Here is a 57671-nt window from a genome sequence, read left to right as displayed (position 1 = left end):
GTCGTTCCGCCTGTAACAGATAACGTTTTCGTCGTCGGTCCCATCGAACCAGCAACAAAGCGTGGCCAATCGCTCGTTGAATATTGCTCCGCGATTCGCTTAGCGAGCTTTGCCGCTTCGATATTTAACTCAAGGGCGATATGTCCGAGATTGTATTCATCTAATACGATGTTCGTTGCGCCAAACGTATTCGTTTCGACGATGTCCGCGCCCGCTTCAAAATAAGCTTCATGAATGTGGGCAATGACTTCTGGGGCGGTGATCGTCAAATATTCATTGCATCCCTCGTACGCTTCACCGCCAAAGTCATCCGCTGTTAAGTTGGCGGCTTGAATCATCGTTCCCATTGCCCCGTCAATAATTAAAATTTTCTTTTCAAGCTGTTCGAGTAAACTAGCCATGGTAAACCGTCCTTTCTTTTTTGAGCCGCTCTTTTTCGTGCGTGTAGCGAACGAGTTCGACTGTCATATCGTAACGTAAAAACGGTGTAATTAAATAAATACCTTGGAATAAATCGAATGCTGCGTCGATAAGCGATTTGGCGATTGCCAATCCTTCTTTTGTTGCTTGAATCGGGTCATTGGCGCAAGCGGCCATGCGAGCGCGAATGTCATCAGACAATGTAATGCCCGGTACTTCATGGTGTAAAAAGTCGGCGTTTCTAGCGCTTGTAAGCGGCATAATGCCGATGTAAATTGGCGTCGCCAAATGTTTTGTCGCCTCGTATACGTCTTCGATTTGTTTTTCACTATATAGCGGCTGCGTTAAAAAATATTGCGCTCCGCATTCAATTTTTTTCTCTAGTCGTTTCACCGCTTTATCTAAATGGCGTACGTTCGGATTAAAGGCCGCAGCGATGGAAAAGTTCGTTTTTTGTCCGAGCGGTTTTCCAGAATACGAAAGCCCTTCGTTAAATTGACGAATTAACGAAATGAGGTCAAATGACGATAAATCGTAGACGGATGTCGCCCCTGGAAAGTCGCCGACTTTTGATGGATCGCCGGTTAAAGCGAGCACATCGGTCATGCCGAGCGTATGAAGCCCCATTAAGTGCGACTGTAAGCCGATTAAATTGCGGTCGCGGCATGTAATGTGAATAAGCGGGCGCATGTTCAGTTGTTGTTTGACGATCGTTCCGACAGCGACGTTGCTAATGCGTGGTGTTGCTAGCGAATTGTCAGCAAGCGTTAGCGCATCAATATGTGCTTCTTTCAACGCTTTGGCGCCTTCTAAAAATGTTGTTAAGCCGAGCTTTTTTGGTGGATCGAGCTCGACGATGATCGAACGGCGCGTGCGTGCGATGTCAGCTAGGGAAGGTGCAGATGTTTGTTCCGCTTCTTGCACGACGATTGTATGCCGTTGTTTCACTTTTTTTTCATATACAGGTGTGCGGTCGGACAGGGCGCGAGCGATAGCGGAAATATGTTTCGGCGTCGTTCCACAACATCCGCCGATGAGTCGAACTCCTTGATCGCGAAAGGCGCGCGCTGTTTCTTCAAAATATTGTTCGCTCGTTTCATAAACGAACCGTCCGTCGCGATATTGCGGCAAGCTTGCGTTTGGGTACACCGATAAAAAGGCGCGCGTCGGAATCGGCACTTCTTCAAGCGAGCGCAACATATGATACGGACCGAGATGGCAGTTTAAGCCAACGACATCGGCGCCAAGCTGTTCGAGTTGACACAGCGCATCTGCAAGCGGCATGCCATGTTGTAAGACGCCAATGTCGTGCAAGGTGACGTGGGCGATGATCGGCAACGTCGTTTCTTGGCGAGCGATGGAAAGAACGGTTTGCAGTTCTTCAAAATCGTAATACGTCTCAAGCAGCAGGCCATCGACGCCTTCGTTTAACAAGACGTACAGTTGCTCGCGAAACGTTCGTTTCACTTCTTCGAGCGAAATGGTGCTTTTATTTGTGCTGCGGAGTCCCCCAATTGTGCCGAGCACATAGGCGCGTCCTTTTGCGGCTTGCTTGGCGAGCCGAACGGCTGCTTCGTTTATTTGTTTGACATCATCTTGCAATCCGTAGCGGGCGAGCTTTACATAGTTCGCTCCGTACGTATTCGTCTGGATGACTTCAGCTCCTGCATCGATATACGCTTCGTGAATATGAACGATTTCTTCAGGCTTTGTCACATTTAATTCTTCAAAACAGCGATCGATGCCGTGCGCATATAATAACGTCCCCATCGCTCCATCGGCGATGACGATGCGTTCTTTTAAATCATCTAGCAATCCCACGTCCATTCCTCCGTTTCTTTTTCAAATAAAAAAGTCTCCTCCATAAGAAGAAGACGTTGCACGCTCCTTCTTATCTTCCAAGCGAATCGCTTGTCTGGACTTAGCACCTTGACGATCGTCAGGTTGCTGAAGGTTCATCGGGCCAGTCCCTCCCCTTCTCTCGATAAGATGATGTGTATGAAGTTACTCATAAATGTAACTGATTTTTTAGAAATATTCAACTATTTTATTTGAGAAAAGAAAAAAGAAGGCGCATAGCCTTCTTAACGGTAGTTGACGAATTGGACGTCGATCGGTAAATCTGCTTCGCGAATCGCGGCGATGACTTTTTGCAAATCGTCTTTACTTTTGCCGCTGACGCGAATTTGGTCTTCTTGAATTTGACTTTTCACTTTTAAACCTGTATTTTTAATGATTGTGTTAATTTTTTTCGCGTTGTCTTTGTCGATGCCTTGAACGAGTTTCGCACGCTGGCGCACCGTTCCGCCAGACGCAGCTTCCACTTTTCCGTATTGAATGTTTTTTGTAGGGACGCCACGTTTAATAAGTTTGCCGATGAGCACATCTTTCAGTTGTTCTAGTTTGAACTCGTCGTCGGAAATAAGAATAAGCTCGTCTTTTTCAAGCGAAATGTCGCTTTTGCTCCCTTTAAAGTCATAGCGATTTTGAATTTCTTTTAACGCGATGTTGACGGCGTTTGTGACTTCCGACAAATCGACTTTTGACACGATATCAAATGAACTTTCTTTTGACATATGGATCACCTCAAACAAATATTGTGCTTCCATTATAGTCGGTTGTTGACATATGAACAACTTTACAAAATCTTTATTATGCTTTCTATTCAAACGAAGTAAAAAAGATGCTCCGCGCGAGCATCTTTTTTGTTTACAAATGGTTCGTTTCTTTTGAGTAGGCGCGCTTGCCAGCTTGGCGATTTTTTTCGCGCTCCATATTTTTTTCGTGTCGTTTCGCGTTATTGTCTTTTGCTTTTTTGTCGTTGTCGCTTGTCATCGCTTCGTCACCCCTTTAAAGGGTAGTGTAATCAATGCCCAAGCTGTTTATTCAAGAAAAAGAGGGCGATCGTTCCCGGTCCGGCATGTGCTCCGATGACGCCGCCGACTTCAGAAATGAAAAATTGTTTGCAGCCGAACGTTTCTTCAATCATCGCTTTTAGTTCGAGCGCCGTTTGTTCGTCATCGCCATGGCTAATGCCGATGAGCTGGTTTTGCACGTCTGCTCCGCGCTCTCGCATGATCTCGACCATTCGTTTCAACACTTTTTTCCGTCCACGCACTTTTTCAATCGGGATTAATTTCCCGTCCTCGACGTGAAGAAGTGGTTTAATGTTTAATACCCCGCCGACAAATGCTGCTGTTTTGCTGACGCGACCGCCGCGCGCTAAATATTGTAGGTCATCAACGGTAAAAATATGTTCCATATGGCGACAATACGTTTCAATGGTCGTCACGACATCTTCATATGCGATACCGCTTTCTGCAAGCTCAACGGCTTTTTTTACGACAAGCCCAAGACCGAGCGATGCGCATTTCGAGTCGATAACCGTTAGCTTTGCATCAGGGTATCGTTCAAGCACATCGTTTTTTATCATGACCGCTGTTTGATATGTACCGGATAAAGCAGAGGAAAAGGCGATATAAATGGCAGGAATGTTTTCTTTGGCGAGCGTCGTAAATAGCTCTTCCATTTGCGCTGGTTTTGCTTGCGATGTTTTCGGTACGTCGCCTGCGCGCATGGCATCGTATACTTGCTTTGGCTGGATCGTCAGTTGATCATCGTAGTCTTTGTCGTTTATATGAACAGCTAACGGTAAAAAAGCAATTTGTTTTTCTTGTATAAAAGAAAGTGGCAAATCGCACCCGCTATCCGCTATAATTTTAATATTCATTTCAATCACCCCTATGTATGTACTTATTTTAAGTGTAGCGATTATTATGAAAAAAAACAATTTTTATCGCTTTGTAGGAGGATGTTCTGTGGACGTAAAAAAACTGTTTGTCGTCGTCATTGGCGGATTATTAAACGCCATCGGCATGAATTTATTTTTAATTCCAGCGAACGTATATACGAGTGGGTTTGCTGGAGCGGCGCAGCTCATTTCCAAAGTCGTAGGCGACTATACGCCTTATGCTATTTCGACAGGTTTATTGCTTTTTTTATTTAACATTCCTGTGGCCATTTTAGGATGGAAAAAAGTAGGAAAATCGTTTACGTTTTATAGCTTTTTAAGCGTTGTGTTTATGTCGCTATTTCTTGAAATCATTCCTGTTCGTCCGCTTTCTGAAGACATTTTATTGAACGCCGTTTTCGGCGGAGTGATTGCAGCAGTCGGAACGGGCTGGACGTTAAAATGGGGGGCGTCAACAGGCGGATTAGATATTATTGCGCTCGTATTGTCTCGCGTCAATGATCGTTCGGTCGGCACGTACATTTTTGCGTTAAACTCGATTATTATTTTAACCGCTGGATATGTGTACGGATGGGAAAAAGCGTTATATACGCTCGTGACGTTATATGTGACGACGCGCGTCATCGATGCGATTCATACGCGCCATCAAAAATTAACTGCGCTCATTATTACGACAAAAGGGGAAGAGATGAAGCAAGCGATCAAGTCGCGAATGATTCGTGGCATTACCGTCATTCCGGCGAAAGGAGCATTTTTAAACGAAGATAAAGATATGCTTATGATCGTTATTACACGTTATGAGTTGTTTGATTTAAAACGAATTATTAAAGAAGTCGATCCAAAGGCGTTTACAAATATTATGCAAACGACAGAAGTCGTCGGGTTTTTCCGAAAAGATTAAAGCTGCGCGTGACGCGCAGCTTTTTACAATGTATCGAGCTCATCTTGCAAATCGTGCAACTGTCTTCGTTCCGCATCGTTCGCATTCGCAAAAGCGGATGAGAGCGCATTTTTCGCTACAGCGATGGCGCGTTCTGTTTTTTCCTCTTTTGCTTTAGCGACCGCTTCTTTTGCTTGTTGAAATAACGGATTACCCATATTAAAATCCCCCGAGATTCGTATGATCCGCTTTTTCTGCTTTGCGTTGTTCCGCTTCTTCATACGTCATATGATACGGAATGCGCTCATCATGTTTATAAACCGCATCAGCACCTTGTTGAACGAAACGTTTTGATTTATTTCGTTTGCCCACACGATACGCCCCCTTGTTTGCCGCTTGTGACGCATATGGCGTCGATGATAGTTTGTTCATGTTTACGTCACAATACGTAAGGGAATTTTTTATAACTTTAATAATGATTGCAAATAAACAGCGATCCCGTCTTCTTCGTTCGTTTTTGTCACATCGTCTGCGACCGCTTTTAGCGGTTCAATCGCATTGCCCATCGCGACACCTAATCCAGCCCATTTTAACATCTCGATATCGTTATCTTCATCGCCAAAAGCGATGACGCGCTCGCGTGGAATACCGTAATAGGAAGCAATTTTTTCAAGACCGACTGCTTTATGAATGCCGCTTCGGACGATTTCGATGACGTGCCACGGGGCTGTCCAACTGCGGTGGTCGATGACGTTGGCATGCACTTCAGATAAATATGTGCGAATGCGCCCGACGTTTTGTTCGTCAGATAAAATTAAAATGCTCGTTGGATCTTTTCGTAAAATGTCACGTAAGTTTCCGATATACACATTTGGATTTCCTAAATTAAACAAATCAAGCAACTGCTCGTCATGTTCGTGAAAATAAACATCGTCCATCACTTCGGCTAAAATGTTGCGTACGTTATATTTTCGGCTTACTTCAACAATTTCTTTTACTGTTTCTAACTGAAGTGGCGTATGGTACATTCCCCAGCTGTCATCTTTCGGATGATGGACGAATGCACCGTTGAAATTGACGATCGGCGTCGTTAAGTCGAGTTGTTCATAATACATTTTACTTGCGCGATACGGGCGACCTGTTGCGATGACGACGACATGTCCCGCCGCTTTTGCTTTTTGAATAACATCATAAGAACGTGAAGAAATCGTTTTATCATCTTTTAACAACGTCCCATCTAAATCAATTGCAATTAAATGTTGTTCCATAACCGTTCCCCTTTTCGTCAAAATTATTCCTCATTCAGTGTATCGTTTTTCCAAAATATTTGTCTATATGGTAATATAATGTTAAAACATCATATGGGAGATGAGAACATGGTATCCATTATTCGCGAGTCGATCGCAAACATTCCTTGCTTACATGTCGTAAAAGAAGATGGTATCCATCATATGCGTCCACTTGTCATTTTTATTCATGGTTTTACGAGCGCGAAGGAACATAATCTTCATTTTGGCTATTGGCTTGCAGAAGCAGGATATCGCGTCATTTTGCCGGATGCGCTGTATCATGGGGAACGTCCAAATCCGCTTTCTGACGATGAACTTCATTTGTCGTTTTGGGATATTGTATTAACGACCATTCGCGAGCTAGATGATATAAAAAATGAGCTCGTCGAACGAAACGTTGTTGATCCGAATCGCATCGGCGTCGTTGGGACATCGATGGGGGGAATTGTGACGTTCGGTGCGTTGACGCAATATGAATGGATTCGCGTCGCCGGCTCATTGATGGGAAGTCCGTGCTATAAAACGTTTTTTGATTTACAATTGCAATTTGCAGAAAGAAAAGGGATGACGTTGCCGCTCTCTAGGCAGCAACTTGAATCGTTGCGCAACACGTTAATGACATACGATTTATCATTGCAACCTGAAAAATTAAATGGCCGTCCGCTTTTTATTTGGCACGGAAAACAAGATGATGTCGTTCCGTTTGATTATACATACGCCTTTTATAAACAAATTGAGCCGTTTCATCAGCCGCTTACGATGCTAATTGATGAACATGCGGGACATAAAGTGACGCGCGAAGCATGGTTACAAACGGTTCAATGGTTTGTCACACATTTATAAAAACATGTGACATCGATCACAAAAAAGAGAAAGGGGGGATGGTACAATGAGACGTGAGGAGGGATAGTATGGTTATTCCGAAACAACATGGCGCATGGGCGATGTTAATCATTCCATTTTTATTCGGTATCGACATCGGTCAAGCGACGTGGCTTCATTTTCCGTTATTTGTCGCATGGTTTTTCCTATATTTAGCCACATATGTATGGACGTTAATGATAAAAAAACAAGCAACTGTTCGTCATCAAAAATGGTTTGCAACATATATGTTGATCGCGCTTATTTTTGTCGCGTTTCCACTTGCTTACAAACCGTCGCTCATTTATTTCGGTTTAGCGATGATTCCGTTCTTTATTGTAAATATGTATTTTGCGAAAAAGAAAAAAGAGCGTGCGTTTGTAAACGATGTCGCTGCCATTATCAACTTTTCCATTGGTGGACTTGGGAGTTACTACATCGGTACGGGACATATAGATGAAAAAGCGTTGTTTTTATTTATTGCTTCTGTTTTGTTTTTCATCGGAAGTACATTTTACGTGAAAACGATGATTCGCGAAAAAAACAATCCACGCTATAAGTGGGCGTCATGGTTGTTTCATCTATTTGTCGTTGTCGCATGTGTTGCAACAGGAAACGGTTGGCTTGCCTTCGCGTATGTGCCAAGCGCCGTACGGGCGATTTATTTTTATGGAAAAGCGTTGTCGATTAAAAAAGTAGGGATTTATGAAATTGTCAATGCTGTTTATTTTGCGCTTGTTGTGATGATCGTTTATTAATATGATGCAAAACGGGTGTCTTCATTTTTCGGACACCCGTTTATTTCATGTTGCATATGTCGATTGGACAACCTTCGCAACGAATATCATCTTTTAAAAATTGTATATCGTAAATCGTCATTTTCCCTTTCTCGAAAGAAATGACGCCACGCTCTTTTAATTCTTTCAACAGGCGGCTGACGACTTCGCGTGCACTGCCACAAAAATTGGCGAGTTCTTGCGTCGTCATCGGAAGATCGATAAAAATACCGTCTTCTGTTTCAACGCCGTAGCTATTCGCTAAACGAATGAGTGTGGAATAAAGCGCACCTTTTTTTCCGTGCAAAATTAAATCGCGCACTTTTGCTTGCATCCGTTGTAATTGTAAATGAATCCATTGCATAAACTGCAACGCAAACGCATGGTCTGTCGTCAATTTTTCTTCGAGTTGTTGCTTGTTGATGACAGCTAACGTCCCCGCCTCCATCATTTTTGCGCTAACGGTACAAACGCACATCGATTGAAACGGAACGATCTCCCCAAACGCGTCCCCTTGCTCACAAATGCGAAGCAACAGTTCGCGCCCTTCCTCAGTCGTTTTACTCAATTGTACTTTTCCTGTACATACAACATACAGCTCACTTGCCGCTTCCCCTTCTTGAAAAATATATTCTCCTTTTTGAATGTCGATCGTATGGTGAGGGAGGGAAAGAAGCTCGGATAAGGAGATCGGTTGAATTGTCATATGCTAACCACCTTTTGTTGTTATCTAATTCCATTAAAAAGAAAAACAGATGCGGCGTCAATAAATGAATGGGAAAAACGAAAAATATTTAAATATACATTTGATTTTATTTTTATGCAGTATTATAATGATAACTAAATTTATAAAATATACAGAAAGTGGGGAACAGGTTGATGAAAGTCTCCGTTATTGGAGCGACAGGATACGGGGGAATTGAACTCATTCGCTTATTGCAACATCATCCGCATATGCATGTCGCTTCTGTTCATTCATCTTCACAAGCAGGTGTTTCGCTACATGACGTGTATCCGCATATCGAGGAGCGTTTCGTCTTGCGTGATATTCGAAGCGATGATATCGAAGGCGAGCTTGTGTTTTTAGCGACACCGCCTGGCGTATCGAGCGAATGGACGCCGAAATTGCTGGCAGCAGGGCATAAAGTCATCGATTTATCCGGAGACTTTCGTTTGCGTGATGGGAACGTATATGCGAAATGGTATAAAAAAACGCCACCGAGTGAAGAAATGCTTAAGCAGGCTGTATACGGTTTAACGGAATGGAATCGTGAGCATATTGCGAAGGCGAATGTCGTTGCCAATCCCGGTTGTTACCCGACAGCGACGTTGCTCGGATTAGCGCCACTTGTCATTCAAAAATGGGTTGTTTCTGATTCGATTATTGTCGATGCGAAATCAGGTGTGTCTGGTGCAGGGCGCGGGGTGTCGCTTGGCGTTCATTTTGCAGAAACGAATGAAAACGTAAAAATATACAAAGTGAATACGCATCAACACATTCCTGAAATTGAACAAATGTTAGGCGATTGGAATGACCAAATTGGGCCGATTACGTTCAGCACGCATTTAATTCCGATGACGCGCGGCATTATGGCGACGATATATGCGGAAGCGGCATGTATCGTATCGGTTGATAGAATAATAGAGTTATATGAAGAAACGTACAAACATTGCCCGTTCGTGCGCGTGCGGGAAGCTGGATCGTTCCCATGTACGAAAGACGTATATGGCTCAAATTATTGTGATATTGGGATTGCTTATGATGAGCGCACGAATCGCATTACTGTTGTGAGCGTGATCGATAATTTAATGAAAGGGGCGGCAGGGCAAGCCGTTCAAAATGCAAATGTGATGTTTGGATTCGACGAACAAACGGGACTGACGGCGATGCCGATGTATCCGTAGATGGGGGGAGAAAAGTGAAAGTGAAAGAAAAAAAAGTAAAATATATAGCCGATGGAACGATTGTTACACCGAAAGGATTTCAAGCTGCTGGTGTGCATGCGGGACTGCGTTATACGAAAAAAGATTTAGGGGTGATTGTTTGCGACGTGCCGGCAACATGTGCGGCAGTGTATACGCAAAATGTGTTTCAAGCAGCCCCTTTGCAAGTGACGAAACAAAGCATTGCGGTAGAACAAAAACTTCAAGCAGTCATTGTCAATAGCGCGTATGCGAATGCATGTACAGGAGAACAAGGATTACAAGATGCGTACGAAATGCGGAAGTTGTGTGCGGAAACATTTGGACTTCATGAGCATCTCGTAGCGGTCGCATCGACAGGAGTCATTGGTGAGTATTTGCCGATGGAAAAAATTCGTGCGAGCATTCCAAAATTGAAACCGAAGGCGGAATGGGATAGTGCAGTTGATTTTCAAACGGCCATTTTAACGACTGACCTTGTTATGAAAAAAACGTGTTACGAAACGGTTGTAGACGGTCAAGTCGTGACTATTGCAGGGGCGGCAAAAGGTTCGGGGATGATTCATCCAAATATGGCAACGATGCTTGCTTTTATTACGACGGATGCGAACATCCCATCAGACGTATTACAAGATGCGCTGCGCTCCATTACAAATGTGTCGTTTAATCAAATTACGGTCGACGGAGAAACGTCAACAAACGATATGGTCATCGTCATGGCAAGCGGATTGGCAGGCAATGAGACGCTTTCCCCGCAACATCCGGATTGGGAAAACTTTTATGAAGCGCTTCGCCAAACGTGTGAACATTTAGCGAAGCAAATTGCGCGCGACGGTGAAGGGGCAACGAAATTGATTGAAGCGCGTGTCAAGGGAGCGCGAACAGACGAAGAAGCGAAATGGGCGGCGAAACATATCGTCGGATCGAATTTGGTGAAAACAGCAGTATATGGGGCAGATGCAAATTGGGGGCGTATTATCGGTGCGATTGGACATAGCGGAGCATACATCAAACCAGATTGTGTTGACGTATGGATTGGCTTCATTCAAATGTTAAAGCAAAGCCAACCGGTGCCGTTTTCAGAGGAAGAAGCGAAAGCCGCTCTAATGGAAGATGTTGTCGTCATTACAGTCGATTTACATCTCGGCGAAGGAGAAGGGATCGCATGGGGATGCGATTTAACGTACGACTACATTAAAATTAATGCGAGCTATCGCACATAAGGTGGGATCGTTGTGATTGTCATTAAATGCGGCGGCAGTGTGCTTCATGAGTTATCTCCATCGTTTTTTACGAGCGTTAAACAACTAAGAGAAAGTGGACTTGATGTTGTCATCGTTCATGGTGGTGGACCAGACATTGGGCATTTGTTACAGGCGCTCAACATACCGTCCGAATTTGTCAACGGCTTGCGAAAAACGACAAAAGACGTGCTAGACGTTGTTGAAATGGTGTTAAACGGAAAAGTGAACAAGACGCTCGTTTCACTTTTGCAAACAAACGGCATTCGTGCGGTTGGTTTGTCCGGTGTCGACGATCGCTTGTTACAAGCGAAACCGCTCGACGTACAAACGCTCGGCTATGTAGGAGAAGTCGTACACGTTCATACGAAAATGTTGCATATGTTGTTGCGTCACGGATACGTCCCTGTCATTGCGCCAATCGGTGTGGATGAACGTGGACAAACGTACAACATTAACGCCGATACAGCCGCCTCTGCCATTGCGCAGGCGCTTTCGGCTGACAAACTCGTTTTTGTCACAGACGTCGCTGGTATTTTAAAAAATGGAGAAGTTGTTAAAGAAGCAACTGCTCAAACGGTTGATGCAATGATGGCTGATGGAACAATTTCAGGTGGAATGATTCCGAAAGTAAAAGCTGCTCTTCACGCGCTCCATTCGGTTGAAGAAGTGGCGATTGTGAGCGGAAAGGCTTCATTTTATAAAGAAGGAACGTGGCATGGAACGATGATGAAGAAAGAGGTGTACGTATGATTTTTCCAACGTATCAACGATTCCCGATTACGGTGGCAAAAGCTGAGGGGACGAAACTTATCGCAACAGACGGAACATCATATCTCGATTTTGTTGCAGGCATTGCGGTATGCAATCTCGGTCATCGCCATCCTGCAGTGCAACAAGCCCTCGAGGCGCAACTAAATGAAGTATGGCACGTGTCCAATTTATTTCATCTCCCGATTCAAGAAGAAGTCGCTTCTCTTCTCGTTCAACATTCTGTTGGCGATGCGGTGTTTTTTTGCAATAGCGGAGCGGAAGCAAACGAAGCGGCGATCAAGCTTGCACGCAAACATACGGGACGTTCGAAAATCATTACGTGTGAACAATCGTTTCACGGGCGTACATTTGCGACGATGTCAGCAACAGGGCAAGCGAAAATTCATGACGGCTTTGGCCCGTTGTTGCCGACGTTTGTGTATGTACCGTTTAACGATATCGATGCCCTTCAGAGAGAAATGGACGAAACGGTAGCGGCTGTCATGGTGGAAGTCGTGCAAGGTGAAGGCGGTGTTGTCGTCGGAGAAAAATCATTTTTACAGGCAGCACAACAGCTTTGTCAAACGTATGGAGCATTGTTGATTGTCGATGAAGTGCAAACAGGGATCGGGCGAACAGGAACGTTATTCGCTTACGAACAGTTTGACATTTCACCTGATGTTATTACGATTGCGAAAGGGTTAGGAAGCGGATTTCCTGTTGGGGCGATGCTCGGAAAAAAACATGTCGTCGCAACGTTTAGCGCAGGTGTGCACGGCTCCACGTTTGGCGGAAATGCTTTGGCGATGGCAGCAGCGAAAGCAACGCTTGAAATCGTCACTCAGCCTTCGTTTTTACAAGAAGTACAGGAAAAAGGAATATATTTCAAGGAAAAATTAGCCGAGCAATTAAAAGACGTTCATATCGTTCAAGAAGTACGCGGTTTAGGGTTAATGATTGGCATCGTATGTCGCGAACCAGTCGCAAACATCTTACCACATATTCACGATAAAGGATTGCTTGTTTTAGCCGCAGGGCCGAACGTGATTCGTCTGTTACCACCGCTCATTGTCACGAAAGAAGAGCTTGATGAAGCGGTAAATATATTACAAGATGCGTTAACGTTATATGAACGCAATTTTTTATACGCATAAATGAATAAAAATTCTTTTTGTTTAATAAACATTCGGTTGGGGTGTTGAAATGGAAGCGTATTTACATTTACAAAACGGCAAAACGTTTGTCGGCAATTTAGAAACGGCGTGGACGGGAGATATTGCAGGAGAAGTTGTCTTTTTTACAGGAATGACAGGATATCAAGAAGTGTTAACAGACCCGTCGTATAAAAATCAAATGATTGTTTTTACGTATCCGCTCATTGGAAATTACGGGATTAATGAAGTCGATTTTGAAAGCAAACAGCCGCATGTAAAAGCTGTCATCGTTTATGAAGCAGAAGAGACGGGACATCATTACGAAGCGGCCTATAGCCTCAAGCAATATTTGCAAAAATGGAACGTCCCCCTTCTTACGCATGTGGATACGCGAGCGGTTGTGAAACAAATTCGTGAACATGGGGCGATGCCTGCCGTCATTTCAACAAGTCGTCAAGCGGTCGTGCAAATGGAGGAACGAGCGCCTGTTCCACTCGTTAGTACATCGGATGTACAAACGTACGGAGACGGTCATATGCATGTTGTTTTATTTGATTTTGGCTACAAAAAATCAATTGTTCAGTCGTTAATTGAACATGGTTGTCGTGTCACCGTCGTTCCGTACAATACGCCGTTACAAACGGTTGAGCAACTCGATGCTGACGGGGTGTTGTTATCGAACGGACCGGGGGATCCGAAACAGTTGACGCGCGAGCTGCCCAATATTTTAGCTGTCATTGAACGGTATCCGACGCTTGCGATTTGTTTAGGACATCAGCTCGTGTCGCTCGCTTACGGGGGGGATACGGAAAAATTGCCGTTTGGGCATCGTGGGGCGAATCAGCCGGTATATGATGTGAAAACGAAAAGAGTATGGATGACATCGCAAAATCACGGCTATGTTGTCAAGGCAGAAAGTTTAGCTCATACGCCGCTCTCTGTTCGGTTTATTAACGTGAACGACGGTTCGGTCGAAGGCGTTGTCCATGAAACGAAGCCGATTTTATGCGTGCAATATCATCCTGAAGCGCACCCTGGACCAAACGATACGCAATTTATTTTTGCAGAATTTGTCGACATGATGAAAGCAGCAAGAAAGGAGAAAGTGTATGCCTAAAGATACAACGCTTCGCTTGATTCTTGTCATCGGTTCAGGGCCGATCGTCATCGGGCAGGCAGCGGAGTTTGACTATTCAGGAACGCAAGGTTGTTTAGCATTGAAAGAAGAAGGGTATCGCGTCATTTTAGCTAACAACAATCCTGCGACGATCATGACGGATGAAGTGCATGCCGATGCTGTATATTTTGAGCCGCTGACCGTTGAAAGCATGGAAAAAATTATCGCAAAAGAGCGACCCGATGGGTTGCTAGCTACGCTTGGCGGCCAGACGGGGCTCAATTTAGCTTTTGCGCTGCATGAACGCGGCATTTTGCAAAAATATAACGTTCGCTTGCTCGGTACACCGATTGAATCAATTAAGCGTGGGGAAGATCGTGAAGCGTTCCGTGCGTTAATGTACGAATTAAATGAACCCGTGCCAGAAAGCGAAATTGTAACGACAGTTGAAGAAGCGGTGCAATTCGCAAAACAAATCGGGTTTCCGATCATCGTCCGTCCGGCATATACGCTCGGTGGAACAGGCGGTGGCATTGCCGAAACGATGGATGAGCTTGTTGACATTGTCACAAAAGGATTGCAGGAAAGCCCGATTACGCAATGTTTAGTGGAACGAAGCGTCGCGGGTTTTAAAGAAATTGAATATGAAGTGATGCGAGACCATACGAATACGTGCATTACGATTTGTAATATGGAAAATATTGATCCTGTCGGTATTCATACGGGCGATTCGATCGTTGTTGCCCCGTCGCAAACGTTGACGGATGTCGAATATCATATGTTGCGTTCCGCTGCCATTAAAATTATTTCGGCGCTTGGCGTTGTCGGTGGATGCAACATTCAATTTGCGCTCGATCCGAAAAGTAAAAAGTATTATTTAATTGAAGTCAATCCGCGTGTGAGTCGATCGTCTGCACTCGCATCGAAAGCGACCGGTTATCCGATCGCTAGAATGGCGGCGAAATTGGCGGTCGGCTATACGCTAGCCGAGCTTATTAATCCGGTGACGGGACATACGTATGCGAGCTTTGAGCCTGCACTCGATTACGTCGTCGTCAAATTTCCGCGCTTTCCGTTTGATAAATTTTCGTTTGCCGATCGTCGTCTCGGGACGCAAATGAAAGCGACAGGAGAAGTGATGGCGATCGACCGCAATTTCGAGCGAGCGTTGCAAAAGGCCCTTCATTCGCTTGAGTTAGACCATATTGGCTTATATTCACCAACAATGGCAAAACAGCCGACGACGATGTTAATTGACATCGTAAAAACGGGAGACGATCGGCGCTTTTTTGCGATCTTAGAGCTGCTTCGGCGCGGCATGTCAACGGAGCAAATATATGAATGGACGAAAATCGATTTGTATTTTTTAACGCGTTTTGCTCAGCTCATTGCGCTTGAACAACAGGCGAAAGAAACGACGCTCGATCTCATTGATGAACAAACGTTTCGCACGTTAAAAGAAAAAGGATTTTCCGATGCGTATTTAGCTCATATATGGAACGTTGCTGAAAAAGATGTACGTGAAAAAAGAAAAGCATACGGCATTGTTCCAGCTTATAAAATGGTCGATACGTGTGCGGCAGAATTTTCAGCAGAAACGTCATATTACTATTCGACATATTTTGGCGAAAGCGAAGTGCAAACGAGCGACAAACCGAAAATGCTTATTCTCGGTTCAGGACCGATTCGTATTGGGCAAGGGATCGAGTTTGATTACAGTTCTGTTCATTGTGTGTACGCTTTACAACAAGCGGGTTATGAAGCGATTTTAATCAACAACAATCCCGAAACGGTAAGTACCGATTTTACGGTAGCGGATCGTTTATATTTTGAACCGCTCACCGTCGAAGACGTATTAAATGTGGTGGAAGCGGAAAACGTCAAAGCGGTCATCGTGCAATTTGGTGGGCAAACGGCCATTAATTTAGCAAGCAAACTTGAAGCGTATGGCGTTTCCATCATTGGAATGAATAGCGATACGATCGATCAGTTGGAAGATCGGGAGCGTTTTTATACGTTGCTTCAATCGCTTGACATCCCACACGTGAAAGGGGCGATGGCAAACGATGAAACGGAATTGTGGAGAAAAGTAGAAGAAATTGGATATCCACTTTTGCTTCGCCCATCGTATGTCATTGGCGGGAGAGGGATGCATATTGTTCACGATAAACAATAGCTTTCTGCCCTTGTAGAGCAAGGCATCGTTTATCCTGTATTAATTGACGAATATGTGCGCGCAAAAGAAGGCGAGCTTGATGCGATTTGTGACGGATATGACGCGTTTGTTCCGACGATCATTGAACATGTCGAAAAAACAGGGGTGCATTCGGGCGATAGTTATGCATTGTTGCCTGCTCAATCGTTTACGAAAGAAGAAAAAGAAAAAATGATCGACTATACGAAACGAATCACAAAAAAGCTTTATTTTAAAGGATTAATGAACGTTCAGTTTATCGTACGAGACGGCGAAGTGTACGTATTAGAAGTGAATCCGCGGGCAAGTCGTACCGTTCCAGTTGTTAGTAAAGTGACAGGGGTACCGATGGTTCAACATGCGACAAACGTATTGCTTGGGAAATATTTGTCGGAAGAAGTCAAACAAACGGTTTTACTCCCGTATGTTGTCTTAAAATATCCGGTGTTTTCGACATATAAATTGCCTGGTGTCGATCCGCTCGTTGGGCCGGAAATGAAATCGACAGGCGAAGGCATTAGCATCGCCAAAACGATCGAAGAAGCGGCATATAAAGCGTTTTATCCATATCTCGTGAAGAAAAAAGAGGCGCATGAAATATACGTCGATGCGCCAGCGGATGCGAAGTCCTTTATTGAACAAGCGCAACAACAAGGAGTAACGATTGTAACAGATGAGCCGTTTGAACAATGGGTCGCGAAAAAAGAGGCGCTTGCGTTTGTTAGCTTTATGCGTGATGAACAAAGTGCGGGGCGAAGAAAACAAGCGCTCGCTCGCCATGTGCTCGTGTTAACGGAAGAAGAAACAGCGAAATTGTTTTTACAAGCGTTGTCCGTGCAACATTTTTCCGTTTGTTCGATTCAAGATTGGTTAAAAACAATAAGTGAAGTGGTGAGAAAATGAACATGACAGCAACCATTCAATTAAAAGGAAAAGATTTTTTAACGTTAGCGGATTATTCAAAAGAAGAAATTGAATATTTGCTTCATTTAGCTGTTGAATTAAAAGAAAAACAACAAAATGGGGAGCGGTATACGCCGTTAAGCGGCAAAACGTTGGCAATGATTTTTGAAAAGCCGTCAACGAGAACGCGCGTCTCGTTCGAAGTAGGTATGGTGCAATTAGGCGGACATGCGCTTCATTTAAGCAGTCGCGATTTGCAAATTGGGCGCGGAGAAACGATTGCCGATACGGCGCGCGTATTGTCCGAATATGTCGACGCCATTATGATTCGCACATTTGAGCATGAAAAAGTCGCGGAACTTGCTCATTATGCGACGATTCCAGTTATTAACGGGTTAACTGACGACGATCACCCGTGTCAAGCGCTTGCTGATTTATTGACGATTTATGAAGTAAAAGGAAAACTACAAGGACTAAAGCTAGCCTACATTGGCGATGGAAACAATATGGCACACGCCTTAATGCTGGCTGCTGCAAAAGTCGGCATGCATTGTGTGGTCGCTTCACCGAAAGGATATGAGCCGAAAGAAGCGATTGTTAAAGAAGCGAAGCAGATCGCAAACGAAAGCGGAGCGACGATCGTTGTCACAAACGATCCGTACGAAGCAATTGCTGATGCGGATGTGGTGTACACAGACGTTTGGGCAAGCATGGGGCAAGAAGCGGAAGCAAATGAGCGCATGCACATTTTTTCCCCATTTCAAGTGAATGAAGCACTCGTCCAACGAGCGAAACAAGATTTTATTTTCTTGCATTGTTTGCCAGCACACCGAGGAGAAGAAGTGACGGAAGGTGTCATCGATGGGAAGCAGTCGTATATTTTCCAACAGGCAGGCAACCGCCTTCATGCACAAAAAGCGCTGCTCGTTTCGTTACTGTAACATTTGGATGCCCATCCGTTATTTCTCATGATGTTTACGAAGCCAAACGGACATATTATAAAATGATGAGACGATGAGGAGGGATACGGATGGGACAAAGTCGACATTTCCGCCCAGGGCAAAAAGCACCTAACAACGGGATATATATTGAAATTGGTGAAACAGGGGATCAAGTGAAAAACCCGAAAAAATTAAAGCTAAAAGCAGGTGACCGTTTCCCCGAGACGTCAAATCATAATCGCATTTGGACGTACTTTCCAAAACCGTAAGCCATCCTTGCATAAGGGTGGCTTTCTCGTTATAATACGTAATAGATAAAAGTCAAATAAAGTCAAAGTCAAAGTCAAAGGGGTGAGCGCGATGAATATGCAACAAATGACGGAAAAAGTGCAAGAAGCACTCATGCGGGCTCAATCGTTGGCGGTGGAAAAACAACATCAAGAAGTCGATGTCGAACATGTATGTATAGCGCTTTTTGAACAAGAAGATGGGCTCGCTCGACGAATATGCGAGAAAATGTCAGTTTCCGTCGCAACGTTGTTAGATGAATGGCATAAACAGCTAAACAAAAAACCGCAAGTTATTTCGAGTTCAGAGGCAGGAAAAATATATGTAACAAATCGTTTACAACAATGGCTTGTGCGGGCAGAACAAGAAGCGAAACAAATGAGAGATGAATATGTATCGGTTGAACATTTGTTGCTTACCCTCGTTGATGATAAAGAAGCGAAACAAATATTGTCGCGCTACGGTATTGACCGAGAAAAGCTACTACAAGCGATTATGGGAATAAGGGGGAATCAACGCGTGGTTAGTCCAAATCCGGAAGCTACATACGAAGCGTTGCAAAAATACGGTCGCGATTTAGTCGCAGAAGTAAAAGCGGGAAAAATAGATCCGGTCATCGGCCGCGATAGCGAAATTCGCCGCGTCATTCGCATTTTATCGCGCAAGACGAAAAACAATCCGGTTTTAATTGGGGAGCCGGGCGTCGGTAAAACAGCGATTGTCGAAGGACTCGCGCAGCGCATCGTCCGAAAAGACGTGCCAGAAGGATTGAAAGATAAAACGATTTTTGCACTCGATATGAGCGCGCTCATTGCCGGTGCGAAGTTTCGCGGAGAGTTTGAAGAGCGGTTAAAAGCGGTATTAAATGAAATAAAGAAAAGCGAAGGTCGTATCATTTTATTTATTGACGAACTGCATACGATCGTCGGGGCAGGGCGAGCAGACGGTGCGCTCGATGCTGGTAACATGTTAAAGCCGATGCTTGCGCGCGGGGAATTGCATTGTATCGGAGCGACGACGCTTGATGAATATCGTCAATATATTGAAAAAGATCCAGCGCTCGAACGTCGTTTCCAACAAGTGCTCGTCGAAGAGCCGACGGTCGAAGATACAATTTCAATTTTACGCGGATTAAAAGAGCGATTTGAAATTCATCATGGTGTCAACATTCATGACGGTGCGCTTGTGGCAGCAGCGACATTATCAGACCGTTACATTTCCGATCGGTTTTTACCTGATAAAGCGATTGACTTAGTTGATGAAGCGTGCGCGATGATTCGAACAGAAATTGATTCGATGCCAACGGAACTTGATGAAGTAATGCGAAAAATGATGCAATTGGAAATTGAAGAAGCAGCGCTTAAAAAAGAACAAGACGAAGCGAGCAAACAACGCTTACAGGCGCTATCGCAAGAGCTGGCAAATTTGCGCGAAAAAGCAAACGCGATGAAAGCGCAATGGGAAAAAGAAAAAGAAGCGATTCAACACGTGCGCGCGTTGCGTGAGCAGTTAGAAAAAGCAAAGCGTGAGTTAGAAGAAGCAGAAAACAATTACGATTTAAATAAAGCAGCAGAACTTCGTCACGGACGCATTCCACAGCTTGAAAAACAATTGAAACAATTAGAGCAAAGCGAAAAAGAGCGACGCTTGCTACGTGAAGAAGTAACGGAAGAAGAAATCGCAACGATTGTGTCGAAATGGACGGGCATTCCGGTGACGAAACTCGTGGAAGGCGAGCGAGAAAAGTTATTGCGGCTTTCAAATATTTTACATGAACGCGTTATCGGACAAGATGAGGCTGTTGAGCTAGTGAGTGATGCGGTGTTACGCGCGCGTGCAGGGATGAAAGATCCGAATCGTCCGATCGGTTCATTTCTTTTCCTCGGTCCGACAGGTGTCGGAAAGACCGAACTGGCGAAGGCGTTAGCGGAAGCGTTGTTTGATAGCGAACAACAAATGATTCGTATCGATATGTCGGAATATATGGAAAAACATGCAGTATCTCGTTTAATTGGAGCGCCTCCGGGGTATGTCGGCTACGAAGAAGGGGGACAACTCACCGAAGCGGTACGCAGAAAACCGTATTCGGTCATTTTGCTTGATGAAATTGAAAAAGCGCATCCAGAAGTGTTTAACATTTTACTGCAAATGTTAGATGACGGTCGCATGACGGACTCGCAAGGAAGAACGGTAGACTTTAAAAACACAGTCGTCATTATGACATCAAATATCGGATCACATACGTTGTTAGAAGCGGTCGATGCGCACGGGGAGGTAAACGAAGAAGCGCGCGAACAAGTGTTAAAACAGTTACGTGCGCATTTTAGACCAGAGTTTTTAAACCGCATCGATGATATTGTCTTATTTAAGCCGTTAACGGTACGTGAAGTAAAAGGCATTGTCGAGAAGTTTATCAAACAATTAGAAGAACGGTTAGCGGAGCGTCACATCACAGTCACATTAACGGACGAAGCGAAAACATACATTGCGACACATGGGTTTGACCATGTATATGGTGCGCGCCCGTTGAAGCGGTTTATTCAAAAACATATTGAAACAAAACTTGCGCGTGAAATTGTCGCTGGACATATCGGAGACTATAGCGCGGTGACGATCGATGTCGAAGGCGATGAATTGGTTGTAAAAAAAGGATAAACGGACAAATGCCGTTTATCCTTTTTTAATGATGCACAGGGTCGTCTGGAATAAGTTGCGCGATTAACAAAATGAGAACGGTTGCAATGACTGCCAATGTTGTACCGGTTGCGAAATGGTACGCCACACCGATCATGGAGCTAACGACGTATGTCAACATGTTGACTAATAAAAACGTCCAAAAAAACGTCCAAAAAATGCGCATGTAACTCCCTCCTTTGCACTCTTTTTTTATCTTATCACAAATGATGGATAAGCGAAAACGAAAAATTATAACGCCTAGTACACGAAAAAGAAAATCGCATACGATATATTGTACAATGATGTGCTTAAGGTGGACGGTTATGACAGAGAAGCAACGATTTTTCCAATTCAGCGAGCAATGGTGTGCGATTCATATGAACGCATTTACGAACAATATAATGATGTATAGTCCCCATACCCGTGGGGATTTTTTCTTTACCAACTAGAAACAAAGCAAGTAAAATAAGAGATGAAACGGAAAAAGGAGTGTTGCATGTTGATGTGGCGATATACATATTTGATTTTTGCACTACTTGTTATATTATCTTCTTGCGCTCCTGCTCAATTATCATCGGGACATGTACAAAAGGTTGGTTTGCTCGTTCCGGATACGATCGACGATCAAGTGTGGGGAACGAAAGGATATAAAGGGTTGCTTCGTATTCAAGCGAAGTTTGGCGCTGAAGTGTTTTATCGGGAGGGTGTGAACTCGGAAGCGGCCACAAAACAGGCGGTAAAAGAGTTTCATCAAAAAGGCGTTAAGTTAATTTTCGGGCACGGAAACGAATATGGGGAATATTTTGATGACATCGCGGAAAAATATCCGAACATACATTTTGTATTTTTTAACGGAGAGGCGAAAAAGAAAAACGTCACAAGCTTCAATCTCCAAGGACATGCGATGGGCTTTTTTGGAGGCATGGTCGCAGGACATATGACGAAAACGAATAACATTGGCGTGATTGCCGCATTTGAATGGCAGCCGGAAGTGGACGGTTTTTTCGAAGGAGCGTTATATGAAAACGAAAATGCCCATGTCGACGTCGAATATGTGCAAAATTGGGATGACATAAATACAGCTTTGGAGATTGCTGAGCGGATGATCGCAGATGGCGTAGATGTCATATACCCAGCTGGCGATAAATTTAGCGTACCGATCATTGAAAAGATGAAAGAACATGGTCTTTATGCGATTGGCTATGTGACAGACCAATCAGATTTAGGGGAACGAACAGTGCTGACAAGCACCGTCCAACATGTCGATGCACTATATGAACTCGTTGCGCAAAAGTTTATCGACGGGGAGTTAACGTCAGGAACGACATATGTCGACTTTCAAGACGGTGTCGTTGAACTCGGCGCGTTTAGCCCGCTTGTAGATGAATCGTTTCAACAAAAAATGACAAAAGCGATTGAACGATATAAAAAAACAGGGAAATTGCCGAATGAGTAAATGAGGTGTCGAGTAAGCACCTCATTTTTTTTATTGCACGGAACGAAAAAAGAAAGTAAAATTAGTACCAAGTAATAAAGTTTGATAATAAAAGGAGACGATATTTCCGTGAATGCAGGAATTATTGGAATTGGACGATATTTGCCGGAACGTATTGTGACGAATAAAGAATTAGAACAACAAATGGATACGTCCGATGAATGGATTCGGACGCGTACAGGCATTGAAGAGCGGCGCATTGCGTCAGACGATATCGATACGTCCGATATGGGCTATATCGCAGCGAAGCGCGCTCTTGATGATGCGGGTATTTCTCCCGAACAAATTGATTTGATTTTAGTAGCGACGGTGACACCAGATCGCGCGTTTCCGTCTGTTGCATGTATGCTGCAAGAAAAGCTTGGTGCGGTGCGCGCGGCGGCGCTTGATGTGAGCGCGGCATGCGCAGGATTTATGTATGCCATGGTGACAGCGAAACAATTTATTGAAACGGACACGTACAAATATGTGCTCGTTGTCGGGGTAGAAAAATTATCGAAAATTGTCGATTGGACGGATCGCAACACAGCGGTGTTGTTTGGAGACGGCGCAGGCGCTGTCGTGATGGGAAAAGTGTCTGAAGGTCGTGGCATCGTGTCGTTTGAGTTAGGAGCGGATGGAACAGGTGGAAAATATTTATATCATGACGATTATGTCGTCATGAACGGACGGGAAGTATTTAAGTTTGCCGTGCGTCAAATGGGAGAGTCGTGCATTCGCGTATTAGAAAAAGCAGGCTTGACGAAAGCGGACGTCGACTTTTTAATCCCACATCAAGCGAACATTCGCATTATGGAAGCGGCGCGCGAACGGTTAGAACTACCTGTCGAACGCATGTCGATTACGGTTAATAAATACGGAAATACGTCCGCTGCATCGATTCCGATTTCGCTCGTTGAAGAAGTAGAAGCTGGACGCATTCAAGATGATGATCTCATCATTATGGTTGGCTTTGGCGGTGGATTAACGTGGGGCGCTATCGCGTTGCGCTGGGGCAAATAACGATGTATGATGAAACAAAGGAGTGATGAGTGGTGGCAAAAAGACGAGTCGTCGTCACGGGATTAGGGGCTGTCACACCGTTAGGACATGATGTGGAAACGACATGGAAAAACATCGTGGCAGGAAAATCGGGCATCGGTCCGCTTACACGGTTAAATGCGGACGATTTCCCTGCGAAAGTGGCGGCAGAAGTGAAAGATTTTCAAGTCGAACAATTTATTGATAAAAAAGAAGCGCGCAAAATGGACCGTTTCACGCAATATGCGGTTGCTGCTTCGATGATGGCCGTAAAAGATGCCGACTTACAAATTACAGAGGAAAACGCAGCGCGCGTCGGCGTATGGATTGGCTCAGGTATCGGCGGGATGGAAACGTACGAAGAGCAAATGAAGACGTTTTTAGAAAAAGGGTATCGTCGCGTCAGCCCGTTTTTTGTTCCGATGATGATTCCAGATATGGCGGCCGGACAAGTGTCGATTATGCTTGGCGCGAAAGGAATAAACTCATGCACGGTGACCGCCTGCGCCACAGGAACGAACTCGATTGGCGATGCGTTCAAAGTAATTGAACGTGGCGACGCTGATGTGATGATTACAGGCGGAACAGAGGCGCCGATTACACATATGGCGTTTGCAGGATTTAGCGCCGCAAAAGCGCTCTCGTTTAACCCTGATCCGAAAACGGCGTGCCGTCCGTTCGATCAACATCGTGACGGATTTATTATGGGCGAAGGGGCAGGCATTATTATTTTAGAAGAACTTGAACATGCGTTAAAACGTGGTGCACGCATTTATGCAGAAATTGTCGGCTACGGTGCGACAGGCGATGCGTATCATATTACAGCGCCAGCACCGGGCGGAGAAGGCGGCGTACGCGCGATGCGCCAAGCGCTTCATGATGCGGACATGCAACCAGAAGACATCGATTACATTAACGCACACGGAACGAGCACAGAGTATAACGATAAATACGAAACGATGGCGATTAAAGAGGTTTTTGGTGAACATGCGTACAAATTAGCGGTCAGCTCGACGAAATCGATGACAGGGCATTTGCTCGGGGCAGCAGGGGCTGTTGAAGCGATTTTCTCCGTGTTATCGATTTACGATGGTGTTATTCCGCCAACGATTAACTATGAAACACCAGATCCAGAATGCGACTTAGATTACGTGCCAAACGTTGCCCGCAAACAAGACGTGCGTGCCGTATTAAGCAACTCGCTCGGTTTTGGTGGCCATAATGCGACGATCATTTTCAAAAAATATGAAGGATGAGGCTCTCCTCATCCTTTTCACATTTTCCTTTCGTTTGTCGTACAATGCGATAACGAAAGTCCTGCGGTAATATGTCAAGGTGAAAAATCATCGAAATTGGAAATTCGATTGTCCGATGACCCGAAAAAAGGCAATACTTAAGAAGCCCAGTCTTGTCTTATGTCATTAACTGGGTTTTAATGCAAAATCAGTTAGATCGATACCCCTATCGATCTTCCCCCTTTCTTGGCGTGTAGATTTGACCGTTGCGTAGCAGCGCATCGATCACACGCACGAGTTTTCGAGCGGTGAGGACGAGGGCTCGTTTGTGTTGGTGCTTTGGTACTTCCTCATACTTCTTCCGGTAATAGGTGCGAAACGACGCATCATGCCGTTGTACCGAGTTGGCAGCCTCCACTAGGTAGTAACGGAGATAGCGATTGCCGGAACGAATGAGGGAAGTCTCCTCGGCTTGGAACCGACCGGACTGGTGCTTAGACCAAGTCAAACCTGCATACTTTGCTAAGGCGGCTTGGTTGTCAAAGCGCTCGATTTGTCCAATTTCGGCTAAGATGCCAGCGGCGTAGACCGGACCAATGCCGGGAATCGTTTGTAACGTATTTGGGATGCCTTCCAAATGGCGAGTAATCGCTTTATCTAGCTCTTTAATTTGCGCTTGAAGGCTACGGATGGATTGAATCGATAGCCCTAAAAGCAAGTCGATGGAATCCTCGACACATTTGGAAAGCCGATACGACGAACGAGCCGCCTTTTGAATGGACTTGGCGATGCATTCCGGATCGGCAAAGCGATTGCGTCCTTTTTGGCGCAAGAAGTCAGCGAGCTGTTGCACGTCCATCTGACTGATTTCGTCTAAGCTAAACGACTCGAGAAGAAGCTCTAAGATGGCATGTCCGAACACGGAGCTGTCCACCTCTTGGGTAAAGGAACTGCACTTGTAAAACAAGTGTTGGAGGAAGTACTGCTTTTCCCGAGTCAGCTGATGGACGAGATGATAGCGCATGCGCGTGAGCCGTTGAAGGGCGATAAACTGTTCTTGCATGACAGCTGTCACTTTCAAACGGCCAAAGCGAAGCCGATCGGCGATGATCCACGCATCGATGCCGTCCGTTTTATCCAAGTCAGTGTACGCTTCTTTAAATTTGCGAATGAGCTTTGGATTGATGGTAAACACCTTGACATTCCAAGACTTCAGCTCCTCCTGTTGGTGGAAAAACATCGCTGGATGCCAGCTGTAGACCGAAGTGGCTTCCATCCCGATGAGAATTTCGGATGGTTGGAGCTTGTTGGCCCACAGGAGGATTTGATCGCGAAGGAAGGTCGCGCCAAGGAGATGATTGTCCACCTTGAATTGGGCGCACGTGTTTCCTTCTTGATCCATGATACACGTGTATAAGTCCGTTGAGCTCACGTCAATCCCGACGTAGAGTTTCATGAGATCACCTCCAATCGTAGTAGGATCGTGGGGTTGGGACTCTTCGGGATGCCCCCGGACCGCGCCTGTTGACCAGTCACCCTCGCATATGAGAACTCACGTTGGGCCATGGGCTGCCTGGAAGCTGCTCCTTCCAGCATGGGAAACCAACGGGAACAGCCTGCGGGTTAGAAGTCCGAACAGGAGCCGGGGAGACAGACTTTCTAAGTAGTCAAAGCTACAGGAGAGAGAAGAGTGTCCCCGATGATCCTAAGACCATTATCCAAGAACATCGCGAAAAGTCCAACCCCGATGTAGTGCCATCCACGGGGGAGGGGCGCGCCCCTCCCCCGTGGGCAAATCACTTACACATATGCGATTGTCAAGGAGCATATCCAACTGGAAATTCGATTTAAAAATCTTTCTAAACATACTATACGAGGAGGGAGTGTTATGGGAGTAATTAACACAAAAAACTGGTTTGAACATGACAAATGGCGAGAAAAAATAAAAGAAGACGTACAGCGCCATTTATTTGCGCACGGCATGGCGCGACGCAATCAACATGACATGATGAAACAGCTGGAACAAAAAAACGTATGGGCATTTGTCGCCAAAAAGTTTGCGGAGCTAAAAAAAGAGTGGAATGGGCCAGATGTGCCGATTTATATTTTTCCTGCAGATGCCACAAATCGTTCGCTCCAACATGAATTTGGCGGAAAGTCAGGCGTCGCTTTTCGCGATCAACTATTTTTGTTTTTGCTTCCTCATGTCTCGGATGAACATATTTACGCCCTCCTCATTCACGAATACAATCACGTTTGTCGTTTACATGTGGATCCGAAAGATGAACGAGAATATACGCTCCTTGACCGCATCGTCATGGAAGGATTAGCCGAACATGCGGTGTATGAGCGACTCGGAAGCGAATATGTCGCGAAATGGACGACATATTACACAGAAGAACAACTGAAGCAGTTTACGAAAAAATGGATCGTTCCGAACATGTCGCTTCGTCCTGATGATGTGCGCTATCGTGCGCTTTTATACGGTTCAACATTTTATCCGCGCATGCTCGGCTATGCGGTCGGGTATGAAATTGTGAAGCGGGCGTCGACAAAAAAAACGATGATTGAGCTATTTGCTATGCCGTCGGAAGAAATTTTTTTGTTGTAACGCATCGTTATGTCGCTTGTTCATACATATAGTAGTGGACAAGGGGGACTTATATATGCGTTTCTTTTTTTATTTGCTTGGGTTTGGAATGTCGGTGATCGGTGGGACGACGATGATTGCGTATTTAAACATTATGGCATCGCGCTCAGACTGGAAAGAATATTTGTTATTTATTAGCACAAAAGTGGAGTGTTATTTTTTACCGATTGGCTTATTCATGACGTGGCTAAGCATTTTTTTCCCATTTCGTGATGATGGTTAAATTTAGGGTGAAATGGAATAAAATGAGCAACCTCTGACCATACTGTGAACAAATCGTTCGAAGTGAGGGGTTATGTATGTTATATCTTCACGATGTTTGGGTGAATTGGTTTGAAGGAGAAGAAAACGGATATAACGTTTGCCACTTTTATGAGTGGAGAAAAGATGATGCGATTGAACTGTTAGATCAAGTGCCAGTGTTGAAAGTGAGCGCGCCGTTGTTTCACTACTTAGAAAACAGCTTGGCCGAAATTCCGAAACCGTTGCTTGAAGACGTATATCAAAAAGCGTACGTGCGCAAAAACCACGAACGCATTCAACTTGATTATTGTTTTATCGCCACAGATGGTTACGGCATTATCGCCATTGATACGATTGGTTATCATATTCCGATTCGAAAAAGCCGCCTCATTCCACGTCAAGAACAGCTCGTTTATGAGATGATGAAAGAGCAAGATGTACGCATATATCCGTTTCAACAAAGTGAGAGAGAATATCACATTTTATCGCCTCATCCTGCGCTCATGAGCGGATTGACACGTAAAGAGCGACAATTGAAACAGCTGTTATTTATGGCGCTTGATCAACTATACGGAACGAAAAATGTTGCCGAAGTGCGTTATTGGTATACGGAATGGGCGCCAGAAAAGTATGCGTATATTCAACAAATGTCGTTCGAAGAAGCGTGGAACGGCTTGTACGAAGAAACGAAACATGGATGGTCGGAGCGCCATGCGCATTTGTGCGAACGGCTCGTGAAAGGACAACCGTTTTTTGAAAAACTATGGGAAATGGAACAAGAACCGAAAGTCAATTAAAAAAACTCAGCCCTTATGGAGCTGAGTTTTTTATCGTTTTTTTCTTCCTAAACCGATGGCGTTTTCCATTTTCTTTAACATTTTGCTTGCGACGCGATTTGCTTTTTCGGCTCCTTCGTCTAAAATGTCGTCTAGTTCGGAGCTTTCCATAAGCTCATAATATTTTTCTTGAATTGGTGTCAAGGTGTTAATGATCGCTTCTGCGACATCTGCTTTAAACTCCCCATATCCTTTTCCAACATAGCGCGCTTCTAGCTGTTCGATCGGTTCGTTCGCCAAAATGGAGTAAATCATTAATAAGTTCGATACGCCCGGTTTATTTTCTTTATCGTAACGAATGGTGCCTTCGGAGTCCGTCACGGCACTTTTTACTTTCTTCTCGATCGTTTTTGCATCGTCAAGTAGTGTAATGTACGATTTTTGGTTTGGATCAGATTTGCTCATTTTTTTCGTCGGATCAGTAAGCGACATAATGCGGGCTCCGATTTTCGGAATGCGCGCTTCTGGGATCGTGAAAATTTCCCCGTATCGTTTATTAAACCGCTCCGCTAAATCGCGTGTCAGCTCAATATGTTGTTTTTGATCTTCACCGACAGGAACGATGTCTGTCGAGTAAAGTAAAATGTCGGCTGCCATAAGCGGCGGATACGTTAACAACCCAGCGCTGACCGCTTCTTTTCCAGCTGATTTATCTTTAAATTGCGTCATGCGCTCCAATTCGCCAATGTAGGCGATGCATTGCAAAATCCAACCCGCTTGCGCATGCGCAGGAACTTCTGACTGGATAAATAACGTTGATTTGTTCGGATCAATGCCAACCGCTAAATAAAAGGCCGCTAAACTGCGAATGTTTTTCCGAAGCGCGAGCCGATCTTGCGGGACGGTAATCGCATGTTGATCGACGATACAAAAGTAGCAGTTGTAGTCGTGTTGCAGTTCAACAAATTGCTTCATCGCCCCGATATAGTTCCCGAGCGTAATGACGCCGCTCGGTTGAATACCTGAAAAAATCGTCTTCATCGAATCACTCCTTTTTTTATTTTTCCAAATAAAAAAGGCTCTATCATCTGTAGGGACGATAGAACCGTGGTGCCACCCTAGTTATTGTCATGTCGACAATCACTTTGCCCATGCTTTACGCATGGCGCCTTTGTAACGGAAGGCAACCGTCCAAGCTTACTTTCGTTTCAGCTTGAATGCTCGAAAGCCCATTCCATATAACTAGCGGCTTGTTCGCACCGTCCACAAGCTCTCTGAACGCCTCGTCATATGTACTATTCTTCGTCATCGCATCGGTTTTTTAAAACATTATATGGTGTTCGTTTTTTTATGTCAATAAACGTATGACAAAATGAGCGTCATGAACGTTACGAATAGCCCAGCGAAAAAAAAAGGAGCACCCCACTGCGTTTTTGTTTCATCATGTTCGTCTTGGGCATAATAACGCTCGACAGGTGAGCGAAACAACCGCTTAAAACTCGCGATCGTTACATCGAAAAATCCTCGTTCATAAATGAACCGTAAGCCACCGATGATGATGAGCGGTTGAGCGAGGAGAAACGAAACGTTAATAAAAGTAAGCCATCTATGTGCAGAAAAAAGTGCAACTGTTAGCGCAATAAAAAAGACGAGAACGCTTGTCACAACTAGTTTTTTCACAACTTATCCACCTTCCACGCTTAATCGCTGTGAAGTATTATACTAAAAAAAGTGTAAATTTTCTATTTACAAATGAGAATAAAACGAATAAAATAGTCCTCAAGTTGATTTTATCATATTTGTGAAAAAACCTTACATTCGTTTAAGATGTTAGAAAATTTAAAAAAAGTTTTTAAAAAATCTTTTCAAGTATACTAATTCATTATATAATATCCTTGTGTTTCAAATCTTCTGATAAATCAGAAGATGGAAATAAAATCTAAAAAAACAAAAAATAAGGGGGAAACTCGTATGAAGAAAAAGCTATCTGTCTTTTTCGCTCTTCTTCTCGTCGCTTCCATGGTGCTAGCAGCGTGTGGCGGCAAAAAAGAAGAAGACAAGACTGCCAATGAGGGTGAAAAGTCGGCTCAAGAAGAGTCAGCGAAAAAGCAAGTATTGAACTTGTTAGAAAGTTCGGAAATTCCTTCACTAGACACTACGTTAGCGACTGATTCCGTATCATTCCGCGTCATGAACAACGTATTTGAAGGGTTATATCGTTTAGACCAAAACAACGAGCCTACACCAGGAATGGCTGAAAGCTATGAAGTAAGCGAAGATGGAAAAGTGTACACATTCAAACTTCGCGATGCGAAATGGTCAAATGGTGAGCCTGTAACGGCAAACGATTTCGTGTTTGCATGGAGAAAAGCGCTTGATCCAAATACAGGTGCTGAGTATGCATACATTATGTACGACATTAAAAACGCTGAAGAAGTAAACACAGGAAAAGTGCCTGTTGACCAATTAGGCGTAAAAGCAATTGACGAAAAAACGTTACAAGTTGAATTGAAAAACCCAATTCCATACTTCTTAAGCTTATTAACATTCCCGACGTTCTATCCACAAAACGAGAAATTCGTTAAGGAACAAGGGGACAAGTACGGTCTTGAAGCAAACACAACAATTTACAACGGTCCGTTCGTATTAAGCGAGTGGAAACATGAGCAAAGCTTCCAATTAAAGAAAAACGAGCAATATTGGGATGCACAAACAGTTAAACTTGAAACAATTAACTTCAACATCGTTAAAGATGTAGCGACAGGTGTAAACTTGTATGAAACAAACAAAGCAGACCGCGTCGGTTTAAGTGCAGAGTTTGTTGACAAATATAAAAGCGACAAAAACTTTAAAACAAAATCTGAACCAGTATTATTCTTCATTCGTATGAACCAAAAGAATGAAGTGTTGAAAAACGTAAATGCTCGCAAAGCGATTGCGATGGGCTTCGATAAAGAAGCGATGGTTGCGACGATTTTAAATAACGGTTCTAAAGCAGCGAACTACCTCGTTCCAGAAGGATTCGTTAAAGGTCCGAACGGAAAAGACTTCCGTGAAGAAAATGGCGATTTATTAACGTTTAATGCAGAAGAAGCGAAAAAATATTGGGAACAAGCGAAAAAAGAGCTTGGCAAAGACAAAGTTACGCTTGAATTGTTAAACTTCGACGATGAAAGTGCGAAGAAAATCGGTGAATTTTTTAAAGAGCAACTTGAAACAAACTTACCAGGTTTAACAATTAACATTAAACAACAACCATTTAAACAAAAACTTGATCTTGAAAACAAAATGCAATATGAGCTTTCATTTGCAGGTTGGGGTCCAGACTACCAAGACCCAATGACATTCATCGATATGTTTGTCACAAACGGTGCTCATAACCAAACAGGTTGGTCAAATGCGGAGTACGACAAACTTGTAAAAGATGCGAAAACAACGCTTCTTTCTGACTTGCAAGCTCGTTGGGATGCGATGGTAAAAGCTGAGAAAATCTTGTTAGACGAGGCAGTTATCGCACCAGTGTACCAACGTGGTTCAGCGTACTTAGAGCGTGAATACGTGAAAGGTATCGTTGATCATCCATTCGGTCCAGACAATAGCTATAAGTGGGCTTATATCGAGTAATCGAAAAAGAAAGGAGAGTATATGTGCGAAAGCATATACTCTCCTTTTGCCTGCTAATCAGTAAAATTTCAAAAAGTTTTTAATTTTTAAGGAGGTGTGCGATATGGCACGATATACGTTGCAACGTCTTATTTATATGATTATTACGCTATTTATTATTGCAACGGCCACGTTCTTTTTAATGAAACTTCTCCCAGGTTCTCCTCTCCAAAATCAAGAGAAGTTATCACCAGAACAACAAAAAATCGTTTTAGAAAAGTATGGATTAAATGATCCAGTTCCTGTGCAATACGTTCGTTATTTAGGCAATTTAGTAAAAGGTGATTTAGGAATTTCCTTCCAATATGATAACCGTCCAGTCACACAGCTTATTGGTGATCGCATTGGGCCATCGGCACAACTCGGTTTTCAAGCGCTCGTATTCGGGACAATTGTTGGTATTTTACTCGGTGTCATTGCTGCTGTTCGCCATAATACACCAATCGACTATGGTGCGACAGTACTAGCTGTTCTAGGTATTTCTATCCCATCGTTTGTATTCGCTGGCTTGTTACAATACTACATTGGTGTTAAATTAAAACTACTTCCTGTTGCGTTTTGGGAAGGATTTGAATACACAATTATGCCAACGCTAGCATTATCCGTATCCGTTATCGCGAGCATCGCTCGTTTTATGCGTACAGAAATGTTAGAAGTGCTCGGTTCCGACTATATTTTAACAGCGCGCGCGAAAGGAATTAGCGGCTTTGGCGTCATTTTTAAACACGGATTGCGAAATGCAATGATTCCGATTATTACAATTCTTGGTCCGATGGCTGTTAACTTAATGACAGGAACACTTGTCATTGAGCAAATTTTTGCTGTCCCTGGTTTAGGGGAACAGTTCGTTCGTTCCATTAACTTAAATGACTATCCGGTCATTATGGGAACGACTATTTTCTATAGTGCGTTATTTATTTTTGTTATTTTTATTGTGGACGTGCTTTACGGCTTAATTGATCCGCGAATTCGTTTGGCGGGAGGGAAAAAATAATGACAGAAAAGCAACTATCTCCTGAGTTGTTTGAGTTAGCGACAGAACGTCAAGGTGATATGGAAAAAATTAATCGTCCAAGCTTAACGTTTTTACAAGACGCTTGGCTTCGATTAAGAAAAAATAAAGGTGCTGTTTTCGGACTAATCATGATTATTGCCATTACGTTGATGGCTATTTTTGCACCGATCATGAGCGATCGTACGTACAAACAACAAAATTTAAGTCATGCGAAATTACCACCGCGCATTCCGGTGTTAGAACATATTGATTGGCTTCCATTTAACGGAAAAGATATGAACGGCATTGATGTGTACGAGAAACGTGGCGTAAAAGAGTACTATTGGTTTGGAACCGATGACCTCGGTCGCGATTTATGGACACGTACGTGGTATGGTGCCCGTATTTCGTTATATATCGGGGTGTTAGCTGCAGCCATTGACTTGTTAATTGGAATTATTTACGGTGGTGTGTCCGGTTTTTACGGTGGGCGCGTCGACAATGTGATGCAGCGCATTATTGAAGTATTAGTCGGTATCCCGAACTTAATTGTCGTTATTTTATTTATTCTCGTATTTGAGCCGGGAATTATTTCAATAACGATGGCGATGGTTATTACAGGTTGGGTGACGATGGCGCGTATTGTGCGCGGACAAATTTTAAAGTTAAAAAATATGGAATACGTATTAGCGGCACGTACGCTCGGAGCGTCAGATGCACGCATTATCGGCAAACATTTGCTTCCGAACGTCGTTGGTCCAATTATTATTACGACGATGTTTACGGTTCCAAGCGCCATTTTCACAGAAGCGTTTTTAAGCTTTATTGGACTTGGTATTCGTCCACCAGAAGCATCGCTCGGTTCACTTGTAAATGACGGTTATAAGTCGATCCAAACGTTCCCGCATTTAATGATGATTCCAGCGTTTGTTATTAGCTTGCTCATTTTAAGCTTTAACTTATTAGCAGACGGATTGCGCGATGCGCTTGATCCAAAAATGCGTAAATAGAGGAGGTGGAACAATGGAAAAAGTGCTCGAAGTAAAAGATTTGCACATTTCGTTTGATGTGTACGGTGGAGAAGTACAAGCTGTACGAGGTGTATCGTTTGATTTGTACAAAGGAGAGACGTTGGCGATTGTTGGGGAGTCCGGATCAGGAAAATCGGTGACATCAAAAGCGCTTATGCGTTTACTACCGGTTCCTCCTGCGCGAATTAAACAAGGACAAATTTTGTTAGAAGGTCGCGATTTGACGAAACTATCGGAAAAAGAAATGCAACGTGTGCGCGGTGCGGAAATCTCGATGATTTTCCAAGATCCGATGACCGCGTTAAACCCGACGATGACGATCGGAAAACAAATTACAGAAGTATTGTTAAAACATCAACAAATGGCAAAAGCGGAGGCGAAAGCGCGTGCCATTGAATTGCTTGATCTTGTCGGCATTAAAGAGCCAGCGCTTCGCTTTAAACAATATCCGCATCAATTATCAGGTGGTATGCGCCAACGTGTCGTTATTGCAATTGCGCTTGCATGCAATCCGAAAGTGCTCATTGCCGATGAGCCAACGACAGCGCTGGACGTGACGATTCAAGCGCAAATTTTGGAACTCATTAAAGACATTCAAAAAAAGACAGGCACATCGATTATATTCATTACACATGATTTAGGTGTTGTGGCAAACGTAGCTGATCGTGTGGCGGTCATGTATGCAGGAAAAATTGTTGAAAAAGGAACGGTCGATGAAATTTTCTACAATCCGAAACATCCGTATACGTGGGGGCTGCTTGCGTCGATGCCAAGCCTAGAGCACGGAGACGAAGAATTGTACTCCATTCCAGGAACGCCACCAGACTTATTAAATCCGCCAAAAGGCGATGCGTTCGCGCCTCGTAATGCGTACGCGTTAAAAATTGACTATGAAATGGAGCCGCCAATGTTCCAAGTATCAGACACGCACTATGCAGCGACGTGGTTGCTTCACCCGAACGCACCGAAAGTTGAACCTCCGAAAGTCGTTCGTGAACGGATGAAAAAATTCGTTACACTAACGAACAACAAAGGAGGGAATAAGCAATGAGCGAAAAACAAAAACTCGTTGAAGTGAAAAACTTAAAACAATATTTTAAAGTCGGGAAGGGTCAAGTCGTTAAGGCGGTTGACGATGTGACGTTCGATATTTATAAAGGTGAAACGCTCGGTCTTGTTGGGGAGTCAGGATGTGGAAAGTCAACGACAGGCCGTACAATTATCGGGCTATATGAAGCAACAGGCGGCGAAGTGTTGTTTAACGGGAAAAGTGTGCATCGGAAAAAGTCAGCGAAAGAAGCGAAAGAGTTAAAGCGAAAAATGCAAATGATTTTCCAAGACCCGTATGCGTCATTAAACCCGCGTATGACGGTTGCGGATATTATTGCGGAAGGCATCGATATTCACGGCTTAGCGTCGTCGCGAGAAGAGCGCATGAATCGCGTATATGAGCTTCTTGAAACAGTCGGGTTAAATCGTGAACATGCGAATCGCTATCCGCATGAGTTTTCGGGTGGTCAGCGTCAGCGGATCGGCATTGCGCGCGCGCTCGCTGTTGAGCCGGAGTTTATTATTGCGGACGAGCCGATCTCGGCACTTGACGTATCGATTCAAGCGCAAGTCGTCAACTTAATGAAAAAGTTGCAGCGTGAAAAAGGGTTAACGTATTTATTTATCGCGCACGACTTGTCGATGGTGAAATACATTAGCGATCGCATCGGTGTTATGTATTTCGGAAAAATGGTTGAGCTTGCTGATGCAGAAGAACTGTATCGCAACCCAATTCATCCATACACGAAATCGCTTCTTTCTGCGATTCCACATCCAGATCCAGAAACAGAGCGGACGCGTAAGCGCATCATTTACGATCCGTCACAACATAACTATAAAGAAGGCGAAGATGTGCGCATGCGCGAAATTACGCCAGGTCATTTCGTTTACTGCTCTGAAGCAGAGTACGAAACATATAAAGCGATGTACAGCTAATCTCTCGGCTTTCGAGAGATTAGCTTTTTTCGTTTGATGCACTAAAGTATTATACAATATTTCGATTTATTCGACTATTTCATTTTTAAAAAAAGCTCCGAGATTATCTCGAAGCTCTTTTGCCGCCGACCGTTTTCCAACCGATTTGGATATGTTCACTCATCGCTGTATGTAGCCGCTTTTTTCGTCCGCCAAATACGTTTTCACCAATGCCGTTTAAAATGACGCCCATGAGCGCAGTTATTCCAATCACTAAAATAGCGACGATCGTAAAGTCAATAAAAAATTGCGCCATTGTCACTTCCCCCTTTGTTTGCCATCTGTACTTTTATTGTAGAGAAAATTGCAAATGAACGCAACGAAAAATGAAACCATTTTTATCGGACAACCGTATAATATGTTGGGTAAATTGAAAAAAGGTGTATCTTTCTAAACTTTTTTGTTGTATAATATACGTTGTAAGGTTTTTTAAAGTCATTTTAAAATAAGATGTGTTTTAATACAGAAAGCGAACAAAGCAACCCATAAGGGAGTGATTCACATATGGTGATCGTATATTCATCGCCAAGTTGTACGTCTTGTCGAAAAGCGAAAGCATGGTTAGAAGAGCATAACATTCCGTATAAAGAGCGCAATATTTTCGCTGAACCGTTAACGATTGAAGAAATTAAAGGCATTTTGCGCATGACTGAAAACGGGACAGACGAAATTATTTCGACGAGATCAAAAATTTTTCAAAAGCTAAATATTCAAGTCGATTCATTGCCGCTGCAAGATTTATATGAAATTATTCGCCAACATCCAGGCTTGTTGCGCCGTCCGATCATTATGGACGAAAAGCGCCTGCAAGTTGGTTACAACGAAGATGAAATTCGCCGCTTTTTACCGAGAAAAGTGCGGACGTATCAATTGCGTCAGGCACAACAGCTTGTCAACAGTAAAGGCTTAGCATAAACGCTAAGCCTTTTTACAATAGCGGCGAAAGGAGGCGAGCAGTCGACTCGGCGAGCCGCATCCAAAGCGGTCGGCATTTGAATTGATTGATATCAATTTTTGATGAATGCTCGAAGTCGTTTATAAAATCATCGACTAACGTTTGCACGCTTGGTGTTTGATATAAAAACGCATTCACTTCAAAGTTCAAATGGAAGCTGCGCATATCCATATTCGCTGTGCCGATGGAAGCGAGTTCTCCATCTACAACGATAATTTTGCTGTGCATAAATCCTTTTTCGTACTCGTAAATTGTCGCTCCTGCTTCGAGTAGTTCGGGAAAATAAGAGCGTGACGCATAAAATACAATTTTCTTATCCGGTCGCTTCGGAACAAGAAGCCGCACGTCAATTCCGCTTAATGCCGCCACTTTTAATGCCGTTAAAATGTCCTCATCTGGAATAAAATACGGCGAGGCGATCCAGATCGAGCGCTGTGCCGATGTAATCATCGCAAAAAATAAATGTTTCAGCACTTCCCATTTCGTATCCGGTCCGCCGGCGACAAGCTGAACGCCTCCAAGTGCTTCATCCTCAACTGTCGGTGCACTTAAGTAGTTCAGCGTTAATAGCTGTTGACCGGTCATGTAATACCAATCTTGTAAAAAAATAAGTTGTAGCGTACGTACTGCTTCGCCGTACACGAATAAATGCGTATCGCGCCAAAAGCCGAAATATTCGTTTTTCCCTAAATATTCGTCTCCAATATTTAACCCGCCAACAAAACCGACTTTTCCATCAACGACGATAATTTTACGATGGTTGCGGAAGTTAATTTTATTGTTTAAAAACGGCAAGCGCACAGGGGAGAAAGGGATGATATCAACGCCAGCTTCACGCATCTCCTGTATGTACGTTTTCGATAGCTGCCAACTGCCGACCGCATCGTATAAAAAGCGGACGTGCACCCCTTTTTTTGCTTTGCCCATTAATATTTGCTTCAGCCGTTGGCCGATGTCGTCGTCACGTACGATATAATATTCAAGATGAATGTGATGCTCGGCTTTTTCCAATTCGGCAAAAATAGCGGCAAACGTTTCTTCTCCGTTCGTTAAGACGCGCGTTTGCGTAGCGGTTGAAATCGATTCTTTCGTCATGCGTCTCGCTAGTTGTAGCAACGGCTGTTGATGCGGTTTCATATATAATGTTTGCGCGTCATGCGCCTCGTTGCGCTCTAGTTTGCGAAACGTTTGTTCATCAAGCAACGCCTTTTTTCGAAATAGTCGTTTTTTGCGATAGTTTTGGCCGAGTAAAAAATAAAGAATAAAACCAACGAGCGGAAAGCTGCTGAATAAAACGAGCCATGTGAGCGTTTTCGTTGGATGGCGATTTTCTAAAAAGATGACAAACGAAATAAAAATTACTGACAAGGTGACAAATAAGCTGAACGTTCCGAGTAGCCAGCCTTCCCAATAATCTTTTGTCACTACTAAAAAGCCGACGAAAGCAAGTATAAATAGCACAACTTTTAAAGCGTTTCTCATTTGTTGTTCACCTGACCTCGCGAGAAAAAAGCCGATTTCAATCAATTGAAATCGGCGTTATGAGTTTGGAAAGTGTTTGGCGATCATTGTTAATGCTTGTTCTGCGATGACGATTTTTCCGTATTCTTCGAGACGATGAATCGTCATTTGCGAATCTTGCCCGTATTCAAGCAATATGCTTAACATATTGTCAATGTCGCGATCGGTATCTTCTTCTGTAAATTCGACGTACAAGTAGTAGTGATTTTCAAATGCGAATAGTTTGTTGTGCAATGTTGAAAAATCGCGACGGTGCGCAAGAGCAATGACGTCTTCAATCGTTTTGAAACGGATGACGAACTGGAGCGGATTATCAGGTTCTGATGACGATGCTTTTATAATGTTAAAATGCTGGTCTAATATATGTTCAATTTTTTCATCAACCGGTAAGTCTCTGAAGCGTTCATCGACAATTGGCAATTCGAGTTTGCTGCCGTCTTTTGAAATTTGCGCTTTTGTGACGAATACTTCTAACCCTTTTTCAAGAGCATGCACTTGAATCCAAAGCGGTCCTTCTAAATAAATTTCTGCTTCTTGATGGATTTCATCCATCATTTCCCAAAATAATTCTTCACTCCGTTCGCGATTGTACCAAATTTCTTCACGATCGAAGCCGCGTTCTTCAATATCTCCGTAAGATATATATAGTTTCAACGTATATTCATTGATGCGTTCGATTTCCATGTTCCTCAGCTCCCTTCTACGATTATCCAGTCAGGAAGGGAATGTATCCCCGAGCGTTCGCCCATCCTCCTACATCTTGTACTTCTATTGTATGACAAAATGTGAAAGAAGGGAAATAAAAAACGCCTAATTCAATAAATTTAGTTGTTCCCCTATTTTTTGTATTTGTTGCAGGAAAAAAGACGATGGTGGTGAAAAAAATGTGTGGAGAAAGGAGAGGTTATATGTTTGTCGCATTATTGAAAAATGGAGAAACATGTTCGTTGTTAGACGATTGGACGATCGAGCAGCTACATGTATTGCGAGCGACGCAGGCGTTTTTTTGTCCTGTTTGTTTAGAACGAGTTCAGTTGAAAATAGGGACAAAACGTATGCCGCATTTTGCGCACGAAACGAAATGTACGATTGAAACAGAGCGGGAGACATTTGCTCATTTACAAGGGAAACAACAATTGTATGAATGGTTGACAAATGAAAAAATCGAAGTAGAAGTCGAGAAGTATTTGCGGCACATTCAGCAACGTCCAGATGTATTTGTTCGACATATGCAACACATGTACGCGATCGAATATCAATGTTCCGTCATTCCATTCTCTTTATTCGCGAAACGAACGAATGCATACAAGAACGCACATATTGTCCCGATTTGGTTACTTCATACATCTCATGTCAAACGCCGCAGTTTGTTTTTTCAACTTTCCTCATTTTCATGGCTATTTTTCAATGATCAAGAAGTCATCCCGTTTTATTGTGCTGAACGCCGAGAAGTATCGTTTCTTCATCATCTTATTCCGCTCTCTTCTACGCTCGCATACGGAGAATGGGCGACGTTTCCACTTCATGCGATATCGTTTTCTTCTTTTTTTCAGACGCCACAACGACAACATGATGTTTTGTTTCATGCATGGCAAATGAAAAAGAAGCAATGGCGGCTATCTCCCCTATACTATCGCACAAATCGAACGTTTTGCCGCATCGTATATCATGCGCATATGACCCCATCATTATTTCCGCATGAAGCTGGCATTCCACTTCGCCATTCGTATTGGTTTGAGACACCTCCGTTTATTTGGCAAACGTATATGTTAGTTGAGATGATGAACGTTCCGCTTCATGTGACGTTTTCGTTTCATCAATTATATGAGCGAATGCGATATTTCATTCGTCAAAATCTTATTCATATTCGCCGCTTGCCGCTTGTGACAAAAAGTCATTACTCATATGCCCTTATGGATTATTTACATGCGCTCGTTTCGCTTCGTTTTTTAAAAAAAGTCGGAAAAAGTTCGTTTCAGCGCATTCGGTCATGGTCGCTTCCGCGCAACGCTGAAGAAGCGATTCGTGGAGATGAGCAACTATTGCGACGAATTGTAAGCAAAAAAGAGGATTTTTTCACAAAACGAGAATAATATATAAGTAAACATTTTGATGTAAGAGGTGATTGATATGGCAAAAACGTTGCCGACACGTAAAGACGTTCCGGTAGAGTACACATGGCGTCTCGAAGATATTTTCGCGACGGATGAACAATGGGAACAAGAATTTCAACAAATTCAAGCACTGCTTCCGAAATTTTCGGAGTATAAAGGCAGATTAGGGGAAAGCGCACAGATGTTATACGAAGCGTTACAATATCGCGACCATGTGTTCATGCGACTAGGAAAATTATATGCGTACGCACATATGCGCCATGACGAAGATACGGCTAATTCGCTTTATCAAGGATTGGAAACGAGAGCGGAAGGGTTGTATGCGGAAGCAGGTCAAGCGACGGCGTTTATCGTGCCAGAAATTTTAGCGATGGATGAAGATGTGTTGCGCACGTTTTTACAACAATACGAGCCGCTTCGTTTGTATGCGCATGAATTAGATGAAATGAACCGCCAACGTCCGCACGTGTTATCGGAAAAAGAAGAAGCGTTGCTTGCACAGGCGGCGGAAGTGATGAACGCATCAAGCAATACGTTCGGGGCGTTAAATAATGCTGATTTGCGTTTTCCGACGATTACAGATGAAAACGGCGAAGAAGTGGAAGTGACGCACGGCCGTTACATTCGTTTCCTTGAAAGCGAAGATCGCCGCGTCCGCCGCGATGCATTTAAAGCGGTATACGATACATATCGCAAATATGAAAATACGTTTGCGAGCACGTTAAGCGGAGCGGTGAAGCGCAATAACTTTTTTGCGCGCGTTCGCAACTATCGCTCAGCGCGCGAGGCGGCATTAAGTAAAAACCAAATTCCTGAAACGGTGTACGATAACTTAATTGAAACGATTCATCGCTATTTGCCACTTTTGCATCGTTACGTTCAATTGCGCAAGCGCGTGCTCGGATTAGATGAATTGCATATGTACGATTTATATACGCCGCTTGTCAAACAAGTCGATATGAAAGTGACGTATGAAGAAGCAAAAGACATATTGTTAAAAGGATTGACGCCACTAGGTGACGAATATATTTCGATCGTGAAAGAAGGGTTTGATAACCGTTGGGTTGACGTGCAAGAAACGCGCGGCAAACGAAGTGGAGCGTACTCGTCTGGTTCATATGGAACGAATCCGTACATTTTAATGAACTGGCAAGATAATGTGAACAACTTATTTACGCTTGCCCATGAGTTTGGCCATTCGGTGCATAGTTACTATACGCGCAAATATCAGCCGTATCCGTACGGAAACTATTCGATTTTCGTTGCGGAAGTCGCATCGACGTGCAACGAAGCGTTGTTGAACGATTATTTATTAAAAACGATCGATGACGAGAAGAAAAAGTTATATTTATTAAACCATTATTTAGAAACGTTCCGAGGGACGGTGTTCCGTCAAACGATGTTTGCGGAGTTTGAACATATGATTCATCAAATGGCACAAAACGGGGAAGCGCTGACCGCCAAAGTATTGACGGAAAAATATTATGAGCTAAACAAAACGTATTTCGGGGATGGCGTCGTCATCGATGAAGAAATCGGTTTAGAATGGGCGCGCATTCCGCATTTTTACTACAACTATTATGTGTATCAATATGCGACAGGCTTTAGCGCTGCGACCGCATTAAGCAAACAAATTTTAGAAGAGGGTACACCTGCGGTTGAACGTTACATTGGATTTTTAAAAGCAGGAAGCTCCGATTATCCGATTGAAGTGTTGAAAAAAGCAGGTGTCGATATGACAGCGCCTGAGCCGATTGAACAAGCGTGTCAAGTGTTCGAACAAAAATTACAACAGCTTGAGCAACTATTGTAAAAGGCGACTGCGTGTCGCCTTTTCTTAATGAAATCCGCGAAAACGGTGGCGGTTGTTGAGGTAAGTAAAAAACGAGAAAAAAGAAAGAAATAAAAACGGAGTTGAGATGAGCAGCGGAAATAAGCGCATTAATGCAAAAAAATGAATGATCCATGCGACGATGATCCAGACGATATGCAACGCGAACATGCTGATCCCCCCTTACTTATTCATAATAAGCAAAAACGAAAATAATTATGACAAATGTGTGAACAAGTAAGCAAAGCACTTGTCAAGGCATAAAGGAGTCTGTTAATATATAAACGTGAAGTGAATCACAATCAAACAAACTTATACCCCTTTGTTTGACCGTGAAAAATTTCTCCCATCCCCTTTGTTGTCTTTGTGACAAAGAAAAAGGACTCGGCATCCCCCGAGTCCTTTTTCTTTATCCGATCCAGCGCCAAAATGAGCCGATTTTCTCCACTTTTTGCTTTAAACGCAACTTTTTTAATTCGCATTCCGCTTTGCTGTGCGGGATGTTGTATACCATGGCAATATCATCGGTCGTAACGAATAGCGCATGATGTAAAAACTGTTCAATTGGTGGAAGTGAAGATGGTTGAGGATGAAATCCGAGCATTTCATGGATTAAATCGACATATACGTCGTACGGATAACAGCCTGAAATTTTAATGCCTTCCTCTTCAATGTTTTCGTTAAAAAAGACGAGCGTTGGAACTTCGCGAACGTCCATTTCTGCACTAATTTTTAAATCGCATTGTAGCGCTTTAACGGCACTTGGAGAAGATAAATCGTTTATAAACTCTTGCACATCTAAACCAGCATCGATGGCGCATTGAATGAGTGTGTTTGTTTCTGTAATCGTTTTGCCTTGAATAAATACAATTTCTTGTAGTTGACGCAAAAAGCGAATGCTCGCTTGACGCCCTTGCAATTCGGCTGCTTTCACAGCGAGCGAAGCAATGTATGGGATCGGCAACGGCGTTTGAAGAAGCACGCGGTCTTCACAGGCGATGCCGACGCGCGACGCATGCCGATCGATTCGTTTATAACTGACGCCATTCAGCCGATCGAGTTGACCGGTTAAGACGTGACGCAAAGCAAAATATTGTCCGTATTCGATCCATAATTTTTTTAAAACAGGTTCAAGCGCCCAACAGTCTGGGCAAAGAGGATCGACAAATAAGTAAATCTCTAATTGCTTTGCCGTTCCTTCTTGCTTACCATTCACCTTCATGCTCCTTTCGCTCGTCATCTGGTGTATTAATCATATGTTGGGCAGTCAACATGAGCCGTTGATACAATTCGTCTCGAACAGGTCCTTTTAGTCCGATCGCATCCATCGCTTCATGCATACACGCAAGCCATGCTTTTGCGCGCGTTGGTGTAATTGGAAACGGCAAGTGGCGAGCGCGCAACATCGGGTGTCCGTGTTCGGCTGTATAAAGCGGTGGGCCGCCTAAATATTGCGTTAAAAATTGTTTTTGTTTTCGCGCGGTTTCTGTTAAGTCTTTTGGAAAAATCGGCGCTAAATCAGGATGTTTCGCCACCCGTTCATAAAAAGCATCAACGAGTTTTGAGACAACTTGTTCGCCTCCAATCGCTTCATAAGGGGATTGAAACATATGAAAAACTCCTTTGCCGAGATATATACATATTGTAACAACGACTTTGTTTCATCTCAAACGATGTGACTTGCGGCATAGTACGTTTGCATGACTTTTTTCACGTAGTTTATCGTTTCGCGAAACGGTGGAATGCCTCCATGTTTATCGACATTTCCCGGCCCGGCGTTATAAGCCGCAAGCGCAAGTGCCATGTTGCCGTCGTACCGATCGAGAAGCTGGCGTAAATATTTTGTCCCGCCTTCAATGTTTTGTTGTGGATCGAAGGCGTCTTGTACCCCTAACATGCGCGCCGTGCTCGGCATTAACTGCATCAGTCCCATCGCGCCGACGCGGCTTTTTGCTTGCGGATTGAAATTCGATTCATGGCGAATGACCGCATAAATGAGTTTCGGATCGACATCGTATTTCGCTGCAGCTTCGTCAATCCATTGATGTATCGTATCTTTATGAAGCGGTGTGCTCACTTTATATGTCGGCGCTTTCGTTTCTCCGCTTGTCATAAGCGGAAGCGATAGGCGCATTGCTTCCGTTTTTTCGTTCGTCTCTGGCGTTAACAGCTCGCGAAATAGGTCGTGAAACGATGTTGTTGGCGCTTCTTTTTTTCCTTGTAAATGTTGCAACGCTTGCAGTTCAAGAAGCAATTTCAATTGTTGCACGTTCATGACGATCGCTCCGTTTCGTATTTAGCTTCGTAAAATCGTTCAATTTTATTTTTCGTTTTTCGTTTTGGAATATGAAACGATTCGAGCAGTTGCGTAAACGTTTTTTCCCCTTCTGCTCGTTCGTTCGCTTCGTATTCGACTTCATAGTCAGCTACGTTCATATATTCGTTATAATCGAAAACGAGCGTGCCATTTTTATACGGGCGTTCCGCGCGCCGAGTTGTGAGCGATCCGAAACAAACGATCGCTGTTGGATCGATATGAAGCGCCTGCAATATGTTGGCGATGTCGCCTTGAAGTGATGTCGCACCCGAAATAAGTGCTGTCGCGGTTTCAGACGTTAGCGGCTCATGCGTTTCTAACAGCCCGTCTTCGTATGGTTGTTTTAATGTTAATGTATATGAGCCGTTTTTGAAACGAATGCGTAATGCGCTTTTTTGTTGTTTCAGTTGAAAGTCTGGCGTGTCAAAATAATAATTTTGTTGCACGTCCCATTCCTCATCGCGCACGCAAAATGCGTTCGTTAAGCGGGAAAATTCTTCAGCCGTTAACACGTTTTTAAATTCAATTTCTAATTCATGCTTCATCGTTTTTTCTCCTTACGTCATTCTACTTTTATTATCAACATGTACGCGAAAAAGTGCAACTAGTGAACATCGCTAGGTGAAATGTGGTAAAATAAAGGCGGACATCATGGATGACGGAGGAACAAACATGAAAATATATGTACATACAGCAGAAAAAAAAGAAAACGGATGGTACTTTTTATGTGAGGCGTCGCTTCAAGGGTTACAAGCGAAACGCCATATGCTTGTTGATTCGGATGCATGTGCGTTCGCATACATATTAGAAGCGGCGGATGCGTTCGTTTATGTCATTATGCCAAAGGAAGTATGGGGGGCGATTAAAGAAGCGCTTCGTACAAGCGAGCCGGTGTTTCTTGTCGGAAACGATGCAACAATCGAGTTAGAAGGCATTCATGAAGAAGTGGCATACTTAATCGAAAATATTGCAGGAAATGCAAACTACGGTGAAGAAATGGAACAGGCGGTAACGGCATTTTTCGCATAAGTAGGTGGTTGAATGGAAAGACATTGGGAGTTTTTTTTAGCGCCGTATAAACAGGCGGTGGAAGAGCTGAAAGTAAAGTTAAAAGGGATGCGCGCCCAATTTGAAATGCAAGGGGTGCATTCTCCAATTGAATTTGTGACAGGAAGAGTGAAGCCGATTGCGAGCATTTTAGATAAAGCGCAAAAGAAAAATATTCCGCTCGATCAACTTGAACAACAAATGCAAGATATTGCTGGTTTGCGTATGATGTGTCAATTTGTCGATGACATTCAGACGGTCGTTGAACTGTTGCGCAAGCGAAACGATTTTACGATCGTTGAAGAGCGCGATTACATTACGCAAAAAAAAGAGAGCGGGTATCGTTCGTACCATGTCGTTATTCGTTATCCGGTGCAAATGATTTACGGTGAAAAAAACATTTTAGTGGAAATTCAAATTCGAACGCTTGCGATGAATTTTTGGGCGACGATTGAACATTCGTTAAACTACAAATATAGCGGCAAGTTTCCAGAAGATATTCGCCAACGATTGCAGCGCGCCGCAGAAGCCGCATATTTGTTAGACGAGGAAATGTCGAAAATTCGTTTTGAAATTCAAGAGGCGCAAGCGGCGTTTTCGCGTAAGCAAGACTTAAAAGAGAGCGAGGAGTGAAGGCGCGTGAAATTTGCGGTCATATCAAAAGGGGATGCGATATCAAACGAATGTATGTATAAAATTCGTACATATTTAACCGATTTTCGTTTAACGTATGATGAAGATGAGCCGGATATTGTCATCTCAGTCGGCGGGGATGGGACGTTGTTGTATGCGTTTCATCGTTATCGGAGCCGGCTCGAACAGACGGCGTTTGTCGGGGTACATACGGGTCATTTAGGCTTTTATGCCGATTGGGTGCCAGATGAAATTGAAAAGCTCGTCATTGCGATTGCGAAAACGCCATATCAAATCGTGGAATACCCGCTTTTAGAAGTGACGATTCGATATGTGCGCGGCGGACGCGAAGCAAAATATTTAGCGCTCAATGAATGTACGGTGAAAAGCGTTGGAGGGACGCTTGTGATGGACGTTGAAATTCGCGGCGATTTGTTTGAAACGTTTCGCGGGGATGGGTTATGCATTTCGACGCCATCGGGAAGTACGGCATACAATAAAGCGCTTGGCGGGGCGATTTTACATCCATCGTTAGAGGCCATTCAAGTCGCGGAAATGGCGTCGATTAACAATCGCGTCTTCCGCACGATCGGCTCGCCGCTCGTTTTGCCGAAGCATCATACGTGCATGTTAAAGCCGGTCAATGACGTCGATTTTCAAATTACGATCGACCATTTGTCGCTACTTCATAAAGATGTGAAGTCGATACAATGCCGCGTCGCTGATGAAAAAATTCGCTTTGCGCGCTTCCGTCCGTTTCCGTTTTGGAAGCGTGTACGCGAATCATTTATTCAGTAGAAAGGGATTCGTATGTTTCAACTTCGTTGGATTGTGACAAAGCAACAAGATGGAATGGCTGTAAGGGAATTTTTAAAAGAAAAGCATATTTCGAAAACAGCATTGACAGACATTAAGTTTAAAGGGGGAAATATTGAAGTAAACGGTCAGCGCGTCACCGTTCGCTACGTGCTAAAAGCAGGCGATGAAGTGTGCGTTTCGTTTCCACCAGAACAAAAAGGGGTACATATGGTCGCTGAGCCGATTCCGCTTGCGGTCGTGTATGAAGATGATTATGTGATCGTCATCAATAAGCCTCCGCACATGTCAACCATTCCGTCGCGCGAACATCCGCATGGGACGCTTGCGAATGCGTTATTGCATCATTACGAACAACAACAGTTACAAACGACGGTGCATGTCGTCACACGGCTTGACCGCGATACGTCTGGGCTTGTGCTTGTCGCAAAGCATCGCCACGTGCATCATTTACTTAGCGAACAACAAAAGCAAGGGCGGGTGAAACGGCGGTACGAAGCGGTTTGCCACGGTTATGTCACCCCGCTCGTTGGAACGATTGATGCGCCGATCGGACGAAAAGGCGACAGCATCATCGAGCGGGAAGTGCGATTAGACGGTCAGCGGGCGGTGACGCATTATGAAGTATTGCAACAGAAAAATGAGATGACGCACGTGTCGATTCGATTAGAAACGGGGCGTACGCATCAAATTCGCGTTCATTTTTCTCATATCGGTCATCCGCTCGTTGGTGATGATTTGTATGGCGGTTTTCGGGAACATATCGACCGCCAAGCGTTACATAGTTGTGAGCTGACGTTTTTTCATCCATTTCTCGAAAAAACGATGACGTTTCATGCGCCGCTCCCTCATGACATGGCCCGTTTGCTTTAGTCAAACGGGCGAAATTTTTCTGCGACATATGGCATCGTTGATGGAACAGAAACCGTCTCCATTTCCGGATAGCGAAGCGCTGTGAGTTGTCCACCGAATACGCAGCCGGTGTCGATGTTGACGGTGTTGTTTAGCCAGCGCGGCTCTTTGACGGGCGTATGTCCGTATACGATAAGCGCATCGCCTCGGTAATATTTTGCCCAATCGCGCCGAACGGGCGAGCCGTCTGGATGTTTTTCTCCTGTAATATCGCCGTATAACACAAATGTTTTTACTTTTTGATTCGATTTGCCAATATAGTCCCCTCGAATGCCGGCGTGGGCGATCACAAGTTTTCCATCGTCTAAGACGGCATAAAGCGGGGCGTTTTCGTACAGCTTCATAAATTGCGTACGAAGGCGCGTTTTTGTTTTTTCATCGGCTTGTTCCCATTCAGCAACGGTCGTTTCAAGCCCGTGCGTAATTTGTACGTTTCGACCGAGAAAAAAACGATACAATTTGTCGCAATGGTTGCCCGGAACGTACACCGCTTTGTTTTGTTGAACGAGCGAGATGACCGTATCAATGACGCGCAACGATTGCGGACCACGATCGGCTAAATCGCCGACGAAGGCAAGCTTTCGCCCGTTCGGATGAATCGGGATATCGTGTTCCCAAACGTAGCCAAGCTTTTTTGTTAATAACATGAATTCGTGAAAACAGCCGTGAATATCGCCAATAATGTCGTACATCATTCGTTGACCTTCTTTTAAAGATATTTGTTATTCATTATGCACAAAAAAATCCCCAGAGCAACATGCACTGGAGAATCATTTAATTTTTTCCCCAAAAAATTTCAGGGTTATATTCTGTAAGGGTCATCTTGTCGTTGTAAACACTTACTTCGATCAGTCGATTATCTTTACTGAATATATGGCGATATTCGCCTAATTTTTTTATTGCTTCTTCATCTTTCCATCCTTCATTTACAATAGTTTGATAGAAAGGATGGGACGGTGTAAAGTCAGACATAGGCTCTTCTAACTGGAAGAAAGCTTGACTGATAAAAACAGGATGCACCTTGCCTTTATCGCTATCTATTTTTATAACTTTTGCCCCTTCAGGAATGGGAAATCCATTGTACATTGGGATGTCTTTATGACTACATCCTATAAAGAAAGCTAACAACGTGAACAACAACATATATTTTTTCAATGTTTTTTCCCCGCTTTAAATTTGTTTAATTTGAATACCAGTAATCATTTGTTTGAATAAAGTAATGTTTTGCTGACGGATTGACTGATTTCCAAGGGCGGTTATAGTCACTTGGAGTATGTTGAGCAGTCAAAGGTTCTCCGTTGCTATCATAATTCACTACAATAGAAAGGTGATCGAAATAACCATCGTCGTCAAAGTCATATCCAACAAAATTGTAGGTAAGTTGAGATTTGGAGATTGTTCGTCGGAGTAGTCCATTTCATCTTCGAATTTGTAGTCAACTAATAAATATGAATCGTTTCTTTTGTTTTCGTTAAAAGAGAAAACAAACTCATGTGTTCTTGTTTCAAGCCATGGATGTTCCTCCATCTGTTTTTTATTTTTGTACTGGTAGTATTTAGCTACCTCCACACGTAAGCTCAATTTGATTGTGTCATTCATTTTATCTATTTGTATATCATCTACGTTTAAAATTTCTATTTTCTTGTAGGATGCACCTAGTTCGTTTATATAATTTTTATCTCTCGTTATAATATTTTCTAATCTTAATTGCGAATTAGTGTTTTTCAGTTGAAGTATTTCACTTTCTTCTTGTTGTTGAGAAATAAGAGAGTTGTATCTTTTTTCAATAACTTTTAAAGCTTCTTGAACAACTTTATTTTTCTCTTGCTCACTTATATTGTTATGGGCTAAAGTAGTAGAAAGAGGAAGAATGAAAAAGAAAAGCAAAACAGAGAGAGTTGAGATGAAAATATTTCTCATATAGAAACCTCCTTTCTGTGAAGGAGATAGGGGAGAAGTCGATGAAATAATGTAATAATTATAAAGAAATTAACTTGTTAGATAGAGAGGGGAGTAAGATTGGCAAAGCAAACAAAAATTTGTGCATGTGGACATACAGCACCTATAGATTTTGATCAAGAACAAATAGAATTAACAGGTAAAGTAAGTGATCTGAATATGCTTGATCCTATAAGCTATAAAGCAGAAGCAACAGAGTTGTATAAGGGTATAGAGCTGTACTACTATTACGAAGAAGATACTTTAAAATTTATAGATGACGGGAGCGCACCTAAAGCAAAATTCAAGAACTTATGTGAATCATGTTTGTTGGAAACTTTACAAACTGATGAACCACATTATGGCGATGGTGTATATTTGACCCAACACAAGCAATTGTTTGATAATGCTACCCATGAAGAGGTGAAAAAAAGTCACGGAATTTCTTATAGAAAACACCGCGCTACATATGTTTGTCTTGATGAAAGTGTATTTCGAAAAATATATAAAACCGGAGGGGTTGTGCGTTCTTGCAAGCATACAGTACAAACAATAGGTGATAAAAAAATGGTAAGTGTAGATGATGGGGTTTTGTTTCAGCTTTACTTAGACTGGTAAGAAAGGAGGGGAGAAAATAATGATAACAGGAAAAGGAATTATTGATGATTTCTTTAATAAAAAGAATCCTATTGATAAAAAGAAGATATTATCCAATATATGTAAATATACATATATATATTATGGAATAATCCCATTTGCAAGCTGGTTTGCAAAAGATGAAAGAGGAGTATCTTATGAGGATTTGTTGTGGGAACTTTTCCGATCAGCAAATGCAGAAGAAACTTCAATTGGGGCTTTTTTATTATTGGCAGAAATAAAAGAAAAATATCCTCCTGTACCAATTGGATTCGCTCAACGGGCATTGACTATCTGGTGTCAACGAGATTTTAAGGACGATAAAGTACTGGCTTATGTATTTAATCGTTTCCCTCAAAATCGTAAAGAATGGATAAAAATATTAACTGATTATGGACGATTCAAAGGTGATATACAATTAAAATGGGGAGATTCATCTTTAGAAACTATCTTACATCTTTGTTTGACCATGATAAAAGGAGTACAGACATGTAAAATAGAGCAGATAGATTACTTTCTCAAACCTGAACTGGATCGATCTTTGAACCTTCTTACCAAACAGATAATCGGTTTAGTGAACAATAGCGAGGAAATTAGTAATCATTTTATCAATGAATTGCTGTCAGCAATTCCAAACAGTAATTTGAAATTAACTACACGTATGTTAGCTTTTCAACTATTGACAATGAAAAAAATAAAAGAACGAGTTGAACCATCACACATTGCCAGAGTTTTTTTAGTTCTTCTGTAGATGCTCCGTCTCCCCTTGGAGCTTTATTATATAATACAGCAAAAGAAATAAGTGATTTGGCAGAGGATATTCCAATTCCTTTAAAGTTGGTAGCACGATCAAACCGTTATATGAATGAAGACTACAGCCAAATCAAGCCTGAGGCATGGAAGGAAATTCTTCATGCCTTTCATACTGAAATAAAAAGTAATCACAGTATAAAGAAACTTCAATATCCAGAAGGATTTACAAATGATATGATTGTCAGATCACTGTTAAGAGAAACAAAAGTACAATCACCTATTGATCCGTTTGAATTATGCGATCAATTAAATATATTGGTTAAGACAGTAGAATTACCTCATAACATAGAAGCATTTACTATCAAAAGTGAATCGGCTGATAAGGGAATGATTGTACTGAATTGTAATTTTCGAGAAACAAATAGGCAAAAGTTTACGTTAGCACATGAGATCGGTCATCTTCTAAAACACTCCTTTCCAAATGGAACTAATGTTTTAGTGGATGAACGTGTAGAAGAGTTGCTTTCTAATCAATATACACCGTGGAATCAATATGTTAATCTGCAATGGGAAAGGGATGCAAACGATTTTGCGCATCGTTTGTTATTACCTACGGGATCGATTGAAGAAAAGCAGTTAAAAAGGATTCAATCCGATTTTGTAAGTAATATATCGTTTTTTTCAAAAAAATGGGAAATTTCTATGAGTGTCTTATCATCGAGACTAATTTCTGTTACAGATATAGAGATGATACTTATTATCTCAGAAAATGGGGATATTGTATTTTGTCAAGTTTCACCTTCCTGGGAAGGAGAAACAGTGTCATTAAAGAATTGTACTGTCCCTGATAATTCTCTTACGTATGATTTCATCTACTGTGAAAAATTTAGTTATACATCGCGGCCAGGTCAAACGAATTTAAATATTTGGTGTAAGGAAGCAGATGATATCTTTCTAAAAGAAGAAGTATTTGCCACTGGTTATGGAAAAGTGTATACATTTTTGTATAAGTAAAGTTTAAATAAAGTGTAATATTAAAAGAAGAAATGAGAGCTAACGTCAATTCTTGCTGCTCTCATTTCTTTGTGTTTTGATCAATTTGTTAAGTAATGGAGTTTAAGCGTTGTACGGTCCGATCGATTTGTTGTTGTATTCTCCGTTTCCATTCTGGAGCGTCATTATTGCTTTCAACGAGACAGTCACGAAGCACTTGTTCTAACAATTTATAATCCAATCGTCCGTTTATTCGGAATCCAGTTTCAAATAAATGGATAAACTGTTCTAAGGTTAAAGGAACAATTCTTAAGGCCATTCGCGAATCGTCTGGTCGATACCACACACCGATTCGGAAGGTTTCGGCAGTATTTGTATCGATTTTATTTGCAAGGAATAGTCCATAAACTCGCTTCCCATGTTGTTCATAGTGATCTACTATTTCCGCAACATGCCTACGTACTGGTTCCCCTTCCGCAGCCTCTTGACGTGAAGACTGCGTTAGAGTGACCTCAACTACTATAACGAAATCATCGAATTCAAAAATCATATCTGGTCCATTACCAGGGGCTGGATGTAATGGCAGAAAGTCTTGGTCAACTTTAAATCTCCTTGCTTCCCACGGCTCATTACAAAGCGAATTTATTGCTAAAAAGGCTCGCCAAATTGACCATTCGAAATATGCAGCACCTTCTCCTTGTGGAATTATACTATTACGTCGAATTGGTTGAGTTAAGGCTTGAAGATAATGCAATATATTCTGCCATTGATTAGCCTGATCTTGCGCATACTGCTTTTCAAGAACTTTCAACCAATCATCTTCCAATTCAAGGCGCAAACGAGAGAGATCAGGTACTCCCATCTCTTCAAGGTTAGGAAGTTCTACTGTTTGGCCACTTTCTGTGAGAAGCTGAGCTGTTGTCTGAATCACCTCGATAGCCTTAGGAGCATTGTCGGTAGGTAGCTTTGCTCCATTCCAAAGTGTCTCAAGATACTCACTTTCTGGTATCGGAGTGTACGGTTCTTCAAGAATTTGCTCAATGATGGTTTTTTTATGGCTTGCAAAACGAAGTTTGTTTCCCTTTTCTACAAAAAGACCGGTTAACTTCAAATATCGGAAGTTCGAGTCAGCATAATCCATAAGCGTATTTGCGCTTTGACTCGCAGTTACAACTGATTGTAGATGTTCTCGAATTAACTCTTTTCTCATCCTTGCACTAGTAGCTGTAGCAAGTTTCTCACGATATCTAACAATGCGATTGACCACATCATCAATTTCTTCTAAAGACGTTGTTAGTTGAACAATTGAGGCCATCTCGTGCTTGCTAATTTCAGCTTCTAACCCCCGACGTTCTAACGCAGCTATTATTTCCAGGACTATGCGAAGCGGGCTAAAAATAGGTTCGTGAAAAGATCTTTCGATGTCTGAAGGAATTTGATAGGCTAGTAATGCTCGCAAAAAACATTCCTGTTCACTAGGCATAGTCCTTGATTCCACGAGTCTCATTCCATTTGGAGTGATCGTAAATGGATCATCTGCAAAAAAGGGTTTGATAAATCCAAGCTGCATTAAAGCAGCACGCCATTTTCTTCCTACGTCGCTGGCATCACTACTTGGTGAATCATTGAGTCTTTTAACAAAAACGATACCTTCATTATGAAGGAGTTTGGCAAACTCCTGCTCTTTTTCTCTTCCGATTAGGTTCCCATGCAGTGGAGAGTTCAAGAGGACTCTCAATCCATCTTTCAAACGTTTAGCGTTGCGCACAGTTGTATTGCCGATGTACCATGCTTTTTGCGTCATGAATTGTTCCCCCGATAAAACCTAAAATCCGACAAATAGATACTCTTGAACTTGGTTGTTGTTGTCTCCAACTTTATGTCCTTGGTTGCCAAACGAGTATCTATGATCTATGGACACAACTTCGACTCTTTTTTTGTATTTAGCCATCAAAGCAAGCATTTCGTCTTTTGTAGGTAACGAGTTAGAGGAATAGGATACTATCAAGATGCTGTTTTGATGGCGTTTGAACAAAAGATCAAAAGCATCATGAGCACCTTTGATGGAACTAAATGGAGTAGGGTAGCTCTTGAATTTCTTTGTTTTTGTATGCCATTGCATTTCTACTCCTTTCCAGTTCCGAGCGATTCCTTCAACAAAATGATAGCGACGAACATAATCGTTATCTGACAATGGACTGTAGTAAGGTGGATCAATATAAACTAAATCTGCTTTTTGTCGACAATCCATTGCATCACCATAACGAGATTTACTCATTTTCCCATTATCAAAAACTGCTCCATTCACTTGTGTTACCGCCTCGAGAAATTGTTGCTGTAAAGTCAGAGTTAAATCGCGTCTACCGTCGTCGTAACGATATCCCGTATAAGTAAAAATACCTCGAGGACGTTTTTTAAGACACGCTCTGACTAGTGCTGATATAGCAATAGCTTGTTTATATTCGTTTTTTAATCTGTCTAAATTTGCACGAATAGTATCAATAAACTCATTATCCTCATCGTTGAAATACAGGTCCTTGAATGTCTCGGAAACAAAGTTATCACGTGGAGTTGACTTATCAAACAAAAGCTCTATATCTTGATCGGTTAAGGTTACAAAACTATTCTCGACCATCGCTTTTGTAAAGTAATGCGAAAAGGCCATATAGTCATTGCTGAAAACCTGCTTTCCTTGAGTTTTAAACATATAACTAACTACGCCACTTCCGCTGAACAGATCCAGAACGCTATCGAACTGGAAATGAGAAGCAACAGACCAGATATGTTCTAAAAGGTTCTGTTTGCTCCCCATAAAACGAGTCGGAGGATATTTGTCCATTTGGCTTGGGAGTTTGACGGGTTCTGGAACGATAAAAATACGTTGTTTTGGTTCGACCTTTACCATGACGTCCTCTCCTGTCCTTTTTGAAGCGTCGCTATTTATGTTTCTCCGAGTCTTATGAACGCTAATTGCGTATTTTCCATACAGTTCATGAACTAAAGGGTGATTCGAGTTTGTCAGTATTACATAACACCCTAACTCATGAAGCCTGTCAACTTCTTGGGCAAGTTCAATATGATCTTCTTCGTAAAACTGTTCCTTCGTATATCTTTTGAAGTCAGAATACTTTCCAACGGGCAGATACGGCGGGTCGAGAAAAATAAAATCGCCCGGTCTCGCGTGTTCTCTCAAAACGTCTTTATAATCGCCTTCAACAATGAGGACGTCTTGAAGTGCGTTACTAGCCGCACGAAGATTTTTTTCATCACAGATTTTTGGATTTTTGTATTTCCCATAAGGAACATTGAATTGTCCTTTTCGATTCACTCGATATAATCCGTTGTAGCAAGTCCGATTCAAATATATAGTTCGAGCTGCTCTTTCAACCGGAGACAGTAAATCTGGGTCAAGACCTCGAACCTCATAATAGAAAGATTCGTCATTTTTCATTTCTTTCAAAATTGAAATCAGTTCTTCGACATTGTCAGCAACGACACGATACAGGTTTATCAGTTCAGGATTAGAATCCGCAATAATTGCGTCTTTTGGGGTGAGTGCAAAGAACAAAGCACCTCCACCAAAAAACGGTTCTATATATCGGTTATATTGTTTTGGTACTTGTGGCAACAACACGTCTAGCATTTGTTGCTTTCCGCCAGCCCACTTCAATATTGGTTTTGGTTTCACCATAGTTCTAATTTCTTCTGAAGCCTGTGGTTTCATTCTGTTTTCTCCTATCAACTATCAGTAATCTTTCTATCAAAAATAATAACATATATATGGGATGTATTGAATTATGCGGTTCTGGTGCGAAGAAAATTCACAAAAAACATAGGACATGAATTTCCTGCTAACTTACGGATTATGGAGCAATATGGATGATCTTAATTCGTTTTCCTTTAATCGATAATAGGGCTGCTCTGTTTTTCCTCCTTTTTTTCTGAAAGAAAATTTTATAAATCAAGAATAATTTTAACATGTAAGTAAAAATTATTTCAATAGGGATTATTTACCGTAATTATGGTAGTACGTCGTCTTATATGTGAGAGGAGACGAGATGTGAAAAACAATAGGGGAGGTGACAAAGTCTAAACCTCTCCTATTGTTCTGCAGAAAACATAAATTTTTGTGTGCGGGAGCGGACGTTTAAGACGAGCCCGATCGCAAGCATGTATGTGGCAAGCGAGCTTCCTCCGTAGCTGACGAATGGAAGCGGAAGACCGGTAATCGGCAGCAACCCGATTGTCATGCCGATGTTTTGGAATACTTGGAACGTAATCATGCCGATGACGCCGGCGCATAAATAACTGCCAAACGGATCGTGGCATTCTAGCGCAATTTGAATCATGCGGTAAATTAATAGGAAAAAGAGCGACACGACGATGCTTGCCCCAATAAAGCCGAATTGCTCCCCGATAATGCTAAAAATAAAGTCGGTATGCGACTCTGGTAAATAGACGTCTAAGTTTTTATATCCTTTTCCATATAATTCCCCAGATCCGATCGCAAGTAGCGATTTAATGAGCTGAAACCCTTGATCGCTTGAATATTCGTACGGATTCAACCAGCCGTAAAAACGGTTTAATTGATATTGTTGAATTTTTAATACGTCTGGGAAATATAAAAACGCCACGATAAACGCTGTTGCGCCAAGTACAGCAACACCGACGATAGCGACGATAATGCGCAGGCGAATGCCGGAAACGAGAATGAGCGAGCCGGCGATCGCCATAAATACCATTGACATCCCCATATCCGGTTGACGCGCAAGTAAAAAAAGCGGCGGCAGTAGCGACAGCCCGATTTTTCCGAGCAGTTTCAAATCGTCTTGCAACGTCGGGTCATGGTATTTTTCACGATGGTTGACGATAATTCGGCTCATGACGATAATCATAAAAATTTTCA

General features: G+C 42.9%; 60 protein-coding genes, 1 pseudogene, 1 riboswitch and 1 other annotated feature (2 of these 63 cut by a window edge). Of the genes and pseudogenes, 33 read left to right on the top strand and 28 right to left on the bottom strand.

Annotated elements, in window-relative coordinates; all coding sequences use genetic code 11:
• From metH to NSS60_RS11485, 5 genes are all read right to left on the bottom strand, one after another.
• On the bottom strand, positions 1–401 hold the start of the coding sequence (gene metH, locus NSS60_RS11505) for a methionine synthase (protein WP_004891906.1). Its footprint begins 2989 nt before the window's first position; the window shows 401 of its 3390 coding nt (coding positions 1–401); the start codon lies at positions 399–401; the stop codon falls past the left edge of the window.
• A complete protein-coding gene (locus NSS60_RS11500; protein WP_004891903.1) occupies positions 394–2241 on the bottom strand; it encodes a bifunctional homocysteine S-methyltransferase/methylenetetrahydrofolate reductase in 1848 nt (615 codons plus the stop codon). Before NSS60_RS11500 ends, metH begins: the two co-directional genes overlap by 8 nt.
• Before the next feature lie 67 nt (positions 2242–2308).
• A riboswitch (SAM riboswitch) is annotated at positions 2309–2411 on the bottom strand.
• Between the two features lie 93 nt (positions 2412–2504).
• Positions 2505–2996, bottom strand: coding sequence for a YajQ family cyclic di-GMP-binding protein (locus NSS60_RS11495; protein ID WP_021094041.1), 492 nt, complete (start codon positions 2994–2996; stop codon positions 2505–2507).
• 133 nt (positions 2997–3129) lie between these two features.
• Positions 3130–3255 (bottom strand): DUF3941 domain-containing protein, encoded by a 126-nt coding sequence (locus NSS60_RS11490; protein ID WP_003395443.1) that lies wholly within the window; start codon positions 3253–3255, stop codon positions 3130–3132.
• Positions 3256–3286: 31 nt separating this feature from the next.
• Positions 3287–4150, bottom strand: a complete 864-nt coding sequence (locus NSS60_RS11485; RefSeq protein ID WP_004891897.1) for a DegV family protein — start codon at positions 4148–4150, stop codon at positions 3287–3289.
• Positions 4151–4238: 88 nt separating this feature from the next.
• Between NSS60_RS11485 and NSS60_RS11480 the strand changes: the two genes are divergently transcribed.
• On the top strand, positions 4239–5072 hold the full coding sequence (locus NSS60_RS11480) for a YitT family protein (protein WP_004891893.1): 834 nt from the start codon (positions 4239–4241) through the stop codon (positions 5070–5072).
• Between the two features lie 23 nt (positions 5073–5095).
• Here the strand turns inward: NSS60_RS11480 and NSS60_RS11475 are convergent, their stop codons facing one another.
• The 3 genes from NSS60_RS11475 to NSS60_RS11465 all read right to left on the bottom strand — a co-directional run bounded on the left by NSS60_RS11475 (position 5096) and on the right by NSS60_RS11465 (position 6319).
• Positions 5096–5269, bottom strand: coding sequence for a DUF3813 domain-containing protein (locus NSS60_RS11475; protein ID WP_004891891.1), 174 nt, complete (start codon positions 5267–5269; stop codon positions 5096–5098).
• 1 nt (position 5270) lies between these two features.
• A complete protein-coding gene (locus tag NSS60_RS11470; RefSeq protein WP_164875849.1) occupies positions 5271–5423 on the bottom strand; it encodes a hypothetical protein in 153 nt (50 codons plus the stop codon).
• An 89-nt stretch (positions 5424–5512) separates the two neighbouring features.
• Positions 5513–6319: a Cof-type HAD-IIB family hydrolase gene (locus NSS60_RS11465; protein WP_004891884.1), complete on the bottom strand. Its 807-nt coding sequence runs from the start codon at positions 6317–6319 to the stop codon at positions 5513–5515.
• A gap of 108 nt (positions 6320–6427) precedes the next feature.
• Here NSS60_RS11465 and NSS60_RS11460 point away from each other — a divergent pair, with 108 nt between their 5' ends.
• Positions 6428–7183: an alpha/beta fold hydrolase gene (locus NSS60_RS11460; RefSeq protein WP_064214238.1), complete on the top strand. Its 756-nt coding sequence runs from the start codon at positions 6428–6430 to the stop codon at positions 7181–7183.
• A 68-nt stretch (positions 7184–7251) separates the two neighbouring features.
• Positions 7252–7959, top strand: a complete 708-nt coding sequence (locus NSS60_RS11455; RefSeq protein WP_064214239.1) for a YwiC-like family protein — start codon at positions 7252–7254, stop codon at positions 7957–7959.
• 40 nt (positions 7960–7999) lie between these two features.
• On the opposite strand, the gene NSS60_RS11450 is transcribed toward NSS60_RS11455, so the two are convergent.
• The gene (locus tag NSS60_RS11450; RefSeq protein ID WP_004891876.1) at positions 8000–8683 is read right to left on the bottom strand and encodes a Crp/Fnr family transcriptional regulator; all 684 of its coding nucleotides are present in this window, start codon (positions 8681–8683) and stop codon (positions 8000–8002) included.
• A 173-nt stretch (positions 8684–8856) separates the two neighbouring features.
• On the opposite strand from NSS60_RS11450, the gene argC reads away from it, so the two are divergent.
• From argC to clpB, 9 genes and pseudogenes are all read left to right on the top strand, one after another.
• On the top strand, positions 8857–9882 hold the full coding sequence (gene argC / locus NSS60_RS11445; RefSeq protein ID WP_004891874.1) for an N-acetyl-gamma-glutamyl-phosphate reductase: 1026 nt from the start codon (positions 8857–8859) through the stop codon (positions 9880–9882).
• A gap of 14 nt (positions 9883–9896) precedes the next feature.
• Positions 9897–11123, top strand: coding sequence for a bifunctional ornithine acetyltransferase/N-acetylglutamate synthase (gene argJ, locus NSS60_RS11440; RefSeq protein ID WP_004891871.1), 1227 nt, complete (start codon positions 9897–9899; stop codon positions 11121–11123).
• 12 nt (positions 11124–11135) lie between these two features.
• Positions 11136–11894, top strand: coding sequence for an acetylglutamate kinase (gene argB / locus NSS60_RS11435; RefSeq protein WP_340720870.1), 759 nt, complete (start codon positions 11136–11138; stop codon positions 11892–11894).
• Positions 11891–13048, top strand: coding sequence for an acetylornithine transaminase (locus NSS60_RS11430; protein ID WP_004891867.1), 1158 nt, complete (start codon positions 11891–11893; stop codon positions 13046–13048). The genes argB and NSS60_RS11430 overlap by 4 nt, the downstream gene beginning before the upstream one ends.
• A 49-nt stretch (positions 13049–13097) precedes the next feature.
• Positions 13098–14165, top strand: coding sequence for a carbamoyl phosphate synthase small subunit (locus NSS60_RS11425; protein WP_064214241.1), 1068 nt, complete (start codon positions 13098–13100; stop codon positions 14163–14165).
• Positions 14158–17262 (top strand): annotated as a pseudogene (locus NSS60_RS11420) (carbamoyl phosphate synthase large subunit). The gene NSS60_RS11425 and the pseudogene NSS60_RS11420 overlap by 8 nt, the downstream one beginning before the upstream one ends.
• Complete coding sequence (argF, locus tag NSS60_RS11415) at positions 17259–18203, top strand: ornithine carbamoyltransferase (RefSeq protein ID WP_004891859.1); 945 nt, start codon at positions 17259–17261, stop codon at positions 18201–18203. Before NSS60_RS11420 ends, argF begins: the two are co-directional and overlap by 4 nt.
• Before the next feature lie 89 nt (positions 18204–18292).
• On the top strand, positions 18293–18472 hold the full coding sequence (locus NSS60_RS11410) for a YjzC family protein (protein WP_003395421.1): 180 nt from the start codon (positions 18293–18295) through the stop codon (positions 18470–18472).
• A gap of 91 nt (positions 18473–18563) precedes the next feature.
• Complete coding sequence (gene clpB, locus NSS60_RS11405) at positions 18564–21146, top strand: ATP-dependent chaperone ClpB (protein ID WP_340720869.1); 2583 nt, start codon at positions 18564–18566, stop codon at positions 21144–21146.
• A gap of 25 nt (positions 21147–21171) precedes the next feature.
• Here clpB and NSS60_RS11400 read toward each other — a convergent pair whose 3' ends face one another.
• Positions 21172–21351, bottom strand: a complete 180-nt coding sequence (locus NSS60_RS11400; protein ID WP_064220507.1) for a YjzD family protein — start codon at positions 21349–21351, stop codon at positions 21172–21174.
• 318 nt (positions 21352–21669) lie between these two features.
• Between NSS60_RS11400 and NSS60_RS11395 the strand changes: the two genes are divergently transcribed.
• The 3 genes from NSS60_RS11395 to fabF all read left to right on the top strand — a co-directional run bounded on the left by NSS60_RS11395 (position 21670) and on the right by fabF (position 24938).
• Positions 21670–22623 carry a BMP family ABC transporter substrate-binding protein gene (locus NSS60_RS11395; RefSeq protein ID WP_340720868.1) on the top strand — a complete coding sequence of 318 codons (954 nt, stop codon included), beginning with the start codon at positions 21670–21672 and terminating at the stop codon, positions 22621–22623.
• 108 nt (positions 22624–22731) lie between these two features.
• The gene (locus NSS60_RS11390; RefSeq protein WP_004891851.1) at positions 22732–23664 is read left to right on the top strand and encodes a beta-ketoacyl-ACP synthase III; all 933 of its coding nucleotides are present in this window, start codon (positions 22732–22734) and stop codon (positions 23662–23664) included.
• Between the two features lie 32 nt (positions 23665–23696).
• Positions 23697–24938 (top strand): beta-ketoacyl-ACP synthase II, encoded by a 1242-nt coding sequence (gene fabF / locus NSS60_RS11385; protein ID WP_340720867.1) that lies wholly within the window; start codon positions 23697–23699, stop codon positions 24936–24938.
• Positions 24939–25143: 205 nt separating this feature from the next.
• Here fabF and NSS60_RS11380 read toward each other — a convergent pair whose 3' ends face one another.
• The gene (locus NSS60_RS11380; protein WP_064214420.1) at positions 25144–26373 is read right to left on the bottom strand and encodes an IS110 family transposase; all 1230 of its coding nucleotides are present in this window, start codon (positions 26371–26373) and stop codon (positions 25144–25146) included.
• Between the two features lie 432 nt (positions 26374–26805).
• Between NSS60_RS11380 and NSS60_RS11375 the strand changes: the two genes are divergently transcribed.
• The 3 genes from NSS60_RS11375 to NSS60_RS11365 all read left to right on the top strand — a co-directional run bounded on the left by NSS60_RS11375 (position 26806) and on the right by NSS60_RS11365 (position 28607).
• The gene (locus tag NSS60_RS11375; protein WP_064214248.1) at positions 26806–27528 is read left to right on the top strand and encodes a DUF2268 domain-containing protein; all 723 of its coding nucleotides are present in this window, start codon (positions 26806–26808) and stop codon (positions 27526–27528) included.
• Positions 27529–27583: 55 nt separating this feature from the next.
• A complete protein-coding gene (locus NSS60_RS11370) occupies positions 27584–27790 on the top strand; it encodes a hypothetical protein (protein WP_006318836.1) in 207 nt (68 codons plus the stop codon).
• A gap of 76 nt (positions 27791–27866) precedes the next feature.
• Positions 27867–28607 (top strand): YjbA family protein, encoded by a 741-nt coding sequence (locus NSS60_RS11365; protein ID WP_064214249.1) that lies wholly within the window; start codon positions 27867–27869, stop codon positions 28605–28607.
• A 30-nt stretch (positions 28608–28637) separates the two neighbouring features.
• On the opposite strand, the gene trpS is transcribed toward NSS60_RS11365, so the two are convergent.
• Both trpS and NSS60_RS11355 read right to left on the bottom strand, forming a co-directional pair.
• The gene (trpS, locus tag NSS60_RS11360; RefSeq protein WP_340720866.1) at positions 28638–29627 is read right to left on the bottom strand and encodes a tryptophan--tRNA ligase; all 990 of its coding nucleotides are present in this window, start codon (positions 29625–29627) and stop codon (positions 28638–28640) included.
• Positions 29628–29675: 48 nt separating this feature from the next.
• Positions 29676–29904 (bottom strand) — a binding site (T-box leader).
• Positions 29905–29939: 35 nt separating this feature from the next.
• Positions 29940–30266 (bottom strand): DUF3899 domain-containing protein, encoded by a 327-nt coding sequence (locus NSS60_RS11355; protein ID WP_004891831.1) that lies wholly within the window; start codon positions 30264–30266, stop codon positions 29940–29942.
• 291 nt (positions 30267–30557) lie between these two features.
• Here NSS60_RS11355 and NSS60_RS11350 point away from each other — a divergent pair, with 291 nt between their 5' ends.
• The 5 genes from NSS60_RS11350 (at position 30558) to NSS60_RS11330 (ending at position 36260) form a co-directional block, all read left to right on the top strand.
• The gene (locus NSS60_RS11350) at positions 30558–32210 is read left to right on the top strand and encodes a peptide ABC transporter substrate-binding protein (RefSeq protein WP_340720865.1); all 1653 of its coding nucleotides are present in this window, start codon (positions 30558–30560) and stop codon (positions 32208–32210) included.
• 103 nt (positions 32211–32313) lie between these two features.
• On the top strand, positions 32314–33243 hold the full coding sequence (gene opp3b / locus NSS60_RS11345) for an oligopeptide ABC transporter permease (RefSeq protein WP_064214252.1): 930 nt from the start codon (positions 32314–32316) through the stop codon (positions 33241–33243).
• Entirely contained in the window at positions 33243–34253 is a 1011-nt protein-coding gene (opp3C, locus tag NSS60_RS11340) for an oligopeptide ABC transporter permease (protein ID WP_004891823.1), read from the top strand. The genes opp3b and opp3C overlap by 1 nt, the downstream gene beginning before the upstream one ends.
• A 13-nt stretch (positions 34254–34266) precedes the next feature.
• Positions 34267–35325, top strand: a complete 1059-nt coding sequence (locus tag NSS60_RS11335; RefSeq protein ID WP_004891822.1) for an ABC transporter ATP-binding protein — start codon at positions 34267–34269, stop codon at positions 35323–35325.
• The gene (locus NSS60_RS11330) at positions 35322–36260 is read left to right on the top strand and encodes an ABC transporter ATP-binding protein (protein ID WP_064214253.1); all 939 of its coding nucleotides are present in this window, start codon (positions 35322–35324) and stop codon (positions 36258–36260) included. The genes NSS60_RS11335 and NSS60_RS11330 overlap by 4 nt, the downstream gene beginning before the upstream one ends.
• 103 nt (positions 36261–36363) lie before the next feature.
• Here NSS60_RS11330 and NSS60_RS11325 read toward each other — a convergent pair whose 3' ends face one another.
• Positions 36364–36555, bottom strand: a complete 192-nt coding sequence (locus tag NSS60_RS11325) for a hypothetical protein (RefSeq protein ID WP_035018836.1) — start codon at positions 36553–36555, stop codon at positions 36364–36366.
• Between the two features lie 248 nt (positions 36556–36803).
• Between NSS60_RS11325 and spxA the strand changes: the two genes are divergently transcribed.
• The gene (gene spxA / locus NSS60_RS11320) at positions 36804–37214 is read left to right on the top strand and encodes a transcriptional regulator SpxA (protein WP_003395380.1); all 411 of its coding nucleotides are present in this window, start codon (positions 36804–36806) and stop codon (positions 37212–37214) included.
• A gap of 13 nt (positions 37215–37227) precedes the next feature.
• On the opposite strand, the gene cls is transcribed toward spxA, so the two are convergent.
• Entirely contained in the window at positions 37228–38736 is a 1509-nt protein-coding gene (cls, locus tag NSS60_RS11315) for a cardiolipin synthase (RefSeq protein WP_340720864.1), read from the bottom strand.
• A gap of 57 nt (positions 38737–38793) precedes the next feature.
• Entirely contained in the window at positions 38794–39459 is a 666-nt protein-coding gene (gene mecA, locus NSS60_RS11310; protein WP_004891810.1) for an adaptor protein MecA, read from the bottom strand.
• A 224-nt stretch (positions 39460–39683) separates the two neighbouring features.
• Between mecA and NSS60_RS11305 the strand changes: the two genes are divergently transcribed.
• Both NSS60_RS11305 and pepF read left to right on the top strand, forming a co-directional pair.
• Positions 39684–40868, top strand: coding sequence for a competence protein CoiA (locus NSS60_RS11305; RefSeq protein ID WP_340720863.1), 1185 nt, complete (start codon positions 39684–39686; stop codon positions 40866–40868).
• A gap of 37 nt (positions 40869–40905) precedes the next feature.
• On the top strand, positions 40906–42702 hold the full coding sequence (gene pepF / locus NSS60_RS11300; protein WP_004891804.1) for an oligoendopeptidase F: 1797 nt from the start codon (positions 40906–40908) through the stop codon (positions 42700–42702).
• 24 nt (positions 42703–42726) lie between these two features.
• Here the strand turns inward: pepF and NSS60_RS11295 are convergent, their stop codons facing one another.
• From NSS60_RS11295 to NSS60_RS11275, 5 genes are all read right to left on the bottom strand, one after another.
• A complete protein-coding gene (locus NSS60_RS11295; RefSeq protein WP_035018834.1) occupies positions 42727–42891 on the bottom strand; it encodes a hypothetical protein in 165 nt (54 codons plus the stop codon).
• 238 nt (positions 42892–43129) lie between these two features.
• Positions 43130–43942: a ClpXP adapter SpxH family protein gene (locus NSS60_RS11290; RefSeq protein ID WP_064214256.1), complete on the bottom strand. Its 813-nt coding sequence runs from the start codon at positions 43940–43942 to the stop codon at positions 43130–43132.
• Positions 43926–44330: a globin domain-containing protein gene (locus tag NSS60_RS11285; RefSeq protein WP_064214257.1), complete on the bottom strand. Its 405-nt coding sequence runs from the start codon at positions 44328–44330 to the stop codon at positions 43926–43928. Before NSS60_RS11285 ends, NSS60_RS11290 begins: the two co-directional genes overlap by 17 nt.
• 56 nt (positions 44331–44386) lie before the next feature.
• Positions 44387–44995 carry a lytic transglycosylase domain-containing protein gene (locus NSS60_RS11280; RefSeq protein ID WP_064214258.1) on the bottom strand — a complete coding sequence of 203 codons (609 nt, stop codon included), beginning with the start codon at positions 44993–44995 and terminating at the stop codon, positions 44387–44389.
• On the bottom strand, positions 44992–45582 hold the full coding sequence (locus tag NSS60_RS11275) for a CYTH domain-containing protein (RefSeq protein WP_064214259.1): 591 nt from the start codon (positions 45580–45582) through the stop codon (positions 44992–44994). Before NSS60_RS11275 ends, NSS60_RS11280 begins: the two co-directional genes overlap by 4 nt.
• A gap of 127 nt (positions 45583–45709) precedes the next feature.
• On the opposite strand from NSS60_RS11275, the gene NSS60_RS11270 reads away from it, so the two are divergent.
• The 4 genes from NSS60_RS11270 to NSS60_RS11255 are packed head-to-tail and all read left to right on the top strand — an operon-like array spanning position 45710 to position 48406.
• A complete protein-coding gene (locus NSS60_RS11270) occupies positions 45710–46066 on the top strand; it encodes a UPF0738 family protein (protein ID WP_004891794.1) in 357 nt (118 codons plus the stop codon).
• A gap of 12 nt (positions 46067–46078) precedes the next feature.
• Positions 46079–46717 (top strand): GTP pyrophosphokinase, encoded by a 639-nt coding sequence (locus NSS60_RS11265; protein ID WP_004891792.1) that lies wholly within the window; start codon positions 46079–46081, stop codon positions 46715–46717.
• 6 nt (positions 46718–46723) lie between these two features.
• Positions 46724–47515: an NAD kinase gene (locus tag NSS60_RS11260; RefSeq protein WP_004891788.1), complete on the top strand. Its 792-nt coding sequence runs from the start codon at positions 46724–46726 to the stop codon at positions 47513–47515.
• Positions 47516–47527: 12 nt separating this feature from the next.
• Entirely contained in the window at positions 47528–48406 is an 879-nt protein-coding gene (locus NSS60_RS11255) for an RluA family pseudouridine synthase (protein ID WP_004891785.1), read from the top strand.
• Here the strand turns inward: NSS60_RS11255 and prpE are convergent.
• The 4 genes from prpE to NSS60_RS11235 all read right to left on the bottom strand — a co-directional run bounded on the left by prpE (position 48403) and on the right by NSS60_RS11235 (position 50365).
• Positions 48403–49140 (bottom strand): bis(5'-nucleosyl)-tetraphosphatase PrpE, encoded by a 738-nt coding sequence (gene prpE / locus NSS60_RS11250; protein WP_340720861.1) that lies wholly within the window; start codon positions 49138–49140, stop codon positions 48403–48405. The two genes, NSS60_RS11255 and prpE, sit on opposite strands and share 4 nt — an antisense overlap.
• Positions 49141–49219: 79 nt before the next feature.
• Complete coding sequence (locus NSS60_RS11245) at positions 49220–49600, bottom strand: hypothetical protein (protein ID WP_128356862.1); 381 nt, start codon at positions 49598–49600, stop codon at positions 49220–49222.
• A 25-nt stretch (positions 49601–49625) separates the two neighbouring features.
• Positions 49626–49760: an amidase domain-containing protein gene (locus NSS60_RS11240; protein WP_240672285.1), complete on the bottom strand. Its 135-nt coding sequence runs from the start codon at positions 49758–49760 to the stop codon at positions 49626–49628.
• Complete coding sequence (locus tag NSS60_RS11235) at positions 49760–50365, bottom strand: hypothetical protein (RefSeq protein ID WP_244149194.1); 606 nt, start codon at positions 50363–50365, stop codon at positions 49760–49762. Before NSS60_RS11235 ends, NSS60_RS11240 begins: the two co-directional genes overlap by 1 nt.
• Positions 50366–50464: 99 nt before the next feature.
• Between NSS60_RS11235 and NSS60_RS11230 the strand changes: the two genes are divergently transcribed.
• The 3 genes from NSS60_RS11230 to NSS60_RS11220 are packed head-to-tail and all read left to right on the top strand — an operon-like array spanning position 50465 to position 52786.
• Complete coding sequence (locus NSS60_RS11230; protein ID WP_068895934.1) at positions 50465–51001, top strand: hypothetical protein; 537 nt, start codon at positions 50465–50467, stop codon at positions 50999–51001.
• Between the two features lie 19 nt (positions 51002–51020).
• Positions 51021–51770 (top strand): hypothetical protein, encoded by a 750-nt coding sequence (locus NSS60_RS11225; RefSeq protein WP_340720860.1) that lies wholly within the window; start codon positions 51021–51023, stop codon positions 51768–51770.
• A 56-nt stretch (positions 51771–51826) separates the two neighbouring features.
• Positions 51827–52786 carry an ImmA/IrrE family metallo-endopeptidase gene (locus tag NSS60_RS11220; protein ID WP_340720859.1) on the top strand — a complete coding sequence of 320 codons (960 nt, stop codon included), beginning with the start codon at positions 51827–51829 and terminating at the stop codon, positions 52784–52786.
• Between the two features lie 88 nt (positions 52787–52874).
• Here the strand turns inward: NSS60_RS11220 and NSS60_RS11215 are convergent, their stop codons facing one another.
• The 3 genes from NSS60_RS11215 to NSS60_RS11205 all read right to left on the bottom strand — a co-directional run.
• On the bottom strand, positions 52875–54569 hold the full coding sequence (locus NSS60_RS11215) for an AlwI family type II restriction endonuclease (RefSeq protein ID WP_128356813.1): 1695 nt from the start codon (positions 54567–54569) through the stop codon (positions 52875–52877).
• 21 nt (positions 54570–54590) lie between these two features.
• On the bottom strand, positions 54591–56489 hold the full coding sequence (locus tag NSS60_RS11210) for a Dam family site-specific DNA-(adenine-N6)-methyltransferase (protein WP_340720858.1): 1899 nt from the start codon (positions 56487–56489) through the stop codon (positions 54591–54593).
• Between the two features lie 376 nt (positions 56490–56865).
• Positions 56866–57671 carry the 3' portion of an FtsW/RodA/SpoVE family cell cycle protein gene (locus NSS60_RS11205; RefSeq protein ID WP_340720857.1) on the bottom strand. It continues 358 nt past the right edge of the window, so only the last 806 of its 1164 coding nucleotides appear in the window; its start codon lies beyond the right edge, outside the window; its stop codon occupies positions 56866–56868.

The organism is Anoxybacillus sp. FSL W8-0382 (genome assembly GCF_038003845.1).
In the GTDB taxonomy this organism is placed as follows: Bacteria; Bacillota; Bacilli; order Bacillales; family Anoxybacillaceae; genus Anoxybacillus; species Anoxybacillus flavithermus_G.
The sequence above is the reverse complement of the archived record's forward strand: the minus strand, read 5'-3'. Positions and strand labels throughout refer to the sequence as shown.

Coding starts and splice junctions, on each gene's coding strand:
- NSS60_RS11495 (WP_021094041.1), bottom strand. CDS start 2,996: ATGTCAAAAGAAAGTTCATTTGATATCGTGTCAAAAGTCGATTTGTCG.
- NSS60_RS11490 (WP_003395443.1), bottom strand. CDS start 3,255: ATGACAAGCGACAACGACAAAAAAGCAAAAGACAATAACGCGAAACGA.
- NSS60_RS11485 (WP_004891897.1), bottom strand. CDS start 4,150: ATGAATATTAAAATTATAGCGGATAGCGGGTGCGATTTGCCACTTTCT.
- NSS60_RS11475 (WP_004891891.1), bottom strand. CDS start 5,269: ATGGGTAATCCGTTATTTCAACAAGCAAAAGAAGCGGTCGCTAAAGCA.
- NSS60_RS11465 (WP_004891884.1), bottom strand. CDS start 6,319: ATGGAACAACATTTAATTGCAATTGATTTAGATGGGACGTTGTTAAAA.
- NSS60_RS11460 (WP_064214238.1), top strand. CDS start 6,428: ATGGTATCCATTATTCGCGAGTCGATCGCAAACATTCCTTGCTTACAT.
- NSS60_RS11455 (WP_064214239.1), top strand. CDS start 7,252: ATGGTTATTCCGAAACAACATGGCGCATGGGCGATGTTAATCATTCCA.
- NSS60_RS11450 (WP_004891876.1), bottom strand. CDS start 8,683: ATGACAATTCAACCGATCTCCTTATCCGAGCTTCTTTCCCTCCCTCAC.
- argC (WP_004891874.1), top strand. CDS start 8,857: ATGAAAGTCTCCGTTATTGGAGCGACAGGATACGGGGGAATTGAACTC.
- NSS60_RS11430 (WP_004891867.1), top strand. CDS start 11,891: ATGATTTTTCCAACGTATCAACGATTCCCGATTACGGTGGCAAAAGCT.
- NSS60_RS11425 (WP_064214241.1), top strand. CDS start 13,098: ATGGAAGCGTATTTACATTTACAAAACGGCAAAACGTTTGTCGGCAAT.
- argF (WP_004891859.1), top strand. CDS start 17,259: ATGAACATGACAGCAACCATTCAATTAAAAGGAAAAGATTTTTTAACG.
- NSS60_RS11410 (WP_003395421.1), top strand. CDS start 18,293: ATGGGACAAAGTCGACATTTCCGCCCAGGGCAAAAAGCACCTAACAAC.
- clpB (WP_340720869.1), top strand. CDS start 18,564: ATGAATATGCAACAAATGACGGAAAAAGTGCAAGAAGCACTCATGCGG.
- NSS60_RS11400 (WP_064220507.1), bottom strand. CDS start 21,351: ATGCGCATTTTTTGGACGTTTTTTTGGACGTTTTTATTAGTCAACATG.
- NSS60_RS11395 (WP_340720868.1), top strand. CDS start 21,670: ATGTGGCGATATACATATTTGATTTTTGCACTACTTGTTATATTATCT.
- NSS60_RS11380 (WP_064214420.1), bottom strand. CDS start 26,373: ATGAAACTCTACGTCGGGATTGACGTGAGCTCAACGGACTTATACACG.
- NSS60_RS11375 (WP_064214248.1), top strand. CDS start 26,806: ATGGGAGTAATTAACACAAAAAACTGGTTTGAACATGACAAATGGCGA.
- NSS60_RS11370 (WP_006318836.1), top strand. CDS start 27,584: ATGCGTTTCTTTTTTTATTTGCTTGGGTTTGGAATGTCGGTGATCGGT.
- NSS60_RS11365 (WP_064214249.1), top strand. CDS start 27,867: ATGTTATATCTTCACGATGTTTGGGTGAATTGGTTTGAAGGAGAAGAA.
- trpS (WP_340720866.1), bottom strand. CDS start 29,627: ATGAAGACGATTTTTTCAGGTATTCAACCGAGCGGCGTCATTACGCTC.
- NSS60_RS11350 (WP_340720865.1), top strand. CDS start 30,558: ATGAAGAAAAAGCTATCTGTCTTTTTCGCTCTTCTTCTCGTCGCTTCC.
- opp3b (WP_064214252.1), top strand. CDS start 32,314: ATGGCACGATATACGTTGCAACGTCTTATTTATATGATTATTACGCTA.
- opp3C (WP_004891823.1), top strand. CDS start 33,243: ATGACAGAAAAGCAACTATCTCCTGAGTTGTTTGAGTTAGCGACAGAA.
- NSS60_RS11335 (WP_004891822.1), top strand. CDS start 34,267: ATGGAAAAAGTGCTCGAAGTAAAAGATTTGCACATTTCGTTTGATGTG.
- NSS60_RS11330 (WP_064214253.1), top strand. CDS start 35,322: ATGAGCGAAAAACAAAAACTCGTTGAAGTGAAAAACTTAAAACAATAT.
- NSS60_RS11325 (WP_035018836.1), bottom strand. CDS start 36,555: ATGGCGCAATTTTTTATTGACTTTACGATCGTCGCTATTTTAGTGATT.
- spxA (WP_003395380.1), top strand. CDS start 36,804: ATGGTGATCGTATATTCATCGCCAAGTTGTACGTCTTGTCGAAAAGCG.
- cls (WP_340720864.1), bottom strand. CDS start 38,736: ATGAGAAACGCTTTAAAAGTTGTGCTATTTATACTTGCTTTCGTCGGC.
- mecA (WP_004891810.1), bottom strand. CDS start 39,459: ATGGAAATCGAACGCATCAATGAATATACGTTGAAACTATATATATCT.
- NSS60_RS11305 (WP_340720863.1), top strand. CDS start 39,684: ATGTTTGTCGCATTATTGAAAAATGGAGAAACATGTTCGTTGTTAGAC.
- pepF (WP_004891804.1), top strand. CDS start 40,906: ATGGCAAAAACGTTGCCGACACGTAAAGACGTTCCGGTAGAGTACACA.
- NSS60_RS11295 (WP_035018834.1), bottom strand. CDS start 42,891: ATGTTCGCGTTGCATATCGTCTGGATCATCGTCGCATGGATCATTCAT.
- NSS60_RS11290 (WP_064214256.1), bottom strand. CDS start 43,942: ATGAAGGTGAATGGTAAGCAAGAAGGAACGGCAAAGCAATTAGAGATT.
- NSS60_RS11285 (WP_064214257.1), bottom strand. CDS start 44,330: ATGTTTCAATCCCCTTATGAAGCGATTGGAGGCGAACAAGTTGTCTCA.
- NSS60_RS11280 (WP_064214258.1), bottom strand. CDS start 44,995: ATGAACGTGCAACAATTGAAATTGCTTCTTGAACTGCAAGCGTTGCAA.
- NSS60_RS11275 (WP_064214259.1), bottom strand. CDS start 45,582: ATGAAGCATGAATTAGAAATTGAATTTAAAAACGTGTTAACGGCTGAA.
- NSS60_RS11270 (WP_004891794.1), top strand. CDS start 45,710: ATGAAAATATATGTACATACAGCAGAAAAAAAAGAAAACGGATGGTAC.
- NSS60_RS11265 (WP_004891792.1), top strand. CDS start 46,079: ATGGAAAGACATTGGGAGTTTTTTTTAGCGCCGTATAAACAGGCGGTG.
- NSS60_RS11255 (WP_004891785.1), top strand. CDS start 47,528: ATGTTTCAACTTCGTTGGATTGTGACAAAGCAACAAGATGGAATGGCT.
- prpE (WP_340720861.1), bottom strand. CDS start 49,140: ATGATGTACGACATTATTGGCGATATTCACGGCTGTTTTCACGAATTC.
- NSS60_RS11235 (WP_244149194.1), bottom strand. CDS start 50,365: ATGAGAAATATTTTCATCTCAACTCTCTCTGTTTTGCTTTTCTTTTTC.
- NSS60_RS11225 (WP_340720860.1), top strand. CDS start 51,021: ATGATAACAGGAAAAGGAATTATTGATGATTTCTTTAATAAAAAGAAT.
- NSS60_RS11215 (WP_128356813.1), bottom strand. CDS start 54,569: ATGACGCAAAAAGCATGGTACATCGGCAATACAACTGTGCGCAACGCT.
- NSS60_RS11210 (WP_340720858.1), bottom strand. CDS start 56,489: ATGAAACCACAGGCTTCAGAAGAAATTAGAACTATGGTGAAACCAAAA.